Annotated in this window: 45 protein-coding genes and 1 pseudogene (1 of these 46 cut by a window edge); 30 read left to right on the top strand and 16 right to left on the bottom strand. The window is 64.8% G+C overall.

The genetic code is table 11. The features are described from left to right. The first annotated feature begins 98 nt into the window (after positions 1–98). Together F6X37_RS21570 and F6X37_RS21565 are read left to right on the top strand one after the other, a co-directional pair. Positions 99–302: an RNase A-like domain-containing protein gene (locus F6X37_RS21570; RefSeq protein WP_316251990.1), complete on the top strand. Its 204-nt coding sequence runs from the start codon at positions 99–101 to the stop codon at positions 300–302. A gap of 7 nt (positions 303–309) precedes the next feature. After that, positions 310–600, top strand: a complete 291-nt coding sequence (locus tag F6X37_RS21565) for a contact-dependent growth inhibition system immunity protein (RefSeq protein ID WP_187612688.1) — start codon at positions 310–312, stop codon at positions 598–600. A 161-nt stretch (positions 601–761) separates the two neighbouring features. On the opposite strand, the gene F6X37_RS21560 is transcribed toward F6X37_RS21565, so the two are convergent. Continuing rightward, on the bottom strand, positions 762–1460 hold the full coding sequence (locus tag F6X37_RS21560; RefSeq protein WP_187612687.1) for an aspartate/glutamate racemase family protein: 699 nt from the start codon (positions 1458–1460) through the stop codon (positions 762–764). 163 nt (positions 1461–1623) lie between these two features. On the opposite strand from F6X37_RS21560, the gene F6X37_RS21555 reads away from it, so the two are divergent. Then, on the top strand, positions 1624–2925 hold the full coding sequence (locus tag F6X37_RS21555; RefSeq protein WP_187612686.1) for an amidohydrolase family protein: 1302 nt from the start codon (positions 1624–1626) through the stop codon (positions 2923–2925). A 130-nt stretch (positions 2926–3055) separates the two neighbouring features. On the opposite strand, the gene F6X37_RS21550 is transcribed toward F6X37_RS21555, so the two are convergent. The 4 genes from F6X37_RS21550 to fixL all read right to left on the bottom strand — a co-directional run bounded on the left by F6X37_RS21550 (position 3056) and on the right by fixL (position 9936). Then, positions 3056–5161, bottom strand: coding sequence for a M3 family metallopeptidase (locus tag F6X37_RS21550; RefSeq protein ID WP_090800820.1), 2106 nt, complete (start codon positions 5159–5161; stop codon positions 3056–3058). Between the two features lie 317 nt (positions 5162–5478). After that, positions 5479–6342, bottom strand: a complete 864-nt coding sequence (folD, locus tag F6X37_RS21545) for a bifunctional methylenetetrahydrofolate dehydrogenase/methenyltetrahydrofolate cyclohydrolase FolD (RefSeq protein ID WP_090800818.1) — start codon at positions 6340–6342, stop codon at positions 5479–5481. A gap of 436 nt (positions 6343–6778) precedes the next feature. Then, on the bottom strand, positions 6779–7423 hold the full coding sequence (fixJ, locus tag F6X37_RS21540; protein WP_062129599.1) for an oxygen response regulator transcription factor FixJ: 645 nt from the start codon (positions 7421–7423) through the stop codon (positions 6779–6781). Beyond that, positions 7420–9936: an oxygen sensor histidine kinase FixL gene (gene fixL, locus F6X37_RS21535; protein WP_222944900.1), complete on the bottom strand. Its 2517-nt coding sequence runs from the start codon at positions 9934–9936 to the stop codon at positions 7420–7422. The genes fixJ and fixL overlap by 4 nt, the downstream gene beginning before the upstream one ends. Positions 9937–10210: 274 nt before the next feature. Here fixL and aceE point away from each other — a divergent pair, with 274 nt between their 5' ends. The 4 genes from aceE (at position 10211) to F6X37_RS21515 (ending at position 16875) form a co-directional block, all read left to right on the top strand. Next, a complete protein-coding gene (gene aceE / locus F6X37_RS21530) occupies positions 10211–12907 on the top strand; it encodes a pyruvate dehydrogenase (acetyl-transferring), homodimeric type (RefSeq protein WP_090800813.1) in 2697 nt (898 codons plus the stop codon). Positions 12908–12990: 83 nt separating this feature from the next. Next, positions 12991–14643: a dihydrolipoyllysine-residue acetyltransferase gene (gene aceF, locus F6X37_RS21525; protein ID WP_187612684.1), complete on the top strand. Its 1653-nt coding sequence runs from the start codon at positions 12991–12993 to the stop codon at positions 14641–14643. A gap of 131 nt (positions 14644–14774) precedes the next feature. Next, positions 14775–16553, top strand: coding sequence for a dihydrolipoyl dehydrogenase (gene lpdA, locus F6X37_RS21520; protein ID WP_187612683.1), 1779 nt, complete (start codon positions 14775–14777; stop codon positions 16551–16553). A 34-nt stretch (positions 16554–16587) separates the two neighbouring features. After that, positions 16588–16875 (top strand): hypothetical protein, encoded by a 288-nt coding sequence (locus F6X37_RS21515; RefSeq protein ID WP_184057345.1) that lies wholly within the window; start codon positions 16588–16590, stop codon positions 16873–16875. Between the two features lie 3 nt (positions 16876–16878). On the opposite strand, the gene F6X37_RS21510 is transcribed toward F6X37_RS21515, so the two are convergent. Then, on the bottom strand, positions 16879–17454 hold the full coding sequence (locus F6X37_RS21510; protein WP_013089827.1) for a phasin family protein: 576 nt from the start codon (positions 17452–17454) through the stop codon (positions 16879–16881). 750 nt (positions 17455–18204) lie between these two features. On the opposite strand from F6X37_RS21510, the gene pbpG reads away from it, so the two are divergent. Then, entirely contained in the window at positions 18205–19395 is a 1191-nt protein-coding gene (gene pbpG, locus F6X37_RS21505) for a D-alanyl-D-alanine endopeptidase (RefSeq protein ID WP_187612682.1), read from the top strand. Between the two features lie 142 nt (positions 19396–19537). Here the strand turns inward: pbpG and F6X37_RS21500 are convergent, their stop codons facing one another. Continuing rightward, on the bottom strand, positions 19538–20368 hold the full coding sequence (locus tag F6X37_RS21500; protein ID WP_090800805.1) for an IclR family transcriptional regulator: 831 nt from the start codon (positions 20366–20368) through the stop codon (positions 19538–19540). Positions 20369–20546: 178 nt separating this feature from the next. Here F6X37_RS21500 and F6X37_RS21495 point away from each other — a divergent pair, with 178 nt between their 5' ends. Together F6X37_RS21495 and F6X37_RS21490 are read left to right on the top strand one after the other, a co-directional pair. Further along, entirely contained in the window at positions 20547–21269 is a 723-nt protein-coding gene (locus F6X37_RS21495; protein WP_187612681.1) for a (Fe-S)-binding protein, read from the top strand. A 111-nt stretch (positions 21270–21380) separates the two neighbouring features. Continuing rightward, positions 21381–22796: a lactate utilization protein B gene (locus tag F6X37_RS21490; protein ID WP_187612680.1), complete on the top strand. Its 1416-nt coding sequence runs from the start codon at positions 21381–21383 to the stop codon at positions 22794–22796. Positions 22797–22891: 95 nt separating this feature from the next. Here the strand turns inward: F6X37_RS21490 and F6X37_RS21485 are convergent, their stop codons facing one another. After that, entirely contained in the window at positions 22892–23419 is a 528-nt protein-coding gene (locus F6X37_RS21485; RefSeq protein WP_187612679.1) for a hypothetical protein, read from the bottom strand. Between the two features lie 281 nt (positions 23420–23700). Here F6X37_RS21485 and F6X37_RS21480 point away from each other — a divergent pair, with 281 nt between their 5' ends. The 10 genes from F6X37_RS21480 to iscX all read left to right on the top strand — a co-directional run bounded on the left by F6X37_RS21480 (position 23701) and on the right by iscX (position 30924). Further along, positions 23701–23940 (top strand): hypothetical protein, encoded by a 240-nt coding sequence (locus F6X37_RS21480; RefSeq protein ID WP_184067533.1) that lies wholly within the window; start codon positions 23701–23703, stop codon positions 23938–23940. 152 nt (positions 23941–24092) lie between these two features. Further along, on the top strand, positions 24093–24590 hold the full coding sequence (locus F6X37_RS21475; protein WP_187612678.1) for a low molecular weight protein-tyrosine-phosphatase: 498 nt from the start codon (positions 24093–24095) through the stop codon (positions 24588–24590). Positions 24591–24753: 163 nt separating this feature from the next. After that, positions 24754–25284, top strand: a complete 531-nt coding sequence (gene iscR, locus F6X37_RS21470; protein WP_018417524.1) for a Fe-S cluster assembly transcriptional regulator IscR — start codon at positions 24754–24756, stop codon at positions 25282–25284. Between the two features lie 83 nt (positions 25285–25367). Further along, a complete protein-coding gene (locus F6X37_RS21465; RefSeq protein ID WP_090805366.1) occupies positions 25368–26591 on the top strand; it encodes an IscS subfamily cysteine desulfurase in 1224 nt (407 codons plus the stop codon). 72 nt (positions 26592–26663) lie between these two features. After that, positions 26664–27077: a Fe-S cluster assembly scaffold IscU gene (gene iscU, locus F6X37_RS21460; RefSeq protein WP_090800797.1), complete on the top strand. Its 414-nt coding sequence runs from the start codon at positions 26664–26666 to the stop codon at positions 27075–27077. A 78-nt stretch (positions 27078–27155) separates the two neighbouring features. After that, positions 27156–27479, top strand: a complete 324-nt coding sequence (gene iscA, locus F6X37_RS21455; RefSeq protein WP_090800794.1) for an iron-sulfur cluster assembly protein IscA — start codon at positions 27156–27158, stop codon at positions 27477–27479. Positions 27480–27616: 137 nt separating this feature from the next. After that, positions 27617–28144 carry a Fe-S protein assembly co-chaperone HscB gene (hscB, locus tag F6X37_RS21450; protein ID WP_090800792.1) on the top strand — a complete coding sequence of 176 codons (528 nt, stop codon included), beginning with the start codon at positions 27617–27619 and terminating at the stop codon, positions 28142–28144. Between the two features lie 165 nt (positions 28145–28309). Beyond that, positions 28310–30181, top strand: coding sequence for a Fe-S protein assembly chaperone HscA (hscA, locus tag F6X37_RS21445; RefSeq protein ID WP_187612677.1), 1872 nt, complete (start codon positions 28310–28312; stop codon positions 30179–30181). Between the two features lie 188 nt (positions 30182–30369). Further along, positions 30370–30711, top strand: a complete 342-nt coding sequence (gene fdx / locus F6X37_RS21440; protein WP_090800789.1) for an ISC system 2Fe-2S type ferredoxin — start codon at positions 30370–30372, stop codon at positions 30709–30711. Between the two features lie 15 nt (positions 30712–30726). After that, complete coding sequence (gene iscX, locus F6X37_RS21435; RefSeq protein WP_027198111.1) at positions 30727–30924, top strand: Fe-S cluster assembly protein IscX; 198 nt, start codon at positions 30727–30729, stop codon at positions 30922–30924. Positions 30925–31026: 102 nt separating this feature from the next. Here iscX and F6X37_RS21430 read toward each other — a convergent pair. From F6X37_RS21430 to F6X37_RS21410, 5 genes and pseudogenes are all read right to left on the bottom strand, one after another. Continuing rightward, positions 31027–31726: pseudogene (locus F6X37_RS21430) on the bottom strand (glycine zipper 2TM domain-containing protein). Positions 31727–32071: 345 nt separating this feature from the next. Beyond that, positions 32072–33598 carry a lysine--tRNA ligase gene (gene lysS / locus F6X37_RS21425; RefSeq protein WP_187612676.1) on the bottom strand — a complete coding sequence of 509 codons (1527 nt, stop codon included), beginning with the start codon at positions 33596–33598 and terminating at the stop codon, positions 32072–32074. A gap of 174 nt (positions 33599–33772) precedes the next feature. Next, positions 33773–34877, bottom strand: a protein-coding gene (gene prfB, locus F6X37_RS21420; RefSeq protein ID WP_187612675.1) for a peptide chain release factor 2 whose coding sequence is annotated in 2 segments (ribosomal slippage) — positions 33773–34795 and positions 34797–34877 — 1104 coding nt in all. Because the reading frame shifts where the segments join, the coding sequence is not laid out codon by codon here. A 109-nt stretch (positions 34878–34986) separates the two neighbouring features. Further along, entirely contained in the window at positions 34987–36693 is a 1707-nt protein-coding gene (recJ, locus tag F6X37_RS21415; protein ID WP_187612674.1) for a single-stranded-DNA-specific exonuclease RecJ, read from the bottom strand. 16 nt (positions 36694–36709) lie between these two features. Beyond that, complete coding sequence (locus F6X37_RS21410; RefSeq protein WP_187612673.1) at positions 36710–37819, bottom strand: regulator; 1110 nt, start codon at positions 37817–37819, stop codon at positions 36710–36712. A gap of 305 nt (positions 37820–38124) precedes the next feature. On the opposite strand from F6X37_RS21410, the gene F6X37_RS21405 reads away from it, so the two are divergent. The 9 genes from F6X37_RS21405 (at position 38125) to ftsB (ending at position 49292) form a co-directional block, all read left to right on the top strand. After that, entirely contained in the window at positions 38125–39378 is a 1254-nt protein-coding gene (locus F6X37_RS21405) for a lipoprotein-releasing ABC transporter permease subunit (protein WP_184048864.1), read from the top strand. A 31-nt stretch (positions 39379–39409) separates the two neighbouring features. Continuing rightward, positions 39410–40126: a lipoprotein-releasing ABC transporter ATP-binding protein LolD gene (lolD, locus tag F6X37_RS21400; RefSeq protein WP_410451386.1), complete on the top strand. Its 717-nt coding sequence runs from the start codon at positions 39410–39412 to the stop codon at positions 40124–40126. Positions 40127–40169: 43 nt separating this feature from the next. Beyond that, positions 40170–40958 (top strand): TatD family hydrolase, encoded by a 789-nt coding sequence (locus F6X37_RS21395; RefSeq protein WP_184057318.1) that lies wholly within the window; start codon positions 40170–40172, stop codon positions 40956–40958. Positions 40959–41073: 115 nt separating this feature from the next. Beyond that, a complete protein-coding gene (locus F6X37_RS21390; RefSeq protein WP_187612671.1) occupies positions 41074–43716 on the top strand; it encodes a DNA internalization-related competence protein ComEC/Rec2 in 2643 nt (880 codons plus the stop codon). Positions 43717–43832: 116 nt separating this feature from the next. Next, on the top strand, positions 43833–44636 hold the full coding sequence (locus F6X37_RS21385; RefSeq protein ID WP_184022399.1) for an alpha/beta fold hydrolase: 804 nt from the start codon (positions 43833–43835) through the stop codon (positions 44634–44636). 142 nt (positions 44637–44778) lie between these two features. Continuing rightward, a complete protein-coding gene (locus tag F6X37_RS21380; RefSeq protein WP_184022401.1) occupies positions 44779–46440 on the top strand; it encodes a CTP synthase in 1662 nt (553 codons plus the stop codon). Beyond that, on the top strand, positions 46437–47291 hold the full coding sequence (kdsA, locus tag F6X37_RS21375) for a 3-deoxy-8-phosphooctulonate synthase (protein ID WP_090800765.1): 855 nt from the start codon (positions 46437–46439) through the stop codon (positions 47289–47291). The genes F6X37_RS21380 and kdsA overlap by 4 nt, the downstream gene beginning before the upstream one ends. Positions 47292–47456: 165 nt before the next feature. Continuing rightward, positions 47457–48740 (top strand): phosphopyruvate hydratase, encoded by a 1284-nt coding sequence (gene eno / locus F6X37_RS21370; protein ID WP_187612670.1) that lies wholly within the window; start codon positions 47457–47459, stop codon positions 48738–48740. 114 nt (positions 48741–48854) lie between these two features. Continuing rightward, positions 48855–49292: a cell division protein FtsB gene (gene ftsB / locus F6X37_RS21365; RefSeq protein WP_090800763.1), complete on the top strand. Its 438-nt coding sequence runs from the start codon at positions 48855–48857 to the stop codon at positions 49290–49292. 95 nt (positions 49293–49387) lie between these two features. On the opposite strand, the gene F6X37_RS21360 is transcribed toward ftsB, so the two are convergent. The 3 genes from F6X37_RS21360 to F6X37_RS21350 all read right to left on the bottom strand — a co-directional run bounded on the left by F6X37_RS21360 (position 49388) and on the right by F6X37_RS21350 (position 51487). After that, the gene (locus F6X37_RS21360) at positions 49388–49750 is read right to left on the bottom strand and encodes a hypothetical protein (protein WP_090800761.1); all 363 of its coding nucleotides are present in this window, start codon (positions 49748–49750) and stop codon (positions 49388–49390) included. Between the two features lie 198 nt (positions 49751–49948). Then, positions 49949–50899, bottom strand: a complete 951-nt coding sequence (hslO, locus tag F6X37_RS21355; RefSeq protein ID WP_090800759.1) for an Hsp33 family molecular chaperone HslO — start codon at positions 50897–50899, stop codon at positions 49949–49951. A 63-nt stretch (positions 50900–50962) separates the two neighbouring features. After that, entirely contained in the window at positions 50963–51487 is a 525-nt protein-coding gene (locus F6X37_RS21350; RefSeq protein ID WP_184004143.1) for a gamma carbonic anhydrase family protein, read from the bottom strand. A gap of 279 nt (positions 51488–51766) precedes the next feature. Between F6X37_RS21350 and F6X37_RS21345 the strand changes: the two genes are divergently transcribed. Beyond that, positions 51767–52359, top strand: partial view of a ferritin-like domain-containing protein gene (locus tag F6X37_RS21345; protein WP_187612691.1) — the 5' portion only. The gene runs 313 nt beyond the window's last position; the window shows 593 of its 906 coding nt (coding positions 1–593); its start codon is at positions 51767–51769; its stop codon lies beyond the right edge, outside the window.

Here is a 52359-nt window from a genome sequence, read left to right as displayed (position 1 = left end):
GCTGCCGCCCTTTCGATGTTCGATCATGATCGCCGCGCGTTCTTCCGCGCTCAAATGCTTGTAGTTCTTCTTCATCGCAACACCCTACCTCATTCAAGGTGTTGCACTTGGAACTAGAGACTAAGCAGTCTTCGACTCGAAGCGCGACGATCATGGTAACCAAAGTCGTCTCAGGCGACATTGGATATGGAGTGACGCGGGAAACAGGCACACTCACGCGCATGAACCAGGTGTTCGTCGTCCTGAAATACGAAACCTATAACGGCATGCCATATTACGTCCTTACCGCCTACCTTGAATGAGAAATCAATGAGTTACTCCGAGCGCTATCCAGCAATGGAGCATATTTTTAATGTGTATTTCGGCCAGGACTTCGACCTGTTCGGGGAGAACGTGCAAGAAATTGTCGCGTGTTACAAGAAAGACAGCCCTTACGATTATGAATATTTGATTCGCGAAATTGACTCGTTCAGGAGCGAACATCCGAGTGACCTGGACGCCACTTTCAAACAGGTGTTCAGGAGGGGGTTTCGTCCCGAAGGCTGGGGCTACACAACCGCCTCTTTTCTCGACGAGATCCAGCGCGTTCTGAGCGAATAATCGGCTTGTTGCCAGTTGCGGACAGTTCCGTGCGGTCCGACGTCTATGCACGGGACGTTCTCAGTGTCGATCTATCGCTTTCGACTCGCGCCATCTCTCGCCGACAAAGGGAGGCGAATCTGCTTTCCTTCCGGCGCAAAACCAGAGCCCCGTGCCCATTTTCACTCCGCCCCGATCGCCCACTCCACCGCCGCCTGCGCATGCAACGCAGTGGTATCGAACACCGGCAGCACCGAATCTTCCGGCTTGATCAGCAGCGTGATCTCGGTGCAGCCGAGTATCACCGCCTGCGCGCCACGCGCGGCCAGATGCTCGATCGCGCGTTGATAAACCTTGCGCGACGCGTCGGCCACGTTACCGTGGCATAGCTCGTCGTAAATGATGCGGTGCACGTCCGCGCGTTCGTCCTCGTCAGGCACGAGCGTGTCGAGTCCATAGCGCTCGCGCAGCCGGCCCATATAGAACGTCTGCTCCATCGTGTAGCGCGTGCCGAGCAGGCCCACCCGCTCGACGCCCGCCGCGCGCAGCGCCGCGCCGGTCGGATCGGCGATGTGCAGGAACGGTACGGTGATCGCCTGCTCGATCGATTCGCACACGCGATGCATCGTGTTCGTCGCAAGAATCACGAGATCGGCGCCGCCGCGTTCGAGCTGGCGCGCGGCGTCGGCCATCTGTTCGCCGAGCGCGTGCCAGTCGCCGGCGCGCTGGTTCGCCTCGATCGACGCGAAATCGACGGTCAGCAGAAGACTGCGCGCGTTGTGATGGCCGCCGAGCCGCGCCTTCGCGTGGCGGTTCAGCAGCCGGTAATACTCGGTGGACGACTCCCAGCTCATTCCGCCGATCACGCCGATCGTTTTCATCTGTACGCTCCGTCAATGCAGGGCCGAAACGGCGAGTATAGGCGCGTCGCATCGCGCGCAGCCGGTACGGATTTCGGCCTGCGCGCCGGTACGCATCGGTGCCCGCATTTTTCTGGCGCCGATAGAATCGTAGCGAGTCCGAACGCGATCAACCGGAGCGAACATGGATCTGATCATCCGCCACGCGACGCTGCCGCGCAGTGCCGCCCAGCTGTCCCCGCATCACCAGTCCCCAATCGACATCGGCATCGACGCGGGCCGTATCGTCGCCATCGAGCCGAACCTGGCCGCGAGCGCGCGCGAAGAAATCGACGCGGCCGGTTCGCTCGTCACGCCGCCGTTCGTCGACCCGCATTTCCATATGGACGCGACGCTGTCGTACGGTTTGCCGCGCGTGAACGCGTCGGGCACGCTGCTCGAAGGCATCGCGCTATGGGGCGAGCTGAAGCCCGAGCTCACGCAGCAAGCGTTGATCGAACGCGCGATGCAGTATTGCGATTGGGCGGTCGCGCGCGGCCTGCTCGCGATCCGCAGCCACGTCGACGTGTGCGATCCGCGTCTGCTCGCGGTCGAGGCATTGCTCGAAGTGAAGCGCCGCGTCGCGCCGTATCTCGATCTGCAGTTGGTTGCCTTCCCGCAAGACGGTCTGCTGCGCAGCGCCGGCGCGTTCGATAATCTGAAGCGCGCGATCGACATGGGCGTCGACGTGGTCGGCGGCATTCCGCATTTCGAGCGGACGATGGCCGACGGCGCGCAGTCGGTGCGCATGCTGTGCGAGTACGCGGCCGAAAAGGGCCTGCGCGTCGATATGCATTGCGACGAATCGGACGATCCGCTATCGCGCCACATCGAAACGCTCGCGGCCGAAACGCACCGGCTCGGCCTGCACGGACGTGTCGCCGGCTCGCACCTGACGTCGATGCATTCGATGGACAACTACTACGTGAGCAAGCTGTTGCCGTTGATTCGCGAGTCGGGCGTCGCGGCGATCGCGAATCCGCTGATCAACATCACGCTGCAAGGCCGCAGCGACACGTACCCGAAACGGCGCGGCATGACGCGGGTGCCGGAGATGCTGGCCGCGGGCATCACGGTCGCGTTCGGCCACGACTGCGTGATGGACCCGTGGTACAGCCTCGGTTCGGCCGACATGCTCGAAGTCGCGCAGATGGGCCTGCATGTTGCACAGATGACCAGCGTCGACGGCATGCACGCCTGTTTCGACGCGGTGACCGTGAACGCGGCGCGCATTCTCGGTCTGGAAGACTATGGCATCGCGCCCGGATGCGCGGCCAATCTCGTCGTGCTCGATGCGCGCGACGAGCTCGAGGCGATCCGTCTGCGCGCCGCGCGGCTCGTGGTGGTGAGCCGGGGCAGGGTGGTCGGCCGCGCGCCGGCCGCGAGCGTGTCGTTATCGCTCGAAGGGCGGCCTGAGCAGGTCGATTTCAAGCTGCATCGCGCGTAGCGACGTATCTCGCGCATCAATGACAAACCGGCGGCCTGCGCGAGCAGACCGCCGGTTTTTCTATCGGCATCGTTCATTCAGCGCCATCGCATCCAGGCCGAACGAACGATCATCGCGACGTTTCAATCGCTCAGTGCGCGGCACCCGGCGCCATGCCGTTATGCCGTAGCAGCGCATCGATATTCGGCTCGCGGCCACGGAACGCCTTGAACGATTCCATCGCCGGACGGCTGCCGCCCACTTCGAGAATCTCGCGACGATAACGCATGCCGGTCGACTGATCGAGCACGCTGCCCGCGGCTTGCGCGGCTTCCTCGAACGCCGCGTACGCGTCGGCCGACAGCACTTCAGCCCACTTGTAGCTGTAGTAGCCGGCCGCGTAACCACCCGCGAAAATATGGCTGAACGTATTCGGCCAACGCGAGAACGGCGCTTGCGGCACGACGTGGAAGCGTTCGTTGATTTCGCGCGCGAGTTCGTTGGCGCTCTTCGCGCCGTTCGCGTCGAAGCCGGTATGCAGTTGCATGTCGAACATCGAGAACACGATCTGCCGCAGCGTGCCGAGGCCGCTCTGGAAGTTCTTCGCGGCGAGCATCTTGTCGAACAGCTCGCGCGGCAGCGGCTTCGCGGTATCGACGTGCGAGGTCATGTCGGACAGCACGTCCCACTCCCAGCAGAAGTTCTCCATGAACTGCGAAGGCAGCTCGACCGCGTCCCATTCGACGCCGTTGATGCCCGACACGCCGAGCTCATCGACGCGCGTGAGCATGTGATGCAAGCCGTGGCCGAACTCATGGAACAGCGTGATCACTTCGTCGTGCGTGAAGCAGGCGGGCTTGCCGCCGACCGGCGCCGAGAAATTACAGGTCAGATACGCGACCGGCGTTTGCACCGCGCCATGCGCGAGCTTGTGACGGCCGCGTGCGTCGTCCATCCAGGCGCCGCCGCGCTTGCCTTCGCGTGCATACAGGTCGAGATAGAACTGCGCGACGAGGCCGCCGTCCTGATTCTCGACGCGGAAGAAGCGCACGTCCGGATGCCAGACGGCCGCTTCGTCGCGGCGGATGCGCACGCCGAACAGCGTCTCGGTGACCTTGAACAGGCCCTTGAACACCGCGTCTTCCGGGAAGTACTGCTTCACTTCGTTTTCCGAGAACGAATAGCGCTTCTGGCGCAGGCGCTCGGCGGCGAACGTCATGTCCCACGGCTGCAGATCGGTCATGCCGAGTTCGCTCGCGGCAAATTCGCGCAGCTCTTTCCAGTCCTGCTCGGCATGCGGACGCGCGCGCGTCGCGAGGTCTTCGAGGAAGGCCATTACCTGCGCCGGCGATTCGGCCATCTTCGGCGCGAGCGACACTTCGGCGAAGTTGCCGTAGCCGAGCATCTGCGCTTCTTCGGCGCGCAGCTTCAGTTCGTCGGCGAGCACCTGGGTGTTGTCCCACTCGGTCTTGCCGTTGCCGTATTGCGCGCCGAGCTCGGACGCGCGCGTCACGTATGCGCGATACATCGCTTCGCGCATCGAACGGTTTTCCGAGTACTGCATGACCGGGAAATAAGACGGGAAGTGCAGCGTGAACTTGTAGCCAGTCTTGCCGTCTCGCTCGGCGGCTTCCTTCGCGGCTTCGATCACGTCTTCGGGCAGTCCCGCCAGTTGCGTTTCGTTGCCCGCATCGACGATGTACGCATACGCGTTGGTCGCATCGAGCACGTGATCCGAAAACGCCTTCGACAGCGCCGCCTGGCGCTCCTGCAATTCGGCGAAACGCGGCTTCTGGTCTTCCGGCAACTCGGCGCCCGACAGACGGAAATCACGCAGCGCGTTGCTGAGGATCTTCTTGCGTTCGCCGTTCAGCGATGCGAATTCGTCGCTGGCGTTCAGTGCCTTGTACTTCTCGTAGAGCGCGAGATTCTGGCCGACGCTCGACCAGAACTCGGTCACGCGCGGCAGGTTCTCGCCGTACACGGCGCGTAGCTCGGGCGTATCGGCGACGGCATTGAGATGACCGATCACGCTCCACGCGCGCGACAGCGGCTCGGTGGCGCGCTCGACCGGTTCGACGACGTCGGCCCACGACGCGGGCGTGGCCGGCAACGCGGCACGCTCGACGGCGGCCGCCGCGTCGGCGAGCAGCACGTCGAGGGCGGGCGTCACGTGTTCGGGTCGGATGGAGCCAAAGCGCGGCAGATCGGAAAAATCGAGGAGCGGGTTGTCTTGATGCGTGGCGGTAGTGGACATAAGGCTTCCTGTCTGACGCGGGTGAAGGGGGCGGTGCGGCGCTCGCGCGTGCCGTCTCGTGCTGGGTTGCTCGACGCCCGGCGCATGGCGGCACCGGCTACGGACATTATTGGGGCGGGGGCGCCGATTCCAATCCATCGGCTGACAAATTAACAGATGTTGCGGCGCGTTGGGCGCGCGTTGGGGCAGGGCGTGGGCCGCGGGATCCGGCGACGCGGTAAGGAGGCGGTGGTTCTGCGAGAGAGAAGGGCGGGTGATGACCCGGTGGACGAGACGGATGAGTCGCCTCACTCCGCCTCGCGCTCACCGCCCGGCGGTTACGCCTTGGCTGCGTCCGCCTCGCGCTCGGCCGCTTCGATCGTGTTGACGAGCAGCATCGTGATCGTCATCGGGCCGACGCCGCCAGGCACCGGCGTGATATGGCCGGCCACTTCCTTGACACCCGCGAAGTCGACGTCGCCGCACAGCTTGCCGGCGTCGTCGCGATTCATGCCGACGTCGATCACGGTCGCGCCCGGCTTCACCATGTCCGCGGTCAGGATGTTGCGCAGACCGGTCGCGGCGACCACGACGTCGGCGTTGCGCGTGTGCGCGGCCAGATCGCGCGTCTTGCTGTGGCAGATCGTGACGGTCGCGCCCGCTTCGAGCAGCAGCAGCGCCATCGGCTTGCCGACGATGTTCGAGCGGCCGATCACGACCGCGTTCGCGCCCTTCAGATCGATGCCGTAGGCCGCGAACATCTTCATCACGCCGTATGGCGTGCACGGACGGAACAGCGGCTGACCCGTCATCAGCGCGCCCGCATTGGCGACGTGGAAACCGTCGACGTCCTTCTCGGGCGCGATCGCCTCGATCACCTTGTGGCTGTCGATGTGCTTCGGCAGCGGCAGCTGCACGAGAATGCCGTGGATGGCCGGATCGCGATTCAGCTCGTCGATGCGCGCGAGCAGGTCGGCTTCGGGCAGATCGGCCGGATAGCGGTCGAACGACGAGCCGAGGCCGTTGTCGTGGCAGGCCTTCACCTTGTTGCGCACATACACTTCGCTGGCCGGATTGTCGCCGACCAGAATCACGGCGAGGCCCGGCTGATGGCCGCGAGCGGTCAGGGCGGCGGCGCGCGCCGCGACGTCGGCGCGCAGGGTCTTGGAGAGGGCGAGGCCGTCGATCAGTTTGGCTGTCATGGTCGGTCGAACGTTGGGTCGAGATTGGGATCGGGAATCAGGTCGGGACAGACGGTTTGGCAGGCGGGGCGAAGCGCTCGCGCGGAGGGGCGCGCGACGGCGTGCTTCGGCTGGCTGACGGAGCCCCGTCGCCCTGCGACAGGCGCGCTGCCGGTTCGGGCAGGGCGCCGCTGCGAAGTCCGACATTATACCGGCGCGGGGGCGCGCTTTCGGAGTGGATTCGGGGCGCGCGGCGCGCGTGGGAGCGTCCGGGAGGTGAGGCGGCGGTCCTGTGGCGGCAAGGAAGCGCACCGCGAGCGGCGGGGCAGGCCGCTCGCACGCCACCCGCACGCCGGACTCGGCGTCGGTCAGGCCGTCGCGAACCGGCGACGCAACCGCCACGCGTGGCGGTTGCGTACCAACGGCCCCTCCGAACGAAGGGCCGCCCGTGCCTCTGTTACTGCGCCGTTTGCGGCTTGTTCGACAGCGCGAGTCGCAGCAGATCGGCGACCGTGTTGACGTTCAGCTTTTCCATGATGTTCGCGCGATGCGCTTCGACCGTCTTGATGCTGATGCCGAGGTCGTCGGCGATCTGCTTGTTCAGGCGGCCCGCGATGATCCGCTCGAGCACCTGATGCTCGCGCGCGGTCAACTTGCCGAGGCGCTCGGCCGCGGCGCGCTGCTGCTGGACGCTGGTGCTTTCGCTGCGTGCCTTGTCGAGCATGCGCTCGACGAGCTTGCGCAGTTCGGCTTCGTCGAACGGCTTTTCGATGAAGTCCATCGCGCCTTTTTTCATCGTCGACACCGCCATCGGCACGTCGCCGTGACCCGTCACGAAGATGATCGGCAGCGACGCGTTGTCGGCGATCAGGCGTTCCTGCAACTCGAGCCCGCTCATGCCGGACATCCGCACGTCGAGGATCAGACACGCGATCTGGCCCGGATGCTGATGCGGCTGCCATGCGTCGATGAACTGCTCGGCGCTCGAGAAGCACTGAACGCGGTAGCCGTTCGCCTCCAGCAGCCAGCGCAGCGAATCTCGCACGGCCTCGTCGTCGTCGACGACAAAGACGGTTTCCTGTGTGGTGACTGGGCTGTTCATAGCTCTCCCGTAACGGTTTGTGGTATCGGCGCCTCGGACCCGCCGTTGCTCGGGCCGTCAGGCTCCCCAATGGGCAGACTGCAATGGAACGTGGCGCCCGTGATGTGGCCGTCGGATTCGACGTTGTTGACCACCCACAGACGGCCGCGGTGCGATTCGATAATCGAACGGCAAATGTTCAGCCCCATGCCCATGCCATCGGACTTGGTGCTGTAAAACGGTTCGAACAGACGCTCGGCGGTCGCTTCGTCGACGCCGGGCCCCTGGTCGACGACGCTGATGCAGACGAAGCCGCTCTCCAGTCGCACGACCACGCGGATGACTGGGTCGACCGCGTTCGGGCGCGCTTCGGCCATCGCTTCGACGCCGTTCTTCAGCAGGTTCACGAGCACCTGCTCGATCAGCACCGGGTCGACGTAGATCACCGGCAGTCGCGAGCGCAGATCGGTAACGATGCGAATGCGCCGCTTCCTTGCCTCGATTTCGGCGAGACCCACCGCGTCCGCGACGATATCCGCGACCCGCGTGGCCTGCCGCTTCGGCTCGCTGCGCTTCACGAACTCGCGGATACGCTTGATGATCATGCCGGCGCGCACCGCCTGCTGCGCGGTCTTTTCGAGCACCGGCAGCAGATTGTCGGGCGTCGTTCGACCGGATTTAACCAGTGCGACGGTTCCGGAGCAATAGTTATTGATGGCGGCGAGCGGCTGGTTCAGTTCGTGCGCGAGCGACGAGGCCATTTCACCCATCGTCATCAGGCGGCTCGTGAACTGCAGCTTTTCGTCCTGCTGGCGCGCGAGTTCCTGCGCGCGCTTGCGGGTCGTGATGTCGGTCGCGATCTGCATCTGCGCGAGATGGCCGTCGACCCACTGGATGTACTGGCGTCGCACCTCGAACCACTTCTGGATGCCGGGGATGTAGATTTCCTGCGCGTCGGCGGTGCTTTCGGTCAGCGCGGCGGCGGGCAGGCCGACGAAGGTGTCGACCATGTCGATCGAATCGGACGACGCCTGCGAGGCGTCGAAGCCGCCGCCCGCGAGTTCGAGGTGGCCGTCCGGGCGGATGCCGAACAGATGCCGGTAATAGCGGTTCGCGAACAGCAGCTCGGCTTCGTCGGCGGCGAGCACGGACACCGCCGCATCGAGGCTTTCGAGCACGGTCGTGAAACGTTCGTGGGCGGCGGCGAGCTCTTCGCGCGCGCGCTTCGGCTCGGTGATGTCGGTCATCGACGACATCCAGCCGGTCTGGCGGCCCGAGCTGTCGATCAGCGGCGACACGTAGAGCCGCGCGTGGAACGTCGAGCTGTCCTTGCGCCGCACGCGCAGCTCGAAGCCGGACGAGGGCGCCTTGCCGCGCAGCGTCATGTCGAGCTGACGCTGCATCTCGGGGTACGCGTCGCGCGGCCAGTAGGCGAACGGCGCGCTCTTGCCGACGAGGTCGCTTTCGTCCCAGCCGGTCATGCGGCAGAACGCCGGGTTCACGTGCGTGATGCGGCCGTGCATGTCGAGCACGCGCATGCCGATCAGCACGGAGTTTTCCATCGCGCGGCGGAAAAACGCTTCCGCGTAGAGCGCCTGCTGCGCCTCGAAGCGCTGGCGCGTGTGCTTCCACAGACTCCACAGGCTCCACAGTACGAAGCAGGAGAGGCCGGCCACCAGCCACACCAGCGTGTTGTTCGTGAAGTTGGTGATCTGCGGGAACGCGTACACGCGCACCGAAATGCCCTGGCCCGGCGGGTCGAGCGGCAGGTCGTAGAACATGTCGCGCGGCAGGCGCGGGCGGGTCGACGTGGTGGTCAACTCGCGGTTGTTCGCGTCGATGATCGAGATCTTGTATTTGGCCGACAGCTCGGGCGGGATGTCGCGCTTCAGAATGCCTTCCACCGAGAACACCGCGGCGATGGTGCCGAGGAACTCGCGGTCGCGGAAGATCGGCGTTTGCAGCGTGATGAAGCCGTTGCCGAGGTCGTCGTAGATGAGCGGCGAGTACACCTGGCGGCGCGTGTTGCGCGCCTCGGCGAAGCCGGCCTTGACAGCTTCGTCCATCTGCGCGTCGTTCGGACGCGCGAGCCGCTGGCCGAGCACCGGCGGCGCGGCGTTGGGCCAGCGCGGCTGCTGCTGGCCCGTGTACCAGTTCATGTAGAGGATCTCAGGATGCCCCTGCATGATGTCCGTGGTGCTCACCTGGAACGAATGCTCGTCGGCATGGCCGGCGGCGAGGTCGCGCGCGAGTGCCTGGATCTGCTCTTGCGCGCCCGTCATCGACAGGCGGATCTGCTGCTGCGCCCACGCGACGTTGCGGTACAGCGTGTCTTCCTGCTGTTGCTGCTCGCGCCGGTTCAGACTCCACAGAATCAGGCTCATGACGACCAGGAACACCAGGATCGACAGGAGCGGCGTCAGCAAATAGGAATTGGACCACCAAGGTCCGTGGTGCCAGCGCGAGGACGGCGACGAATCCGCCGGCGAACCCGCGGTGCGCGCCGAGCGAGAGAAGAGCCGTTCGGTCAACATGCGTGGCATTGTAGCTCAGCACGTCCCCGACAAATGGCGCAAAAAAGCACGGAAAGTGCAGTTAATCGGCGCAAACTAGCCGGCGAATCAGTCGATCGGCAGTCAAACCAGGTTGCGTCGCAGCAATTTTCCGCATTATGAGAATTGATCTCGTAATTTGAAAATTTGGTTGCGCTGACGTCGGGACCCTTATTACAATCGGCCGGAGCTGCCGCGGCCATTCCTGCGTCCGCGTCGTCTGTTCAAAGTGCGTTCCCATACCCAGGAGACGAGCATGTCCGCTGTACCCGACGAAGTCATGAAATATGTCGCCGCCGATAAAGACGACGATCCCCAGGAAACCGGCGAATGGCTGGAAGCGCTGGATGGCGTGATTTCTGCAGTAGGCCCTGACCGTGCCCACTACCTGATCGAAAAACAGATCGAATTCGCACGCGTGCACGGCGAACATCTGCCGTTCTCCGCTAACACCCCTTACATCAACACGATTCCGGTCGCGCGCCAGGCCAAGAACCCCGGCGACCAGGACATCGAACACCGTATCCGCTCGTACACCCGCTGGAACGCGATGGCGATGGTGCTGCGCGCCGGCAAGGAAACCAACGTCGGCGGCCACATCGCGTCGTTCGCATCGGCCGCCACGCTGTACGACGTCGGCTACAACCACTTCTGGCACGCACCGTCGGCCGAGCACGGCGGTGACCTCGTGTTCGTGCAGGGCCACTCGTCGCCGGGTGTCTACTCGCGTGCGTTCCTGCTCGGTCGCCTGACCGACAAGCAGCTCGACAACTTCCGCCAGGAAGTCGGCGGCGAGGGCATCTCGTCGTATCCGCATCCTTGGCTGATGCCGGACTTCTGGCAATTCCCGACCGTGTCGATGGGCCTGGGCCCGATCATGGCGATCTACCAGGCGCGCTTCATGAAGTACCTGCAGGCGCGCGGCATCGCGAAGACCGACGGCCGCAAGGTCTGGGCCTTCCTCGGCGACGGCGAAACGGACGAGCCGGAATCGCTCGGCGCGATCGGCATGGCCGGCCGCGAGCGTCTGGACAACCTCGTGTTCGTGATCAACTGCAACCTGCAGCGTCTCGACGGTCCGGTGCGTGGCAACGGCAAGATCATCCAGGAACTCGAAAGCGAATTCCGCGGCGCCGGCTGGAACGTCATCAAGGTCATCTGGGGCAGCCGCTGGGATGCGCTGTTCGCGCGCGACAAGTCGGGCGCGCTGATGCGCCGCATGATGGAAGTCGTCGACGGCGAGTACCAGACGTACAAGTCGGAGTCGGGCGCGTTCGTGCGCGAACACTTCTTCAACACGCCGGAACTGAAGGCGCTGGTCGCCGACTGGTCCGACGACGACATCTGGAATCTGAACCGCGGCGGCCATGATCCGCACAAGATCTACGCGGCGTTCACGGAAGCGACGAATTCGAAGGGCCAGCCGACCGTCATCCTCGCGAAGACGATCAAGGGCTACGGCATGGGCGAAGCCGGCCAGGCGATGAACATCACCCACCAGCAGAAGAAGATGCAGGTGGAGCAGTTGAAGAAGTTCCGCGACCAGTTCCGTCTGCCGATCACGGACGAGCAGATCGTCGACGTGCCGTACCTGACGTTCGAGGAAGGCTCGAAGGAACTCGAATACATGCGCCAGAAACGCATGGACCTCGGCGGCTATCTGCCGGCGCGTCGTCAGAAGGCCGAGTCGCTGCCGGTGCCGGAACTGTCGGCATTCGAGCCGCTGTTGAAGGGCACGGGCGAAGGCCGCGAGATCTCCACGACGATGGCGTTCGTGCGGATCCTGAACATCCTGCTGAAGGACAAGACGCTCGGCAAGCGCGTCGTGCCGATCGTGCCGGATGAATCGCGTACGTTCGGCATGGAAGGTCTGTTCCGTCAGATCGGTATCTGGAATCAGGACGGCCAGAAGTACGTGCCGGAAGATTCCGACCAGCTGATGTTCTACCGTGAGTCGGAGACCGGTCAGATCCTGCAGGAGGGCATCAACGAAGCCGGCGGCATGGCCGACTGGATCGCGGCCGCGACGTCGTACTCGACGCACGGCGAGATCATGATCCCGTTCTACATCTTCTACTCGATGTTCGGTTTCCAGCGCATCGGCGACCTCGCATGGGCCGCTGGCGACATGCGCTCGCGCGGCTTCCTGCTGGGCGGCACGGCGGGCCGCACGACGCTGAACGGCGAAGGCCTGCAACACGAAGACGGCCACTCGCTGATGTGGGCGGCTTCGGTGCCGAACTGCATCAGCTACGACCCGACGTTCGGCTACGAACTCGCGGTCATCGTGCAGGACGGTCTGCGCCGCATGGTCGCCGACCAGGAAGACGTCTACTACTACGTCACCGTGATGAACGAGAACTACGAGCACCCGGCGATCCCGCAGGGCGAGACCGTGGCGGCCGACATCATCAAGGGCATGTACTCGTTCAGCAAGACCGCAGCCGATAAAAAGGCGCCGCACGTGCAGCTGATGGGCGCGGGCACGATCTTCAACGAAGTGATCGCCGCGGCCGACCTGCTGAAAAACGACTGGGGCGTCAACGCCGACCTGTGGAGCGTGCCGAGCTTCACCGAGCTCGCGCGCGAAGGTCACGAAGTGCAGCGCTGGAACCTGTTGCACCCGACCGAAGAGAAGAAGCTGTCGCACGTCGAGAAGCTGTTGAAGGATGCGCCGGGCCCGGTCATCGCATCGACCGACTACGTGCGCGCGCTGAGCGAGCAGATCCGCGCGTTCGTGCCGCAGAAGTTCGTCGTGCTGGGCACCGACGGCTACGGCCGTTCGGACACGCGCGAGAAGCTGCGTCACTTCTTCGAAGTCGATCGCTACTGGGTCACGGTCGCCGCGCTGAACGCGCTGGCGGACGAAGGCACGATCGAACGCAAGGTGGTCGCCGAGGCGCTCAAGAAGTACAACCTTGATCCCGCCAAACCCAACCCGATGACCGTCTAAGGCATCACCCGTGTGCCACGATGCACGCGCTTGCTCCTCGTCGCGAGGGGCCGGCGGCGTGCGCGGCCCAGGAGACACTAACAATGAGTCAAGCGATCGAAGTCAAGGTGCCGGACATCGGCGATTACAAGGACGTCCCTGTGATCGAGGTGCTGGTGAAGGCGGGTGACACCGTCGAAAAAGAGCAATCGCTCGTTACGCTGGAATCCGACAAGGCGACGATGGACGTGCCGAGCTCGGCCGACGGCGTCGTCAAGGAAGTGAAGGTCAAGGTCGGCGATGCGGTGTCCGAAGGCACGCTGATCATCGTGCTCGAAGGCGCCAACGCCGCTGCCGCGGCGCCCGCGCCGGTTGCCGCACCGGCTCCTGCTCCTGCGCCGGCGGCAGCTCCCGCTGCGGCGCCCGCACCCGCGGCGGCAGGCGGTGGCGTGCAGGAAATCAAGGTGCCGGATATCGGCGACTACAAAGACGTTCCCGTGATCGAGATCGCGGTGAAGGTCGGCGATCGTGTCGAGAAGGAACAGTCGCTCGTCACGCTCGAATCCGACAAGGCGACGATGGATGTGCCCAGCTCGGCCGCCGGCGTCGTCAAGGAAGTGAAGGTCAAGGTTGGCGATACCGTGTCGGAAGGCTCGGTCATCGTCGTGATCGAAGCGGAAGGCGGCGCTGCCCCGGCACCCGCGCCGGCACCGGCCGCGAAGGCGCCGACTGAAAAGCCGTTCGACGCGCCGGCCACGCCGACCCCGGCACCGGCCGCGCCGTCCGCGCTCGCGCAGGCGCCGCTGATCCCGGCTGGAGAAGGCGGCTCGCGTCATCCGAGCCATGCGTCGCCGTCGGTGCGCAAGTTCGCGCGCGAACTCGGGGTGGACGTCGGCCAGGTGAAGGGCACGGGTCCGAAGGGCCGCATTACGCAGGCCGACGTGACCGCGTTCGTGAAGGGCGTGATGACGGGCCAGCGCGCGGCGCCGGCTGGTGCGGCCGCGCCGGCCGCCGGCGGTGGCGAGCTGAATCTGCTGCCGTGGCCGAAGGTCGACTTCACGAAGTTCGGTCCGATCGATCCGAAGCCGTTGTCGCGTATCAAGAAGATCTCGGGCGCGAACCTGCATCGCAACTGGGTCATGATCCCGCACGTCACGAACAACGACGAAGCGGACATCACCGAGCTCGAAGCGCTGCGCGTCAAGCTGAACAAGGAACACGAGAAGGCGGGCGTCAAGTTCACGATGCTCGCGTTCGTGATCAAGGCCTGCGTGGCGGCCCTGAAGAAATTCCCGACCTTCAACGCGAGCCTCGACGGCGACAACCTGGTGTTCAAGCAGTACTACCACATCGGTTTTGCCGCTGACACGCCGAACGGCCTCATGGTGCCGGTGATTCGCGACGCGGACAAGAAGGGCCTCGTCGACATCGCGAAGGAAATGGCCGACCTGTCGAAGGCCGCGCGCGAGGGCAAGCTGAAGCCGGACCAGATGCAGGGCGGCTGCTTCTCGATCTCGTCGCTGGGCGGTATCGGCGGCACGCACTTCACGCCGATCATCAATGCGCCTGAAGTCGCGATTCTCGGCCTGTCGCGCAGCGCGATGAAGCCGGTGTGGGACGGCAAGCAGTTCGAGCCGCGCCTGACCATGCCGCTGTCGCTGTCGTACGACCATCGCGTGATCGACGGAGCGGAAGCCGCGCGCTTCAATGCATACCTCGGTTCGATTCTTGCCGATTTCCGGCGTGTGATTCTTTGACCGGCTGGTGAGGTCCGCCGGCGCGGGCGCGGATGGTTTCGACCGATCTGCGTCGCGCCGTCCGCGCGTTCGCGTGCGCTGTGCGCGTCGAAGGCGCCGCTCATCATCGATCAATAAGAGAAGGGGACACCATGAGTCTCGTCGAAGTAAAAGTGCCGGACATCGGTGACTTCAAGGACGTCGACGTCATCGAAGTCAACATCAAGCCGGGCGACACCATCGAAAAAGAGCAGTCGCTGCTGACGCTCGAATCCGACAAGGCGTCGATGGAAGTGCCGAGCGATACCGCCGGCACCGTCAAGGAAGTGCGTATCAAGCCGGGCGACAAGGTCTCACAGGGCACGGTCATCGCGCTCGTCGAGGCAACGGCGGGCGGCGCGGCTGCGGCCGCAGCGGAGCCGAAAGCGCCCGAGAAGGCGGCTCCCGCGCCGGCGCCTGCCGCTGCGGCGCCGAAGGCCGCCGCAGCGGCTGCGCAAGCCGGCAGCTATTCGGGCAGCGCCGACATCGAGTGCGACATGCTCGTGCTCGGTTCGGGCCCCGGCGGTTATTCGGCCGCGTTCCGCTCCGCCGACCTCGGCATGAAGACCGTGCTGGTCGAGCGTTATCCGACGCTCGGCGGCGTGTGTCTGAACGTCGGCTGCATCCCGTCGAAGGCGCTGCTGCACACCGCGCTCGTCATCGACGAAGCGGCTGATCTTGCCGCGCACGGCATCACGTTCGGCAAGCCGCAGATCGATCTCGACAAGCTGCGCGATTTCAAGTCCGGCGTGGTCAAGAAGCTGACCGGCGGTCTCGCCGGCATGGCGAAGGCGCGCAAGGTCGAAGTGGTGGTCGGTACGGGTGCGTTCGTCGATCCGAACCACATGGAAGTGCAGACCGAGGGCGGCAAGAAGGTCGTCAGGTTCAACCAGGCGATCATCGCAGCGGGCTCGGAAGCGGTGAAGCTGCCGTTCATTCCGGAAGATCCGCGGGTCGTCGATTCGACCGGCGCGCTCGAACTGCGCCAGATTCCGCAGCGCATGCTCGTGATCGGCGGCGGCATCATCGGTCTCGAAATGGCGACCGTGTACTCGACGCTCGGCGCGAACATCGACGTGGTCGAAATGCTCGACGTCCTGATGGCCGGCGCGGACCGCGATCTGGTCAAGGTCTGGGAGAAGTACAACAGCAAGCGTTTCGCGAACGTGATGCTGAAGACCAAGACCATCGCCGCCGAAGCGAAGGACGACGGTATCTACGTGTCGTTCGAGGGCGAGCAGGCGCCGGCCGAGCCGCAACGCTACGACCTCGTGCTGGTGGCCGTCGGCCGCTCGCCGAACGGCAAGCGGATCGGCGCGGAAAAGGCCGGCGTCGCGGCGACGGATCGCGGCTTCATCGAAGTCGACAGGCAACAGCGCACGAATGTGCCGCACATCTTCGCGATCGGCGACATCGTCGGTCAGCCGATGCTCGCGCACAAGGCCGTGCACGAAGGCCACGTGGCGGCGGAAGCCGCGCATGGCGAGAAGGCGTACTTCGACGCGCTGCAGATTCCGTCGGTGGCCTACACCGATCCGGAAGTGGCTTGGGCCGGCAAGACGGAAGACCAGCTGAAAGCCGAAGGCGTCAAGTTCGGCAAGGCGGTGTTCCCGTGGGCCGCATCGGGTCGCGCGATCGCCAACGGTCGCGACGAGGGATTCACGAAGCTGCTGTTCGATGAGGAAACGCATCGCGTGATCGGCGGCGGTATCGTCGGTCTGAACGCGGGCGACCTGATCAGCGAAGTCTGTCTCGCGATCGAGATGGGCGCGGACGCAACGGATATCGGCAAGACGATCCATCCGCATCCGACGCTCGGCGAATCGATCGGCATGGCGGCCGAGTTGTATGAAGGCGTCTGTACCGATCTGCCGCCCGTCAAGAAGAAGTAACGAGTAACGCGGTGCGCCGCGCCTGCATGACGACATGCGGGCGCGGCAAAGCCGGTCGAGCCGTACGGCAAAGAAAAACGGCGCGCTCCATGGCGGAGCGCGCCGTTTCTGTTTTCGTGGCGGCCAGTGGCGGGCAAAAAAATCCCGGCTTGGCGGCCGGGCAAACGATACGTCATTGCAACGTATCGGAGCGTTCGGCTCATCAAACCGTATAAGCGGCAACGGCACGACGCTGTTGCTTGCGATAACGCCGGCGCAGCGCATAGGCTGGGCCGGCGTGAAAGACGACGCGAGGCATAAAGCCTTGCGTGTTGACGCGTGAAGCTTAGACGGCCTTCTTGGCGGCGGCGCGCGATGCTTGCGCAGCGGCTTGCGAAGCTGCCTTCGAAGCGGCCGTTGCAGCTGCGTTGAAGTTGCTTTCGGCGATTTCGACAGCCTGGCGGGTTGCCTTGTGGACCGTTTCGTACGTGGTGTTGGCGGCGGTGATAGCCGACTTCATCACGGCGACAGCGGTTTCCGAACCGGCCGGTGCGTTCTTGGCGACGTTTTCGACGAGCGCCTGAACCTTGCGGTTTTGCTCTTCGAATTGCGCTTCCGCGACGCGGGTGAATTCACCCTGCGTTGCCGAAACGATTTCGTACACGTGGCGGCCATACGACAGCGCCTTTTCAGCCACCGGCTGCGCGAGGCTTGCTTGCAGTGCCAGCAGTTCCTGCGCGTCCTTCACGGACAGCGCGCGTTGGGCATTTTCCTGGCTTTCGGCGAGCGTCGACTTCACAACTTGCAGGTTCAGTTCGACCAGCTTTTCGACACCTTCAAATGCTTTGGTCGTCAGGCCGAACAGGGTTTCGAAGTTGGCTTTCTGGGCTGCGGCGAATTGCTCAGGGGTCAGCAGAGTCATGGTTTACGCTCCTGGATTGCGGCCGGTCTGTGCGGACCGCATTGGGTGGGTGGCGAGACGCAGATTCATCGTCTCCCCGGACCGCGATGTTTTGTGCATCGCAGCAATGGTTCCCATTTTAGGATGCCCACAAGGAATGTCAAGCGGTTTTTGTGCATCGCACAATGTCAAGAAAATGGCGACAAAACAATAGGTTATACAGTAGGCATGTCATTAATATGACGCGGAACGATTGCTCGTTGCACCGTGCTGGTGCGACATAAACCAACCGTTCAGCAGGCCGTCGGGAGATTATTTTTTCCGTGTGGCAGCAATTCGCCCCTGAAAAACAGATCATCATCAATTCGATGTAAACCACAAGATGACAAGGAACGTTAAAGAACGATGGCAGTCGAACGCGCGTTAGCGACTTTCGTCGGACACTTAAAAAAGTCCGTCGCACGCTCGCAACGCCTTCATGGCGCGATGCAGTAGTTTCCGCCTGTGCTCTGACAGTATTTCCCCGGATCAAGGTTGTCTCAAAATTGCCGTTATCCTGCAATGATCTGCTCGATTGGGCCGGGCGGCGGCAATGGCGAGGCTTGCTGGCGAACGATCGTTTTTTTCGATCGAGGCGCGGCACTTATTCGTGTTTTCGCGATCGGAGCTGACAAGCCGGTTTAAGGAGCGCGTATAAGTGCTTCAAATTGCTAATTTTTCGTTGCTTTACTACACTTGCGGAAACCTCTCGCCGCTCCCTATCGAACACCCATGAAAACCGACATGTTTTCGTCGCTAAAAGTGCTCCACGGCGCGGCGCGCAGCACCGCTCTGTCGGTGGCCGTCTCGCTGGCCGTCGCAGCGGCGTTCGCTACGCCTGTCAGCACTTTTGCAGCTACGTCTGCTGCATCCGCAAAAACTTCCAAACACGCTAAAACTGCCAGGAAGCCTGCGCAGGCGGCCGCCACCGGAAAGGTGTCGAGCCATGCGGCGAAAGCCGGCAAGGGCGAGGCCGTGAAAGCCGCTGCGGCGGATGAAGATGCCCCGCACGTCGGCGTCAAACGCAAGCGCGTCACGTTCACGGCGAACGGCCGGCACCGTTCGGTGGTGCGACGCGTCGCGTACGAGCCGCGCCAGCCGAGCGTCGGCCAGGCGTTTGGTCTGCACGAGACGCCGGACGCGCTGATGCTGCGCTCGAGCGTCGCCTATGTGATCGACCAGAACAGCGGCGAGACGCTGTTCGACAAGAACTCGCGCGCGGTGGTACCGATCGCATCGATCAGCAAGCTGATGACGGCGATGGTGGTGCTCGATTCGAAAGAGCCGATGACCGATCAGATCGAAGTCACCGACGAAGACCGCGACTACGAGAAGAACACCGGTTCGCGTCTGTCGGTGGGCTCGGTGCTGTCGCGCGAGGACATGCTGCACATCGCGCTGATGGCGTCGGAAAACCGCGCGGCGGCGGCGCTGTCGCGCTACTACCCGGGCGGCCGTCCGGCGTTCCTCGCGGCGATGAACGCGAAGGCCAGGCAGCTCGGCATGAACGACACGCACTTCGAGAACCCGACCGGTCTGACGAGCATGAACGTGTCGAGCGCGCGCGATCTCGTGAAGATGGTCAACGCGGCGTATCAGTACCCGTTGATCCGCAAGTTCTCGACCGATCACAGCTATGAGGTGTACACCGGAAAGCGCACGCTCGCGTACAACAGCACGAACGCGCTGGTGCGCAACCCGACGTGGGACATCGGTCTGCAGAAGACCGGCTTCATCAACGAAGCGGGCGAGTGTCTCGTGATGCAGGCGACCATCCACGGCCGGCCGATGATCCTGGTGCTGCTCGATTCGTCAGGCAAGTACTCGCGTTTCGCGGACGCGACGCGTCTGCGTACGTGGCTCGACAACGGCGGCGACCAGCCGCGTATCACGAGCGCCGATGCCGGCGGTCCGGGTACCTGAAGCCGCAACGCATACTCAGCCGGTGGTAGTCAGTCCGGCTGCAGCTGACGGGCAAAGAAAAAGCCTCGCGGATGCGAGGCTTTTTTCATGGCGCCGGCGGGAGGGCAAAGGGTGCACGGCGGTTGGGCGGCCACCCCCTTTACTAATGCTGGCCGTGCGAGCCATGTGAGCCGTGCCCGCCGTGCGCATGGTCCTGCTGCGGCTGCGGGCGGTAGCCGAGCGATTCCGAAATCATCAACGCGGTCTGGCTCAACTGCCCGAGCCATGAATCCTGCAAACGATCGGCCGGCGCCGACAGCGACAGCCCCGCGACCAGCTTGCCGGTATCGTCGTAGATGCCGGCGGCGATGCAGCGCACGCCCAACTCCAGTTCCTCGTTGTCGCGCGCGCAGGCCTGCTGGCGCACATGCGACAGCTCGCGCTCGAGTTTCGCGAGATCGGTGATGCTGTTCTGCGTGTGGCCCGACAGACCGGTGCGTGTTGCGTAGGCACGCACGCGGGTGGCTTCGTCGGCCGCGAGGAACAGCTTGCCGACCGAGGTCAGATGAAGCGGCGCGCGCCCGCCGATCGCCCGCACCACCTGCATGCCCGAGCGCTCCGAATACGCGCGTTCGATATAGACGATTTCGTCGCCCTGACGCACCGACAGGTTCACGGTCTGCCCGGTCTCGCGGTGCAGCTCGCGCATCGGCGTGAGCGCCGCGTCGCGCACCGACAGGCGCGCCTTGACGAGATTGCCCAGTTCGAGCAGGCGCATGCCAAGACGGTAGGTGCCGGGGTCTGAACGGTCGACCAGCCGGCACATCACCATATCGTTCAGGATGCGGTGCGCGGTGGATGGATGCAGCTCCGTGCGGATGGCCAGTTCTTTCAGGCTGACCGGGTCGCTATGCGCCGCCAGTGCGTCGAGCAGGCGCATCATGCGTTCGATCACCTGGATCGAAGTTTTGGGATCCGGGTTCGTATCGCTCATATGAGAATCGGTGGATGCGTCAAACAGCGAAAACTGATTGTATCTCGTATTGTGAAAAAAGCGAACGCTTCGAGGCGCGCTTCCAACCCGGCGCGGCGTGCTTCCTATGCCTTCCGGCCGTTGGTATTGCACCGGCAAACAGCGGATAATCAGGGACGTTTCCCCGCAAGGAGGGCTCATGCGAGTCGGATTGTTCGTCACGTGCCTGATTGACCTGATGCGTCCCGAGATCGGTTTTTCGGTCATCAAGCTGATCGAAGGCGCCGGTTTCGAGGTCGTGGTGCCGCCCGCGCAAACCTGTTGCGGGCAACCTGCGTATAACTCGGGAGACCGCCGCCTCGCGCGCGACCTTGCCGAGAAAACGCTGCGCGAGTTCGAACAGTTCGACTATGTGGTGGTGCCGTCGGGCTCGTGCGGCGGCATGATCCGCGCGCACTACGGCGACCTGTTCCGCGACGATCCCGAACTGATGAACCGTTTCGGCCGCCTGCGCGGCAAGGTGTTCGAGCTGACGGATTTCCTCGTCAACGTCGCGAAGGTGCAGTTGCAACCGGGCGAGTTCGCGGGACAGGTGACTTATCACGACTCGTGTTCGGGCTTGCGCGAACTGGGCGTCAAGGAACAGCCGCGCGAACTGCTCGCGCAGGTCGGCGTCGCGGTCACCGAGATGAAAGGCTGCGAGCATTGCTGCGGCTTCGGCGGCACTTTCGCGGTCAAATACGGCGATATCTCGACCGCGATCGTCGACGAAAAGTGCGCGAACATCGCCGCGAGCGGCGCCGGTGCGGTGGTGCTCGGCGACCTCGGCTGCATGTTGAATATCGAAGGGCGGCTGCGCCGCAACGGCGACTCGACGACGCGCGTGCTGCATATCGCACAGGTGCTGGCCGGCGACGTGTAATCCCCGCGCGGCGAACACCGCCATTGTTCGCGTCACGTTTATCTGGTCTGTCACGCATTGCGTCGGGCGCGAATGCGCCGCGCGTTTCAATCCGATCTCATCAGGGCCGCCATGCAAGTCCAATCGATGCAGTTCAAGGCTCGCGCCGGCCAGAAACTCGCCGACCAGCGCCTGCAGCAGAACCTGACCAAGCTGTCCACGAAGTTCGTGTCGGCGCGCGCGAGCGCGATGACCGCGATCGATTTCCCCGCGACGCGGGCCGCGCTCAAGGAGCGCCGTGATCGCGCGCTCGAGAATCTCGACGTGTGGCTCGAAACCTTCGAGCGCGAGGCGACCCGGCGCGGCGTGACTGTGCTGTTCGCGGAGACCACGCAGGAGGCCGCGCGGCTCGTCGGCGACATTGCGCGCAAGCACGGCGTGAAGAAGGTGATCAAGACCAAGTCGATGGTCACCGAGGAAATGCGTCTGAACGAAGTGCTCGGGCAGATGGGCGTGCAGTCGATCGAAACCGACCTTGGCGAATACATCCTGCAGATCAACGACAACGAGCCGCCAAGCCACATCATCGCGCCGGTCGTTCACAAGGATAAGGACGAGATCGCCGATCTGTTCGCGAAGACGCACGGCCGGCCGCGGCTCACCGAGATTCCCGACATGACGCGTGAGGCGCGCGAGATGCTGCGGCCGCACTTTCTGAGCGCGGACATGGGCGTGACGGGCGGCAATTTCATCATCGCGGAAACGGGCTCGGTCGCGGTCGTGACCAACGAGGGCAACGAAGGTATGTGCACGGTGATGCCGCGCGTGCATGTCGCTGTCACCGGCATCGAGAAGGTGCTGCCGACGCTCGAGGATCTCGCGACGGCTATGCGCCTGCTGCCGCGTTCGGCAACCGGCCAGGCCACCTCGAACTATTTTTCGATGCTGACCGGGCCGCGTGGCGCGGGCGATCAGGATGGGCCCGAGCATATGTACGTGGTGCTTGTCGACGGTGGCCGCACAGGGCTGATCGGCGGCGACTTCCAGGAAATGCTTCGCTGCATCCGTTGCGGCGCGTGCATGAACCATTGTCCGGTGTATCAGAAGGTCGGCGGGCACGCATATGGCTGGGTCTATCCGGGGCCGATGGGGTCGGTGCTGACGCCGAGCTATGTTGGCATCGACAAGGCGCTCGACCTGCCGCAAGCGGCGACGTTATGCGGCGAATGCAATAGCGTGTGCCCGGTCGGTATCCCGCTGTCCGATCTGTTGCGCAAGCTGCGCGAAAAGCAGATGGAGCGACACCTGCGGCCGTGGAAGGAGCGCGCCGGGTTGGCGCTGTGGGGCTGGCTCGCGCTGCATCCCGATGCCTATGCGCTGTTTACCAAACTCGCCGTGCGCGTGCTGGAGCGCATGGGTGGGCGCAATCGGTCGATCGCCAAACTGCCGCTCGGCGGCGCGGGCTGGACCGATACGCGCGACATGCCGGCGCCGGTGGGTCGTACGTTCCGCGAGTTGTATGCCGCGCAGCGCAGCCATATTGGCTGAGCGGGCGGCATTGGGGTTGGTTTGACGGCTGCGCGCTCGCGCAGCCGTCGAAATGGGCGAAGGAGGCGGCGGGATACTTCAGCGCCGCTCCGTCTTCAATGTTCGGTCATCTGCCCCGGCTGACGCGCGGGCGCATTTCTCCCCAAATCGTTGCCTCGTCCACCGCCATTGCCGGCTTGCGGCTGGCCCGGCGGCGGGCCGCCCGCGCCGGGGTGCGGGCCGCCATTGGCACCACCAGGGCCGTGCGGACCGCCCGCTGCGCCCTGCGGCGGCGGGTCGCCGTGCGGTTGTCCAGGACCGCCGCCATTGTTGCCATGACCGTTGCCGTGATCGCCGTGGTGCCAGTCGTTGTCGTTCGGATGACCGCGATCCGGATAGCCGCGATAGCCAGAGCCCGGCGCCGGGCCGTAGTAGCGTCCCGGACCGTAATCGCCGTAGCCGAGGTACACATTGGTTTGCGGCACGACCGCGGCACCCGGCGCGTATGCGGAATCGTCATAACTGTTGTAGCCGCTATAGGCGCCGTAGCCGTTGCCGTACATCGGCGTGCCGTCCGGATAGACCGCGCAGCCGCCGAGCAGCGCGGCGGCCACCAGGCCAGCGAGAGGTGCAATGCGTTTCATTTTGTGGGACCGATGCCAGTGCAAAGAAATGTAAGGGTAAGAATAAGAATAAGACCGTCATTGTCGCCGTCCGTCGCGGCGGCTTTGTATGCGTTTGTAAGCTTTACTTTTGTGTGCCAGCGATGCGCCAATCGATCCCGAAAGAGGTCTCACTTGACTGTTTCGTATCAAGCAACGATCTATCTCGCGCGGGCGAGTTTTTCCCGATTGTGAATTCCTATAGCATCTCGTTAGGGCATAGTGCGTCACAAACTCATGCGCCCCTAATTGAAAAACACATCATGAAAAAGACAATATCGGTGTACTGGCCCCTAGCCATCGTTGTACCGCTCGCGGTGCTCGCCTTTCTGCACGTCAACGGCCAAACCGCTTCGCGCGCTTCGCAGATGCCGCTCGACGCCAACCATCTGACCGCCGAACTCGCACGCGCGGTGTCGTACGGCATGATCGACACGGCGTCGGCATTGCCGGCCAAGCCGATGCGTGCCGCCACGGCGACGCCGCTCGCCGAGGCATCGTAAGCCGGCGCGGCGGACCGCGACGCTCCGAAGCCGGTGATCTTGCTGGCTGCGCCCCGCTCGGCGCGAATCTGTCGAGATTTGTATAATCGCGGCGCAGTCCGCTGACTGCCTGACGACCTCACGCGCGGCGCCTCGGGCGTCGAAAATCCCTGATGAAAACTGTGTCCATCTGTTTCGTTTGCCTCGGGAATATCTGCCGTTCACCGACGGCGGAGGGCGTGATGCGTCATCTGGTCGACGAGGCGAAGCTTGCGGACTGCATCCTGATCGATTCGGCCGGCACCGGCGATTGGCACATCGGCGCGGCGCCCGACGAACGCGCGCAACACGCGGCCCGCCAGCACGGCTATGCGCTCGACGCGCTGCGCGGCCGCCAGATCACGGTCGCGGACTTCGAGCGCTTCGATCTGCTGATTGCCATGGACGACCGAAACGTCGCCGCGTTGCGTCAACTGTGCCCGCCCGCACAGCGCGACAAGATCCGTCTGCTGATGGAGTTCGTGCCTGAGTCGGATGGCCGCTGGAGCGGCGCGCGAGAGGTTGTCGATCCGTATTTCGGCGGCGTGGAAGGCTTCGAGTTGGTGCTCGATCAGTGCGAAGCAGCCTGCCGCGGGCTGATCGCCGCGCTGCGCCCGCAGTTGCTCGCGTAGGCATCGAGCGAAGAACGCAGACGCACCACACGGGTGGGGGCGCGGCGTCGACGTATGGCGATCAATTAAGCGAATGACACAAAATTTAGCGCCCATACTTGACTAAATCGCTCATGTATTTATACTTGACCAAACTTGTCGAGAATTGCGGTTCCCACATCATATGAGACTCACCACGAAAGGCCGTTTCGCCGTCACGGCGATGATCGACCTGGCGCTGCGCCAGGAGCAGGGCCCGGTGACGCTTGCGGGTATCAGCCAGCGCCAACACATCTCCCTGTCGTATCTCGAGCAGCTGTTTGGCAAGCTGCGCCGTCATGAAATCGTCGAATCCGTGCGCGGACCGGGCGGTGGCTACAATCTCGCGCGCCGTGCCGAAGAGGTGACGGTGGCCGACATCATCATCGCGGTCGACGAACCGCTCGACGCCACCCAGTGCGGCGGTAAGGGCACATGCGAAGGCACCAAGCAGCACGACGGCCACTGCATGACGCATGAGCTGTGGTCGACGCTGAACCAGAAAATGGTCGAATACCTCGATTCGGTTTCGCTGAAGGATCTGGTGGATCAGCAGCGTTCGCGCGAAGGCACGCCGGCCGTGCTGCGCGACAGGCGCAACGACGCGCCGGCGGTCGAACCCGTGCGCGTGGCGCCCAAGGGTCCCAATTCCGTTTTCAACATGGCCGGTTCGTGAAGCGCGGCACGCAAAAGAAAACCCTCGCCGCAGCCCCATATCGAACCCAGAAGCCAGAGCACATGACGTCCCCGGAGCAATTGATGAATAACGACTCTCTCCATCTGCCCATCTACATGGACTACAGCGCCACGACGCCGATCGATCCGCGTGTGGTGGACAAGATGATCCCGTATCTGCGCGAGCAGTTCGGCAATCCCGCGTCGCGTAGTCACGCTTATGGCTGGACCGCCGAGCGCGCAGTCGAGGAAGCGCGCGAGCAGGTGGCCGCGCTCGTGAACGCCGATCCACGCGAAATCATCTGGACCTCGGGTGCGACGGAGTCGGACAACCTCGCTCTGAAAGGTGCCGCGCACTTCTACAAGAGCAAGGGCAAGCACATCATCACGGTGAAGACCGAGCACAAGGCGGTGCTGGACACCACCCGCGAGCTCGAGCGCGAAGGCTTCGAAGTCACCTATCTGGATGTCAAGGACGACGGTCTGATCGACCTCGACGCATTCAAGGCGGCGCTGCGCCCGGACACGATTCTGGTGTCGGTGATGTCGGTCAACAACGAGATCGGCGTCATCCAGGACATCGAGGCGATTGGCGAGATCACGCGCGAGAAGGGCATCATTTTCCACGTCGACGCGGCGCAGGCCACCGGCAAGATCCAGATCGATCTGCAGAAGCTGAAGGTCGACCTGATGTCGTTCTCGGCGCACAAGACCTACGGCCCGAAGGGCATCGGCGCGCTTTACGTGCGTCGCAAGCCGCGTATCCGTATCGAGGCGCAGATGCACGGCGGCGGTCACGAGCGCGGCATGCGTTCGGGCACGCTCGCCACGCACCAGATCGTCGGCATGGGTGAAGCGTTCCGTATCGCGCGTGAAGAGATGGCGACCGAAAACGAGCGCATCCGCATGCTGCGTGACCGGCTGCTGAAAGGCCTGTCGCAAATCGAGGAAGTGTATGTGAACGGCGACATGGAAAAGCGTGTGCCGCACAACCTGAACATCAGCTTCAATTTCGTCGAAGGCGAATCGCTGATCATGGCGGTGAAGGACGTCGCGGTGTCGTCGGGCTCGGCGTGCACATCGGCGTCGCTGGAGCCGTCGTACGTGCTGCGAGCGCTTGGCCGCAACGACGAACTCGCGCACAGCTCGATCCGCTTCACGGTGGGACGCTTCACGACCGAGCAGGAAGTCGACTACGTGATCAACCTGCTGAAGTCGAAGATTTCCAAGCTGCGCGATCTGTCGCCGCTGTGGGAAATGCACAAGGACGGGATCGATCTGTCGACCATCCAGTGGGCCGCGCACTGACGCGCCGGCTGGACGAAGCGGACATCGAACGTTCATCGCATTGCAGGTTGAAACGAATCAAGGAGTGTAATCATGGCTTATAGCGACAAGGTCCTCGACCACTACGAAAACCCGCGCAACGTCGGTTCCTTCGCGAAGGACGACGACACGGTCGGTACCGGCATGGTCGGCGCGCCGGCCTGCGGCGACGTGATGAAGCTGCAGATCCGCGTCGGCGCGGACGGCATCATCGAAGACGCGAAGTTCAAGACCTACGGCTGCGGCTCGGCCATCGCATCGAGCTCGCTCGTCACCGAATGGGTGAAGGGCAAGACGCTCGACCAGGCGATGTCGATCAAGAACACGCAGATCGCCGAAGAACTGGCACTGCCGCCGGTGAAGATCCACTGCTCGATCCTCGCGGAAGACGCGATCAAGGCAGCGGTCGCCGACTACAAGCAGCGCCACGGCGAAGCAGCGCTTGCCGAAGACGGCAAGGCCGCCTGAGCAACTGGGTAAGAACGGAGTAACCGGTGAGCGCGGCGCGGACACGCGCGCCGCGCGCTCTGGCAACTGAGAAACGTTATGGCAATTACGTTGACCGAAAAGGCAGCACAGCACGTCCAGAAGTATCTGACCCGCCGCGGTAAGGGCATCGGGTTGCGCGTCGGCGTGCGCACCACCGGTTGCTCGGGCCTCGCCTACAAGCTCGAGTACGTGGACGAAGTCGCGCCTGAAGATCAGGTGTTCGAGACGGGCGGCGTGAAGGTCGTCGTCGACCCGAAGAGTCTCGCGTATATCGACGGCACCGAGCTCGACTTCGCACGCGAAGGGCTGAACGAAGGCTTCAGGTTCAACAACCCGAACGTGAAAGACGAATGCGGCTGCGGCGAGTCGTTCCGCGTCTAGATTCGTTACCTTCCGCGTGCGGCGGATAAAAGGCGGCGCGGGCCGCCTTTTTAGTTTGATCCGCGCTCCACTGAACCGGTCACGCCTGACAAGGCCCGACTTCTCCACTCCAGTTTTCATCAACGGACTTTAATCCGATGGCCTCGCTGAACGACAGCCACTTCGATCTGTTTGGTCTGCCGGCGCAATTCGCGCTCGACGCGAGCACGCTCGATCACGCGTACCGCACCGTGCAGGCGCAGGTGCATCCGGATCGCTTCGCGGCGGCCGGCGATGCGCAAAAGCGTATCGCGATGCAGTGGGCGACGCGCGCGAACGAGGCCTATCAAACGCTGCGCGATCCGCTCAAGCGCGCGACCTATCTGCTGTCGTTGCGCGGCATCAACGTCGGCGCGGAGAACAACACGGCGATGGAGCCCGCGTTCCTGATGCAGCAGATGGAGTGGCGCGAGAACATCGAGGACGCGGCCGCGGCGAAGAACGTCGACGCGCTCGACGCGCTGCTCATCGAGTTGCGCGACGAGGAGCGTCGGCGCTTCGACAAGCTCGGCGCATCGCTCGATCACGGCGCGAATCAGGCGGCGGGCGAGGCGGTGCGGCAGCTGATGTTCATCGAGCGCGTCGCGTCGGAAATCGATGCCCAGATCGAGCGGCTCGAAGGCTAGCGCGGTTTCGCGCGACGCGCGCAAAAGCGCGGCGCGGGCAAGCAGCAACAGTAGGCAGCGACGTAGTAAGCGACAAACAAAAAAGCCAGAGCGGCCGCGAGCCGCGGCATCACCCCAGCAACGCGAACATTCAGGACGGGGCACAACGTCCCCGAGAAGATCCAGATGGCCTTACTGCAAATCTCCGAACCCGGCATGGCGCCGGCGCCTCACCAGCGGCGTCTGGCGGTCGGTATCGATCTCGGCACCACCAACTCCCTCGTCGCCGCCGTGCGCAACGGCCTGCCCGATGTGCTGCCCGACGAAGACGGGCACGTGCTGCTGCCGTCGGTGGTGCGTTACCTGGAGCAGGGCGGCCGTCGCATCGGCCGCCGGGCGAAGGCCGAAGCCGCGACCGACCCGCGCAACACGATCGTGTCGGTCAAGCGCTTCATGGGCCGCGGCAAGGCCGAGGTGGAGGGCGCCGAAAACGCGCCGTACGACTTCGTCGATGCTCCCGGCATGGTGCAGATCCGCACCGTCGACGGCGTGAAGAGCCCGGTCGAGGTGTCGGCTGAAATTCTCGCGACGCTGCGCCAGCGCGCCGAAGACACGCTCGGCGACGAACTCGTCGGCGCGGTAATCACGGTGCCCGCTTACTTCGACGAAGCGCAGCGCCAGGCGACCAAGGACGCCGCGCGCCTCGCGGGGCTGAACGTGCTGCGTCTGCTCAACGAACCGACCGCTGCGGCGATCGCCTACGGTCTCGACAACGGCGCGGAAGGTTTGTACGCGGTCTACGACCTCGGCGGCGGCACCTTCGACCTGTCGATCCTGAAGCTCACCAAGGGCGTTTTCGAAGTGCTCGCGGCGGGCGGCGATTCCGCGCTCGGCGGCGACGACTTCGACCATGCGCTATATCGCCATGTGCTCGAACAGGCCGGCATCGCGTCAAAGACGCTCGCGCCGCACGACGTGCGCCTGCTGCTCGATAGCGTGCGCGAGGCCAAGGAGGCGCTGTCGAGCGCGTCGCACACTACCCTCGAGCTCACGCTTGCCAACGGCACCGCGCTCGATCTGACGATCGACGAAGCCACTTTCGAGACCATCACGGCCGCGCTGGTGCAACGCACGCTGGGCCCGACGAAAAAGGCGCTGCGCGACGCGAAGGTCACCACGAAGGAAATCAAGGGCGTCGTGCTGGTCGGCGGCGCGACGCGCATGCCGGTGATCCGCCGCGCGGTCGAGGCGTTCTTCGGCCAGCCGCCGCTCGTCAATCTCGATCCGGATCAGGTCGTCGCACTCGGCGCCGCGATCCAGGCCGATCTGCTCGCCGGCAACCGCGGGGCGGAAGGCGACGAATGGCTACTGCTCGACGTGATTCCGCTGTCGCTCGGCGTCGAGACGATGGGTGGCCTCACCGAAAAGATCATTCCGCGCAACTCGACGATTCCAGTCGCGCGCGCGCAGGATTTCACGACCTTCAAGGACGGCCAGACCGCGATGGCGATTCACGTCGTCCAAGGCGAGCGCGAGCTCGTCAGCGATTGCCGTTCGCTCGCGCGCTTCGAGCTGCGCGGCATTCCGCCGATGGCCGCCGGCGCCGCGCGCATTCGCGTGACCTATCAGGTCGACGCCGACGGCCTGCTGTCGGTGTTTGCGCGCGAGCTGGCGTCGGGCGTGGAGGCATCGGTCGTCGTGAAGCCTTCGTATGGCCTCGCCGACGACGACATCGCGCGCATGCTCGAAGACAGCTTTTCGACCGCTGAAATCGACATGCGCGCGCGCGCATTGCGTGAGGCGCAGGTCGAAGCGCAGCGTCTCGTCGAAGCGACCGACGCGGCGCTCGCCGCCGACGCCGAGCTGCTCGACGACAGCGAACGCGCCGAACTCGACGCGCTGCTCGCCGCGCTGCGCAACGTCGCGCCAGCCGAAGACGTCGGCGCGATCGAAGCCGCGACGAAGGCGCTCGCCGAAGGCACCGACGAATTCGCCGCGCGCCGCATGAACAAGGGAATTCGCCGCGCGCTGTCGGGCCGCAAGCTCGACGAGATCTGAACGGGCGAGCGTAGCGGCAGCAACGTGCACGCGACGCGCGCTCAGGCCACGCACGAACTGCGCCCCCCACGAACCACCGATCGCGCCCGCGCGGACTTAAAAAGTCCGCGCGGCGCCAGTAAAATGGCACGGAGCCTGCACCCGGCATTGCTGGCAGCCGCCGTGCCTCAGACCCAAACGGAAACTGTATGCCTCAAATCGTTGTGCTGCCTCACGTCGAACTGTGCCCGGAAGGCGCGGTGATCGACGCCGTTCCCGGCAAGAGCATCTGCGACAACCTGCTCGATAACGGTATCGAAATCGAGCATGCGTGCGAGAAGTCGTGCGCGTGCACGACCTGCCACGTAATCGTGCGTGAGGGTTTCGCCGCCTTGACGCCATCCGAGGAAGACGAGGACGATCTGTTGGACAAGGCATGGGGGCTGGAACCGGCTTCGCGCCTGTCGTGTCAGGCGGTCATGCCGGACGAGCAGGATCTGGTCGTCGAAATTCCGCGTTACTCGATCAATCACGCGAAGGAAAATCACTAACAGGAGGGTGCCGCCATGAAGTGGACCGATACGCAAGACATCGCGATGGCTCTGACGGACAAGCATCAGGACGTCGATCCACAGCAGGTGCGTTTCACCGACCTGCACCGCTGGGTGACCGAGCTCGAAGGCTTCGACGACGATCCGAACCGTTCGAGCGAAAAGATTCTCGAAGCGATTCAGGCGGCATGGATCGAAGACGCGGATTATTGAACGCGTGTTCGAACGGATGCATTGAACTCCAAAGAAAAGGCGATTCCGATGGAATCGCCTTTTTTCATGGCGCGTCGACGAACGTTGGGCGCCGAGCTCAGCTCAGTCGGCGACGAGGCCGCCGTTCTGAACGCGCACGCGCTCGCCGTCGCGCAACGGCGGCGCCTGGCTATAGGTGAAGTAGCGCGTCTTGCCGTCTTCCATGTGCACGCGCACCGAATAAGACGTCGTGCTGCGCAGATGTTTTTCGACCGAGTTGCCGGCGAACCCGCCGCCTAGCGCGCCGAGCAGCGTCATCGCAGTACGCCCGCCGCCGGCGCCGAATTGATTACCGACGACCCCCCCCGGCCACCGCACCGCCGACCGCGCCAATGCCGGTGCCATGTCCTTCATGCCGAACCGCCGAGATCGCGACGACGGTGCCGCAAGTCGAGCAATAAGCGGCATGCGGCGCCGGCTGCTGCGCATACTGCGGCGCGGCCTGTGCCTGCTGTTGCTGCGCGTATTGCTGCTGGGTTGGAGCGGCGGCAGGGGCGGCCGGCACCGCTTGCTGAGCCTGATCTTGCCGCTGTTGCGCAGATGGCTTGACCGGCGCGGCCGAATCCACGACGCCTGGCGCTTGCGTGCTGACCTGCGCGGCCTGCGTCTGATCGTTCTGTGCGCCGTTACCCGACGCCTTCGGGAACACGCCGGTGATCGCCGCGGTAGCGACGAGACTCGCGACGAGCACCGCGCCGGCGGCCACCGCGATCAAGGGATGAAGACGACGTGGCTGCGTGGGTTGATGAGTAGGGTTGTCCATATAGGGCCTCCGTTTCTGACAGAGCCGACTTCTTGTGAGACTGAGTGTCGGGCAATTCGATCCGGGCAGCGTTTCTATTTGTAACCGCTCAGGTGGCGCCCTCGGGCGTGGGTAGGCGCCCTTCACGCGGTGCGCTTTGGTGTCAACAAACTTCTAAGACCATCGAGTCCGCGGCGACTTGCGCGCGAACGAGCAGCTTTTACCGCTGGTTACAAACGATGAGAAGCAGAAAACGGTCCCGCAAAGCGAAAACGCGCGCATAAAAAAACGCCCGGCATCAACCGGGCGCTCTTCAAACCATCGCATTGCGCGCGAAGCACAACGAGCGCTCGCGCCCAGCGTCGCTCAGTCTTCGCGACGCAGATGCGGGAACAGAATCACGTCGCGGATGCTCGGGCTATCGGTCAGCATCATGACCAGACGATCGATGCCGATACCGCAGCCGCCCGCTGGCGGCATGCCGTACTCGAGCGCGCGGATGTAGTCGGCGTCGTAGAACATCGCTTCCTCGTCGCCGGCGTCTTTCTGGTCGACCTGCTTCCTGAAGCGCGCGGCCTGATCTTCCGGATCGTTGAGCTCCGAGAAGCCGTTGGCGATTTCGCGGCCGGTGATGAACAGCTCGAAACGCTCGGTGATGCCTGCCACCTTGTCCGACGCACGCGCGAGCGGCGACACCTCGATCGGGTAGTCGATGATGTAGGTCGGCTCCCACAGTTGCGACTCGGCGGTCTCTTCGAACAGCGCCAGTTGCAGCGAGCCGACGCCCGCGTTGAGGAACTGCGGCTGCGACGCATCGACGCCGAACTTCTTCAGTTCGGCGCGCAGGAACGTGCCGTCGGCGAGCTGCTCGTTCGTGTATTGCGGCGCGTATTTCTGGATCGCCTGCGTGATCGTGAGCCGATGGAACGGCTTCGACAGATCGAGCTCGCGGCCCTGATAAGTGATGGTGGCCGTGCCGAGCGCATCGATCGCCGCCTGGCGAATCAGCTGCTCGGTGAAGTCCATCAGCCACTTGTAATCGGTGTAGGCTGCGTAGAACTCGATCATCGTGAATTCCGGGTTGTGGCGCACGGATACGCCCTCGTTGCGGAAATTACGATTGATCTCGAACACGCGCTCGAAGCCGCCCACCACCAGCCGCTTCAGGTACAGCTCCGGCGCGATGCGCAGGAACATCTGCATGTCGAGCGCATTGTGGTGCGTCGAGAACGGCTTGGCCGCCGCGCCGCCCGGAATCGGGTGCAGCATCGGTGTTTCGACTTCCATGAAGTTCGCGTCGGCCATGTACTTGCGGATCGACGAAATCGCCTTCGTGCGCGCGACGAACGTGCGGCGCGTTTCCGGTGTGACGATCAGATCGACATAGCGCTGGCGGTACTTCATTTCCTGGTCGGCGAGACCGTGGAACTTGTCCGGCAGCGGACGCAGCGACTTCGACAGCAGACGCAGCTCGGTGCAGCGCACCGATAGCTCGCCCTTGTTGGTGCGGAACAGCACGCCGCGCGCGGCGACGATGTCGCCCATGTCCCACTTCTTGAACGCGTCGTAGGTCTCCTGACCGACGTCGGCCGGTGTGATGAAGAACTGGATCTGACCCGAGCCGTCGCGCACGGTTGCGAAACTTGCCTTGCCCATCACGCGTTTCAGCATCATGCGGCCGGCGATCGCGACTTCGAGCGGATGCGCTTCGAGCGCTTCCTTGTCGGCGTGCTCGTACTGCGCCTGCAGATCTTCGGCGTGGTGCGTGGGACGGAAATCGTTCGGATAGGCGACGCCTCGCTCACGCAGTTCGCGCAGCTTTTCGCGGCGCTCGGCGATGATCTTGTTGTCGTCCGCTTCGGGCACGACAGTCGGCTGGGTCGGTTCAGTCATGATGATTTGGTATTCGGTGGCCCGCCGCGGAGTGCTCCGCTGGCGGGAAGCCAGTCAGTGTAAAAACCTCAGGCGGTACTGGAAAAACGGCGAATAAATAGCGTGGAAGCAACGCAAAAGCAGCAACGAAGAAGGCGCGGTCCCGATCGGTGAACGGGGCCGCGCCGTGCGCGCCTAGACGCCCTGTTTCAGGCTCGCGCTGATGAACGGATCGAGGTCACCGTCGAGCACGCTCTTCGTATTGCTGATTTCGACGTTGGTGCGCAGATCCTTGATGCGGCTGTTGTCGAGCACGTACGAACGGATCTGATGGCCCCAACCCACATCGGTCTTGCCGGCTTCCAGCTTGTCCTGCTCGGCCTGACGCTTGCGGATTTCCGCTTCGTACAGGCGCGATTTCAGCATCGCCATGGCTTCGGCGCGGTTGCGGTGCTGCGAGCGGTCGTTCTGGCACTGCACGACGATGCCCGACGGCATGTGCGTGATACGCACCGCGGAGTCGGTCTTGTTGATGTGCTGACCGCCCGCGCCCGAAGCGCGGTACGTGTCGATGCGCAGGTCGGCCGGGTTGATGTCGACTTCGATCGAGTCGTCGATTTCCGGGTACACGAACACCGACGAGAACGACGTGTGACGTCCGCCCGACGAGTCGAACGGCGACTTGCGCACGAGCCGGTGCACGCCGGTTTCGGTACGCAGGAAGCCGTACGCGTATTCGCCTTCGATCTTGATCGTCGCGTTCTTGATGCCGGCGACGTCGCCTTCGGTCTGCTCGAGCACTTCGGTCTTGAAGCCCTTGCGCTCGCAATAACGCAGATACTGGCGCAGCAGCATCGACGCCCAGTCGCACGCCTCGGTGCCGCCGGCGCCGGCCTGGATGTCGAGAAAGGCGTTGTTGGGATCGGCCGGATTAGCGAACATCCGGCGGAATTCCATGTCGGCGACGCGTGCCTCGATGGCCTGGGCGTCACCCTCGCAGGCGAGCAGCGTGTCGTCGTCGGCTTCTTCGCGTGCCATCGCGAACAGGTCTTGCGCGTCGCGCACGTCGTTCGCGATCGACGTGAGCTTGCCGACCGTGTCGTCGAGCAGCTTCTTTTCCTTACCGAGTGCCTGGGCGTGCTTCGAGTCGTTCCAGACGTCCGGGTCTTCGAGTTCCCGGTTGACTTCGATTAGACGCAGTGCTTTGTCGTCGTAGTCAAAGATACCCCCGTAGGTCGTCCGCGCGCTTGCGCAGGTCGGCCAGAGAGGCTTCGATCGCGTTGAGACGTTCCGCTTCCATGTCGATCTTCTATTCTGCGTAAAAAGCAGAAATTATAGCCGATCGGCACGCCGCGCCGGAGCCTCGCGGGCGATCCAGCGCGTGTTCGCGATTGATTTTGCGGAAGATTTCAGCTCACCGCGTGCTCGACGATCAGTTGCACGCGCGACACGCCGTTCCATGTATCGCTCGCGAGCCGGTAGGCGACGGTGGTGCGCGCGGGCAGCGTGTCGGTGTGATTGAACCAGATCGCGTTGAAGCGCTGGCGGCCGCGCAGCAGTTGCAGCTTCAGGTGCTTGTCCTTCACCAACGCCTGCGAGGCGACCTCGAATTCGCCGGAGAACACCGGCGCCGGAAAACCCTGGCCCCAGACGGCCGCGTCGAGCATTTCGACGAATTGCGGCGTGAAGTACGCGTCTTCGAGCTCGCCGTCGGTTTCGATCGTGCGCGCGAGCGCCTGCGCGGACAGCCATTCGCGGCCGACCGCCTCGAACGCGGCGGTGAAGCGCGGCACGTCGGCGGCGGCGATCGTCAGGCCCGCGGCCATCGCGTGGCCGCCGAATTTGACGATCAGGTCCGGCTCGCGCTTCGAGATCAGATCGAGCGCGTCGCGCAGGTGGAAGCCCGCGATCGAGCGGCCCGAGCCCTTGACGAGCATGCCGGTATCGTCGGCCGGCGCGAACGTGAACGACGGGCGGTGGAACTTCTCTTTCAGCCGTCCCGCGACGATGCCGATCACGCCCTGATGCCAGCCCGGATTGAACAACGTGATCGTGGTCGCGCCGTCGGGATCGACCGTCGACAGGTCGTCCAGCGCCTGCTGCTGCATGCCGGCCTCGATTTCGCGGCGCTCGCGGTTCATCGTGTCGAGCTGCTGCGCGAGTTCCCATGCGCGGCCGACGTCGTCGGTGCTCAGGCATTCGATGCCGAGCGACATGTCCGACAGCCGTCCCGCCGCGTTCAGGCGCGGTCCCAGCGCGAAGCCGAGGTCGAAGCCGGAGGCGTTGCGCGCATCGCGCGCGGCGGCCCGAAACAGCGCGGCGATGCCCGGCTGCATGCGGCCGCGGCGGATGCGCTGCAGACCTTGCGCGACCAGCACGCGGTTGTTGCCGTCGAGTTTGACGACATCGGCGACGGTGCCGAGTGCGACCAGATCGAGCAGGCCGTCGAGGCGCGGCTCGGGCAGCGCGTCGCCGAACGCCCCACGGCGGCGCAGTTCGGCGCGCAGCGCGAGCAGCACGTAGAACATCACGCCGACGCCGGCGAGGCACTTGCTCGGGAACGTGCAGCCCGGCTGATTCGGATTGACGATCGCGCGCGCGGCGGGCAGTTCGTCGCCGGGCAGGTGGTGGTCGGTGACGAGCACATCGATGCCGAGCGCATTGGCCGCCGCGACGCCGTCGACGCTCGCGATGCCGTTGTCGACGGTGATCAGCAGATCGGGCTTGCCGGCCGCGCTACGCGCCGCCAGCTCGACGATGTCCGGCGTGAGCCCGTAGCCGTGCTCCATGCGGTTCGGCACCAGGTAGTCGATGCGCGCGCCGAACATGCGCAGCCCGCGCACTGCGACCGCGCAGGCGGTCGCGCCGTCGCAGTCGTAGTCGGCGACGACCAGCATGCGGCGCTGCTGCTGGAGCGCGTCGGCGAGCAGCGCGGCGGCCGCGTCGCAGCCCTTCAGTTCGGCGGGCGGCACGAGCCGCGCGAGGCCGGTTTCGACGTCCTCGGGCAGGCACACGCCGCGCGCTGCGTACAGGCGCGCGAGCACCGGATGCAGGCCGCAGCGGGTCAGCACTTCGGCGTCGACGGGGGAGCAGGGGCGTGTAACGATTCGGGTCATGCGGAAGGGCCGTGGATCATTCGATGAAAAGCGAGGCCAGCATGCGCCGCCGCCAGAATTTGCGCAGATCGCCGCGCGTGACCGTCAGCGTCACCGAGCCGGTGTCGCCGCACAGCGTGAGGCCGAGCTCGGCGAGTTCGCCCGACTGGAGTGCCGCGAGCGCGGGCGCGAACCAGTCGGTCTGCAGCGCGGCGAATGCCTGGTTCCAGCGCGCCCAGTCCTGTTCGACGTAGGGCGCGGAGAAGGGGTCGAGTTCGACGAGCGTTGCGCCGCTGCCGTAGGTGGTACCGCGCAGCGCCGCGGCCAGTTCGCGATACGACGCCGGCGGCGCGCCTGTCGCGACCCCCGCGCTGAGCGCGAGACCGCGCGTTGCGGCGGCATCGGACAGCACCTGCGCGAACGGACTGCGCACGCTCCGCGCGGCGCCTTGCGCGTGAAACCAGATCGAGTTGACGGCCGGCAGCCCGCGCGCCTCCCGCGCTTCGTTGACCGGATGCTCGAACCACGCCATCTGCACTTCGTTCTGCAGCTTCATCCACGCGCGAGAGCGTTCGCCGGAATGCGCTTCGTGCGGCAACCAGATCTCGATGTTGCGGCCGCTCGCGCGCAACGGCGACGCGCCCGCGAGCGAACCGAAAGCGTCGCTCGACAGATACCAGCGGATTGGCTTGGGCGCCTCGATGCGCACGCCGAGTTCCTCGATCAGCGGACGTGCGAGCGCGAGCAGCGTGCTCGCTTCGGCGTCCGACAGATTGAGCGACGCCGGGTCGATCAGCACCAGATGGTCGTGCGCGATGTGCACGTGTACCGGCTGCACGCAGGCCCACGTCGCGTTGCCGGGTTCGCCGCCGTCGGCGCGCAGCATGTAGGGCGCGAGCGGGGCTTCGTCGGCGGCGGCCGAGGCGCCGTCGGGCAGCGCGCCGAATTGTCGCGCGACCCAGCGCTCGTGCGGCAGCGTGCGCTGAAAATCCTCGCCGATCACGCGTTCGATCAGCGTCGCGCGCGCGATCAGCCTGTCGAGAGCGGGACACTGGATGTCGTGAAGCGCGGTGGAGGCGTCGGCCGCGGCAGGCAGCGCGAAGGGCAGCAGAAGATGGAGGCGGTCGGCAGGCATGATGCTGCGCATTGTAGGGCAAACGGTGCGAGTATTTCGACGAAGCGCGGCCGGTTTGTCGATGGCGCGGCCAAGGCACGTCCATTGCGCGAGCCGGCGCCATTGTGTGGCAAACTTCGCGCTTGATCGCCGGACCCGGCACGGTGGCGCACCGCGGCGCCGCGCCTCTATGCGCCGGCAGAGCCGCACAGCGGCCGGGCGCGCGAGGAACGATCCGCGCCGCCGCGAGCCCAACGATCACGACGCTCGGGCCGCACGGCGGACGTCGATGTCCGCCGGTCCCGACATACAGTCGAAGAACGCACAAAAGGATTCGCTTGAAATTTCCCTACGAATGGCAGATTGGCTGGCGCTACACACGCGCCGGCAAACGCACGACCGGTAACGGCTTCATTTCGTTCATCGCGCTGGTGTCGATGTCGGGCATCGCGCTTGGCGTCGCGGCGCTGATCGTCGTGTTGTCGGTGATGAACGGCTTTCAGAAAGAGGTGCGCGACCGCATGCTGTCGGTGCTCGCGCACGTCGAGATCTTTTCGCCGACCGGTTCGATGCCCGACTGGCAACTGACCGCGAAGGAGGCGCGCCAGAACAAGGAGGTGATCGGCGCGGCGCCTTACGTCGAGGCCCAGGCGCTGCTGACGCGCCAGGACGCGGTGAGCGGCGTCGCGTTGCGTGGCATCGAGCCGACCCTCGAGCCTGAAGTGTCCGATATCGGCAAGGAAATGAAAGGCGGCAAGCTGGCCGACCTCGTGCCCGGCGGCTTCGGCATCGTGCTCGGCGCCGATCTGGCGGCCAATCTCGGCGTGCAGCTGAACGACAAGATCACGCTCGTCGCGCCCGAAGGCACGATCACGCCGGCCGGCATGCTGCCGCGCCTGAAGCAGTTCACGGTGGTCGGCATCTTCGAGTCGGGCCATTACGAATACGACAGCACGCTCGCGCTGATCAACATCAAGGACGCACAGGCGCTGTTCCGGCTGCCCGCGCCGACCGGCGTGCGGTTGCGCCTCACCGACATGCAGCGCGCGCCGGAAGTCGCGCATCAGCTCGCGCGCACGCTGTCGGGCGATTTGTACATCCGCGACTGGACCCAGCAGAACAAGACCTGGTTCTCGGCGGTGCAGATCGAGAAGCGCATGATGTTCATCATCCTGACGCTGATCATTGCGGTGGCCGCGTTCAATCTGGTGTCGTCGCTGGTGATGACGGTGACCAACAAGCAGGCCGATATCGCGATCCTGCGCACGCTCGGCGCGCAACCCGGCTCGATCATGAAGATCTTCGTCGTGCAGGGCGTGACGATCGGCTTCATCGGCACGGCGACCGGCGTCGTGCTCGGCTGTCTGATCGCGTGGAGCATTCCGTGGCTCGTGCCGATGATCGAGCATCTGCTCGGCGTGCAATTCCTGCCGCCGTCGGTGTACTTCATCAGCGAGCTGCCGTCGGAGCTGGTTCCGGCGGACGTCGCGCGCATCGGCATCATCGCGTTCGTGCTGTCGGCGCTCGCGACGCTCTATCCGAGCTGGCGCGGCGCGAAGGTCCGTCCGGCGGAGGCGCTGCGCTATGAATGACCGCCTCGTCCATCCCTCAACCGATTCATCCATGACCGCTCAGGACTCCGCGTCGCATCCGTTCGTGCTCGAAGCCACCGGCATTTCCAAAGCGTTCGTGCAGGGCGGGCTGAACGTGCAGGTGCTCAACAATGCGCAACTCGCCGTGCGGCGCGGCGAGAAACTCGCGATCGTCGGCGCGTCGGGCTCCGGCAAGAGCACGCTGCTGCACGTGCTCGGCGGTCTCGACGATCCGAGCGCGGGCCACGTGTCGGTGCTCGGCAAGCCGTTCACGAAGCTCTCCGAGCGCGAGCGCAACGACCTGCGCAATCGCGCGCTCGGTTTCGTGTATCAGTTTCACCATCTGCTGCCGGAGTTTTCCGCCCTCGATAACGTCGCGATGCCGCTGCGGATTCGTCGCGAGACGACCGAAGTCGCGCGCCGCGAGGCCATGGCGGTGCTGGAGCGCGTCGGCATGGGGCATCGCGCGAAGCATCGGCCGGGCGAGCTGTCGGGCGGCGAGCGTCAGCGTGTCGCGCTCGCGCGTGCGCTCGTCACGAAGCCCGCCTGCGTGCTCGCCGACGAGCCGACCGGTAACCTTGACGGCGGCACCGCCGACACGGTCTTCAACCTGATGCTCGAACTGTCGCGCACGCTCGAGACGAGCTTCGTGATCGTCACGCACGACCCGGAGCTGGCGGGCCGCTGTGATCGCATCATGCGGTTGCGCGACGGCGTGCTGCACGAAGAGCCGCCGGTGCCGGTCTGAGTGCGGGCCGGCACGGTCCGTCCTCTTGCCAGCGAGATAACCCATGTGGATCGATACGCACTGCCATCTCGACGCTTCGGAGTTCGACGCCGACCGTGATGCGGTTGCGGCGTCCGCGCGCCATGCGGGGGTGTCGCGCATCGTGATTCCGGCGATCGGGCGACAGAATTTCGCGGCGGTGCGCGAGCTCGCGCATCGCGTCGACGGCGGCGCGTACGCGCTCGGCATTCATCCGCTCCTCACGCCGCACGCCGTCGATGCCGACCTCGACCTGTTGCGCATGGAGATCGAGGCGAGTCTCGACGATCCGCGCTTCGTCGGCATCGGCGAGATCGGGCTCGACTATTTCGTCGACGGCCTCGACGATGCGCGCCAGCAGTTTTTCTACAACGGCCAGTTGCAGCTCGCGCGCGAATTCGATTTGCCGGTCATCTGCCATGTGCGCAAATCGCAGGATCAGGTGATCAAAGGGCTGCGCCGGCATCAGATCCATCGCGGCATCGCGCACGCGTTCAATGGCAGTTTCCAGCAGGCGCAGGCGTACATCGATCAGGGCATGCATCTTGGGTTCGGCGGCAACCTCACGTTCGAGCGCGCCCGGCAGATCCGGCGACTCGCCGAACAGCTGCCGTTCGATGCGCTGGTCGTCGAGACCGACGCGCCGGATATCGCGCCGTCGTGGATGTACAGACAGCGCAATTCACCCGAGCAGATTCCGGCGATCGGCGCGAGCCTCGCGCGACTGCGCGGTGTCACTTCCGACGCAGCCGCCCTTGGCACAACGGCTAACGCGCTCGCCGCGCTGCCGCGACTCGCGCTTTCCTCTGCATAATCGATTCCGTTGATCGAAAGGGTTCGCGTCGGGCGATCCCCACGCCCGGCGGGCTCGCTGCTGCCCGTTCGCTGGCGCGGTGACGAGGCCCGGCGCCAGCGGGTACGGAGGGCGAATGAGGGCGGTCTGGTGTGGATTTGCGTTGGGGGTGGTCTGGCTGCAGCGACAGGCGGTGTTGCCGGATACAGGCACATGGTGCGCGTTGATACTGCTCGGCTGCACGGCGGCCGGCGTTGCGGTGTGGGGTTTGCGTGGCGGCGGAGCGGCTGCGGCGGCGGGTGTGACAGGTGCGGCCGGTGCGGCGCTCCAGCGCGAACACGAGCGGGGCTTCTCGCACCAGCTCGCTAGCGGCGTATGGCGCGACGCTCGCATGCGGCGGGTGGCCGGTTGGGGCGCGGTGTGGTGCGCGGCGATCTGCGTCGGCTTCGGCTACGCGGCCGTGCGCGCGCAAACGCGGCTCGCGGTGAGCCTGCCGCACGAGTGGGAGGGGCGCGATATCGAGGTGGTCGGCACGATCAAGGGATTGCCGACGCGTGACGACAAAGGCGCGCGCTTCCTGTTCGAGGTCGATACGAACGGTGCGCGGCTCGCCGCTTTCCCGCGCGTGATCCAGCTAGCCTGGATCGCGCGCGGCGCCGCGACGCCGCGGCTCGAACCGGGCGAACGCTGGCGTCTGACCGTGCGCCTGAAGCGCCCGCACGGCAACGCGAATTTCGGCGTGCGCGATGCAGAGGCGAGTCTGCTCGCGCGCAACGTCCGCGCGACCGGCTACGTGAGCGTGCCGGACCATGCGCGGCGCCTGACCGGTCACGCGCGCGGGCTCGCCGTGCTGGTCGACCGCTGGCGCGCCGGGTTGCGTGCGCGTATCGACGCGGTGCTTGCCGATGCGCCGCATCGCGGCATCGTCGTCGCGCTCGCGATCGGCGCGCAGGACGAAGTGAGCCCCGCCGACTGGCAATTGATGCGCGGCACCGGCACGAGTCATCTGGTGGCGATTTCGGGCTTGCATCTCGGCTTGGTCGCGGCGCTGACCGGCTGGCTCGCGGCGGCAATCTGGCGACGTTCGGGGTGGCTCGGCCGCAACTGGCCGCTGCGCTTGCCCGCGCAGCTCGTCGGCGTGACGGCCGGTGCGATGTTCGCCGCACTGCATGCCGCGCTCGCGGGCTTCAACGTGCCAGCGCAACGCGCGCTGTGGATGGCCGCGCTCGTCGCGCTGGCGTTCGTCGGCGGCCGGCAGCTAGCGCGCTCCACGGTGCTCGCGTGGGCGCTCGGGCTCGTGCTGCTGGTCGATCCGTGGGCGGTCGTGTCGGCCGGATTCTGGCTGTCGTTTTGCGCAGTCGGCGCGATCCTGTTCGCGATGTCGGGGCGGCCGCGCGTGCGGGTTCCACTGGCGTCCCGTCATCATGAAGACGAGGAGGGCAGCGCGGCGCGTCGCGTATCGATCCGGCGTCTGCGCGTGCTCGCCGAACGGTTGCGCAGCGCCGCTCACGCGCAGGTCGCGGTGACGGTCGCGCTGGCGCCGCTGACCGCCTACTGGTTCGCGCAAATTCCGCTCGCCGGTCCGCTCGCGAACGCGTTCGCGATTCCCTGGGTGAGCCTGCTCGTCACGCCGACGGTGCTCGCGGGCGTCGCATTGCCCGCGCCGCTCGATGCGTTCGCGTGGCGCGCCGCGCACACGCTGCTCGATGGTCTCGCGGCCGGCCTGCAACTGGCGTCGGGACCGCGCTGGACGCTGTGGTGGCTGCCGCAGCCGCATGCGTGGGCGCTGGCCGCGGCGGCGCTCGGTGTGCTGTGGTGTCTCGCGCCGCGCGGCTGGCCCCTGCGCTGGGCGGCGCCGCTGTCGTGGCTGCCGCTGCTGATGCCCAGCGCAAGCGGCGCACTCGCCGAGCCATCAGGCGCGTTCCGTCTGACTGCGCTCGATGTCGGGCAGGGCTCGTCGGTGCTCGTGCAGACCGCGCATCACGCCTTGCTGTTCGATGCGGGTCCCGGTCCGGAATCGAGCCACGCTGGCGAGCGCGTGGTGGTGCCGTTCCTGCGGGCGCAAGGCGTGACGACGCTCGATACGCTGATGATCAGTCACGCCGATTCGGATCATGCGGGCGGCGCCCCTGCCGTTTTCGAGGCGATCGAGGTGCGTCAGCTGGTGGCTGCTCTGGCGCCGGACAATCCGCTGTGGCCGAAGGCAAAACAGCATGGCACGCAGACGCTGCCGTGCATGGCGGGGCAGCGCTGGCAGTGGGATGGTGTTGAGTTCGCCGTGCTGTGGCCTGACGTCGGGGCACTCACGGGCAAGCCGAACGAGCATTGCTGCGTGTTGAGGGTCAGCACGTTGCCGCCCACCAACGCAAGCCAGGCGGCGGCGTTCGTCGGTGCGAACGCGCCGCGTTTCACGGCCCTGCTGACCGCCGACATCGAAGCGCCGACCGAACGCGCGCTGCTCGCGCGCGATCCCGCTATGCTGCGCGCGCAAGTGTTGATGGTGCCGCATCATGGCAGCAAAACGTCGTCGACCGAGCCGTTCCTCGACTCTATCGATCCGTCCATCGCGTTATTTCAGGTAGGCTACGAGAATCGCTTCCATCATCCGAATGCGGGCGTGTTCGCGCGCTACGCGGCGCGTCATATCGAACTCGGGCGCAGCGATCGCGATGGCGCCGTGAGGGTCGACGTCGATCCGGGCGCGCGCGGTGAGGAGGGCGCCGCGCTCACGCTCGAGCGCTATCGGGACACGCAGCGCCGCTACTGGATGGAGCCCTGAGCGCGTCGCGGCCCGATGAGCGCAACAGCGCAGACAACAGGCGCAAGCAGCGGTATAAGCAGCGGCACAGGCAAAGCACCGCCCACGCGTAAAAAACACAACGGAGATCGCCGCAGTTGAAAAACATCATCCATTTCTCGCATGCGAACGGCTTTCCGGCCTCGACTTACCGGACGATCTTCGCCGAGCTCTCCGACGACTACGACGTGCGCTCGATCGAGCGGATCGGCCATGATCCGCGCTTTCCGGTCACGCAGGACTGGCCCCATCTGGTCGAGCAACTGCTTGACGATATCGCCCGCAAGTACGAGCAGCCGGTGTGGCTCGTCGGGCATTCGCTCGGCGGTTATCTGTCGCTGATGGCGGCGCTGAAAAAGCCGCAGTGGGTGAGGGGCGTCGTGATGCTCGACTCGCCGGTGATCGCCGGCTGGCGCAGCAGCATGCTGCGCGTGTCGCAATGGACCGGGCTCGACGAGCGGCTGTCGCCCGCCGCCGCGACGCGCAAGCGGCGCACGCAATGGACGAGCCGTGACGAAGCATGGCGGCACTTCCATTCGAAGCCCGCGTTCGCGCGCTGGGACGAGCGCATGCTGTCCGACTACATCGACTTCGGCATTCCGCAGAGTTCGCCCGACGGCACCCGGGTGCTCGCGTTCGATCGTCGCACCGAATACCAGATCTACCGGACGCTGCCGCATACGCTCGGCGCGCGGCTCGCGCGCGGCGCGCCGGTGCCGGTCGGGTTCATCGCCGGAACACGCTCGAAGGAAATCCGCCAGGCCGGGCTCGACGCGACGCGACGCGCGACCGGCGGGCATGTCGAGTGGATCGAGGGCAGCCATCTGTATCCGATGGAAAAGCCGATCGAAACCGCGCGCGCGGTGCAACGCATGCTGCGTGAGCTGGAGCGAACCGCCTAACGTGCTGCGCGCACGAAGCGGGCCCCAAACCGCTGCGCCGGCTGCCATGCGAGGCGGCCTCGGCACGCGTGGGTCGGCCGTTTTTTGCTGGGTCGGGACCATCCTTTACGGTATAATCCGTTTTTCCCGCGAGCATCCAGCGATGACCAAATATGTTTTCGTCACCGGCGGCGTAGTATCTTCCCTCGGCAAGGGTATTGCCGCCGCTTCCCTCGCCGCGATCCTCGAATCGCGCGGTCTTAAAGTCACCCTCCTCAAACTCGATCCCTACATCAACGTCGACCCCGGCACGATGAGCCCGTTTCAGCACGGCGAAGTGTTCGTGACGGAAGACGGAGCGGAAACCGACCTCGACCTCGGCCACTACGAGCGCTTCATCAGCACGAAGATGCGCAAGGCCAACAACTTCACCACGGGCCAGATTTACGAGTCGGTAATCCGCAAGGAACGCCGCGGCGATTATCTCGGCAAGACCGTGCAGGTCATCCCGCACATCACGAACGAAATCCAGGCATTCGTCGAGCGCGGCGCAGCGTCTGCGACGTGCGGCGAGCCGGATGTCGCGATCGTCGAAGTGGGTGGCACGGTGGGTGACATCGAATCGCTGCCGTTTCTCGAAGCCGCGCGCCAGATGAGCCTGCGCCTCGGCCGCAACAGCGCGTGCTTCGTGCACCTGACGCTGGTGCCCTGGGTCGCCACGGCCGGCGAACTCAAAACCAAGCCCACCCAGCACAGCGTGCAGAAGCTGCGCGAAATCGGCATTTCGCCGCACGTGCTGCTGTGCCGTGCCGACCGCCGCATTCCGGACGACGAGCGCGCGAAGATCTCGCTGTTCTCGAACGTGCCCGAAGACGCGGTGATTTCCGTGTGGGACGCGGACAGCATCTACAAGATTCCGCAGATGCTGCACGACCAGGGTCTCGACGCGATCATCTGCGAAGAGCTGAAGCTCACGCCGAAGGCGGCGGACCTGTCCATGTGGTCGGACCTCGTCGAGAAGCTGCAGAACCCGAAGCACGAAGTGACGATCGGCATGGTCGGCAAGTACGTCGATCTGACCGAGTCGTACAAGTCGCTGATCGAAGCGCTGCGTCATGCGTCGATGCATACGTCGACGCGCGTGAATATCGAGTACATCGACTCCGAAGAAATCGAAACGCAAGGCGTAGGGAGCCTCAAGCATCTCGACGCGGTGCTCGTGCCGGGCGGCTTCGGCCGTCGCGGCACTGAAGGCAAGATCGCCGCGATCCGTTATGCGCGCGAAGCGAAGGTGCCGTATCTCGGCATCTGCCTCGGCATGCAGCTCGCCGTGATCGAATTCGCCCGCGACGTCGTCGGCCTGAAGGACGCGAACAGCACCGAATTCGATCAGGAAACGAAGAACCGCGTGGTCGCGCTGATCACCGAGTGGTACGACCGCGAAGGCCGCGTCGAGAAGCGTACCGAAGAGTCGGATCTCGGCGGCACGATGCGCCTCGGCTCGCAGCGCTGCCCGATCAAGCCCGGCACGCTCGCCGAAGAGATCTACGGCACCGATGTGAACGAACGCCATCGTCACCGTTATGAGGTGAATAACCGTTTCGTGCCCCAGCTCGAAGGCGGTGGCCTCATCATTAGCGCCCGTACCCCGAGCGAGGATTTGCCGGAAATGATGGAGCTGCCGCGCAGCATGCACCCGTGGTTCGTCGGCGTCCAGTTCCACCCTGAATTCACGTCTACGCCGCGTGACGGTCATCCGCTGTTCAAGTCGTTCGTCGAAGCGGCGCTCGCGCATCAGCAGTCGAGGGTCGAGGAGAAAGCATGAAACTGGGCGATTTCGACGTCGGGCTCGACAAGCCGTTTTTCCTGATCGCCGGTACCTGTGTCGTCGAATCCGAACAGATGACGATCGACACGGCCGGCCGCCTGAAGGAAATCTGCGCGAAGCTGAATATTCCGTTCATCTACAAATCGTCGTACGACAAGGCCAATCGCAGCAGCGGCAAGTCGTTTCGCGGTCTGGGCATGGACGAAGGTCTGCGCATCCTGTCGGAAGTGAAGCGCCAGCTCGGTCTGCCGGTGCTGACCGACGTGCACGCCGAACACGAGATCGAGCAGGTGGCGTCGGTCGTCGACGTGCTGCAAACGCCCGCGTTCCTGTGCCGTCAGACCGACTTCATCCACGCGTGCGCGCGCTCGGGCAAGCCGGTCAACATCAAGAAGGGCCAATTTCTCGCGCCGCACGACATGAAGAACGTGATCGACAAGGCGCGCGACGCCGCGCGTGAAGCGGGTCTGTCCGAAGACCGCTTCATGGCGTGCGAGCGCGGCGTGTCGTTCGGCTATAACAACCTCGTGTCGGACATGCGTTCGCTCGCGATCATGCGCGAGACCAACGCGCCGGTCGTGTTCGACGCGACGCATTCGGTGCAGTTGCCGGGCGGTCAGGGCACGAGCTCGGGCGGCCAGCGCGAATTCGTGCCGGTGCTCGCGCGCGCCGCGGTCGCGGTCGGCGTCGCCGGTCTGTTCATGGAAACGCACCCGAATCCGGCGCAAGCGAAGTCGGACGGGCCGAACGCGGTGCCGCTCAATCGCATGGCCGACCTGCTCGAGACGCTCGTCACGCTCGACCGGGCCGTCAAGCGCGGGCCGTTCCTCGAAAGCGATTTCAACTGATTCAGGTGTGCGCCGCGTGTCACGATTGCCCTCGATAATCGACCCGCGGCGTTTTCGCATAATGGTCGTCGAACGTATCGGCGCGCGAGCTGTCTGTCGGGGAGACCGGCAGGCACGCGATGCAAGGTCACAGTAAAGAATTCAACGTCATCCTTTGAGGAAACCATGAGTGCTATCGTAGACATCATCGGTCGAGAGATTCTCGATTCGCGAGGCAACCCCACGGTCGAATGCGACGTGCTGCTCGAGTCGGGCACGATGGGGCGCGCGGCCGTGCCGTCGGGCGCGTCGACCGGCTCGCGCGAAGCGATCGAACTGCGCGACGGCGAAGCCGGCCGCTACGGCGGCAAGGGTGTACTGAAGGCCGTCGAGCACATCAACACGGAAATCTCCGAAGCGATCATGGGTCTCGACGCTTCCGAGCAGGCGTTCCTCGACAAGACGCTGCTCGAGCTCGACGGCACCGACAACAAGTCGCGCCTCGGCGCGAACGCGATGCTGGCCGTGTCGATGGCCGTCGCGAAGGCCGCGGCTGAGGAGGCCGGTCTGCCGCTGTACCGCTACTTCGGCGGCTCGGGCGCCATGCAACTGCCGGTGCCGATGATGAACATCGTCAACGGCGGCGCGCATGCGAACAACAGCCTGGACATCCAGGAATTCATGATCGTGCCGGTCAGCCAGCCGAGCTTCCGCGAAGCACTGCGCTGCGGCGCCGAAGTGTTCCACGCGCTGAAGAAGATCCTGTCGGACCGCGGCATGAGCACGGCAGTCGGCGACGAAGGCGGCTTCGCACCGAACTTCGGCAGCAACGAGGAATGCCTGTCCACTATTTTGCAAGCCACCGAGAAAGCAGGCTACCGCGCCGGTGAAGACGTGCTGCTCGCGCTCGACTGCGCGGCGAGCGAGTTCTACCACGACGGCAAGTACCAGCTCGCGGGCGAAGGCCTGCAGCTGTCGTCGACGGAATTCGCGGACTACCTCGCGAACCTCGCCGACAAGTTCCCGATCGTGTCGATCGAAGACGGCATGCACGAGGGCGACTGGGAAGGCTGGAAGACGCTGACCGACAAGCTCGGCAACAAGGTCCAGCTGGTCGGCGACGACCTGTTCGTGACGAACACGCGCATCCTGAAGGAAGGCATCGAGAAGGGCATCGCGAACTCGATCCTGATCAAGATCAACCAGATCGGCACGCTGACGGAAACCTTCGCGGCGATCGAAATGGCCAAGCGCGCGGGCTACACGGCGGTGATTTCGCACCGTTCGGGCGAAACTGAAGACTCGACGATCGCGGACATCGCCGTCGGTCTGAACGCCGGCCAGATCAAGACAGGTTCGCTGTCGCGTTCCGACCGCATCTCGAAGTACAACCAGCTGCTGCGTATCGAGGAAGATCTCGGCGATATCGCGAGCTACCCGGGCAAGTCGGCCTTCTACAATCTGCGCTAAGCGGTCTTCGCCAGATTGTTCACGCCGATCGATGAGCCGGTTATCCTTCGTTTCTGATTGACCTCGCCGCCCTGCGTATAGCGCAGGGCGGCGCGTATTTATTGTGCTTACTTCATGCGGCTTGTCACTGCTGTCCTGATCGTTCTGCTGGCGTTGATCCAGTACCCGCTCTGGTGGGGGCACGGCGGCTGGCTGCGCGTGCATGAGTTGCAGGGACAACTCGCGCAGCAACTGCAGAAGAATGCCGACGCGAAGCTGCGCAACGAGCGCATCCAGGGCGAAGTGCAGGACCTGCAGAATGGCACGGCCGCGGTCGAAGAGCGGGCGCGCTATGAAATGGGCATGGTCAAGGACGGCGAAGTGTTCGTGCAGTTCGTGTCGCCGAACCAGCCGTTGCCGTTGGCGAATACGCCGTCGGCGAACACCTCGACGCGCGGTGAGGTGTCGGCTGCGCCGCTGCATGTGGTGCCGAATCCGGAGTCGCGCGCGAAGCCGGATCGCAAGCATGGCGGGAAGGCAGCGGCTGCGAAGGAGAAGAAGCCGGTGCACTGAGGTTCGATATTTCGCATCGGCCTCGCAGGAAGGCGCAAAAAAAGCGCGGTTCATCCTGAACCGCGCTTTTTTGTTTTTATGCTGCCGTGTTCGCCCTACCAGCCCCAATACGGCCCGAACCCGACGCCGATCCCGGTTCCCCAGCCACGTCCCCAACCGCCGCTCGAGAAGCCCGCGGAAAACCTCACGGGTGGCGAACGCGAGTAATAGCGCGACCAGGCTTGCGCGGCGGCGTCCGCGGCCATCGTCTGATTCTGTTCGAACATGACCTGTTGCTCGATCGCGTCATAGCGCGCGCGTTCCTCCGGTGTCAGCGTCTGCGTATGACTGATGGCTTCGGCCTGATCGGGCGGCAGACGGCTCAGAATCGGCGCTGGGCCACGCGGATCGATCGAGCAGCCGGCCAGCACCGCGCTGCCCGTGAGGACGGCAAGGATCAACGAAAGCGTGTGCTTCATGGTCGAATCTCCATCGGTCCGAGGCTCGAGCAAGCGTCTTCCAACGCGCAGCGCCGCATCCTTCCAAAGTATCAACGCCGCGCTCAAAAGCAACGCGCCGCCCGAGCCGTGACGAGGCATGGGGCGGCGCGGTCAGGACTTGCGTTGAAGAGCCCGATCAGTTCACGGGCACGTACTCCGCTTCGGCGAAAGCGCGGTCTAGTGCCGCTGCGCGGCCGCCGGCGTCACACCCTGTGAGAGTCCGCCGGCCACGAAAAGTTGCGCGACGTCGACCGGGTCGAACTCGTAGCGCTGATTACAAAACTCGCAGTGAATCTCGACGTGGCCGCGTTCCTCGATCACGCTGTCGACTTCATCGCGGCCAAGCATCTTCAGCATCGCGCCGACTTTTTCGCGCGAGCACGTGCATTCGAAGCGCGCGGTAACCGGCTCGAAATGCTGGACGTTTTCCTGCCAGAACAGGCGTCGGAACACCGTCTCAGGTTCTTCCTTCAGCAGCTCGTCGTGCGACAGCGTGCCGCCGAGCGTGCACACGCGTTCCCACGTATCCGCGTCGAGCTCGCCCGGATGCGGGACGATGCCGCCGTCGCCCGGCAGTTTCTGCAGCAGCATGCCGACCGCGCGCTCGGTGTTCGCCGCGAGCCACATGCGCGTGTCGAGCTGCTCGGAGTGATGCATATAGTGCTCGAGCACCTCGGCGATCGACTTCAGCGCTCCGTCCACGCCCGACAGCGGCACGATACTCTGGTACGGCTGCTGGCCGGGCTGCTTGGCGGTCGGGTCGAGCGTGATCACGCAGCGGCCGTAGCCGCTCGCGTTCACCAGATCGATGAGCGAGGTCGTGTCGTCGATCGTATGGGCGGCTTCGCCGGACAGCTTCGCGGTGGCGCGCATCGTCAGGTTCGAGCTGCACTGCACGACCAGCATCTTGACCGGGCCATCGCCGAAAATCTGCATGACGAGCGTGCCGTCGAACTTCAGGTTCGCCGACAGCAGCGCGCACGCGGCCATCATTTCGCCCAGAATCGTTCGCACGGGCGCCGGATAATCGCGGCGCGTCAGCACGTCCTGCCAGGTATTGCGCAGGGAAACGATCTCGCCGCGCACCGGCGCCGCGCTGAACATGAATTTTTGCAACTGGTCGCTCACAACTTTTCCTCGCTGGAATGACGCGGCATGACGCCGCGCCTTTGCGCACCGCGCGCCGGCCGTCTAGCCGATGCGTACGAGCTGCGCCTTGAAATACTCGCGGCGCCCGGCATAGCTTGCCGCGCCGCGCTGCATGTTGGCGATATCCGCTTCCGTCAGTTCGCGCACCGCCTTCGCGGGCGCGCCGAGGATCAGCGTATTGTCGGGAAACACCTTGCCCTCGGTGACGATGGCGCCCGCTCCGACCAGACAGTTGCGGCCGATCACCGCGCCGTTCAAGACCACCGCCTGAATTCCGATCAACGCGCCTTCCTTGATCGTGCAGCCGTGCAGCATCGCCTGATGGCCGATCGTCACGTTCGACTCGACCGTCAGCGGATAGCCGGGGTCGGTGTGCAGCACCGCGCTTTCCTGCACGTTGCTGCCGGCGCCGATCGTGATCGGCTCGTTGTCGCCGCGCAGTGTCGCGCCGAACCACACGCTCGCGTTCTCCTCGAGCGTTACGTTGCCGATGATGTTCGCCGAATCCGCGACGAACACGCTTTCATGAATGATCGGGGCAGCTTCGCCCAGCTTGTAAATCGTCACAATGTCTCCTTGTTGGTCAGAGCCGGGCCTTCGGTGACTCCGATCCTGTGCACGATGATGGTCTGATCGGTTGCCACGCATGGGCGGGGCGGCGCGCAGCCGGCGCGGTGCGAGGTTGGCGGTCTTGCGTCGCCAACTGACGGGCGTGCCCGAAAGCGCGCCGGTTGGTCGAATCGGGTATTGTAAACGGTTGTGTGCTTGAGCCGCTTGGCCGCTCGCGCGCGGCTCAGCCGCCGTCTGTCCGCCGTCTTTACCGCTTCCATCGCCGATCCGTTTGTCATGACGTCCGCCGCTTCGCCCGCTTCTGTCGCTTCTCCCGCATCGAATTCTCACGACGAGCCGCCGTGCGCGCGCCGCGCCGCGCTCGCGGCGTTGCGCGAGCGGGATCCGGCCGCGAAGGCCGCGGCGGCCCGCGAGCTGTACGCTGCGGTACTCGACGGTCGCGCGCTCTGTGACTCCGGCCTCGATCTCGCCGAGCCCGCTGGCCTGCCGGGCCGCCCCGAACGGCCCGAACTGGTCGAACCGCGCCAACTCGGTCGACGCAGCATGCAGTCGCCGCAGGGCCGCGCGGTGCTGCTCCACGCGCTCGCGCACATCGAGTTCAATGCGATCAATCTGGCGCTCGACGCCATCTGGCGTTTCCCCGGCATGCCCGCCGGGTTCTATACCGACTGGCTCAAGGTCGCCGCTGAAGAGGCGTATCACTACTCGCTGCTCGCCGCGCGTCTCGCCGAATATGGCCACGCGTACGGCGACTTCCCGGCGCACGGCGGCCTATGGGACATGTGCGAGCGCACCCGTGGCGACGTGCTCGCGCGCATGGCGCTCGTGCCGCGTACGCTCGAAGCGCGCGGCCTCGACGCGTCGCCGCC

It is taken from the genome of Paraburkholderia sp. 31.1, assembly GCF_014397645.1.
Taxonomy (GTDB): domain Bacteria; phylum Pseudomonadota; class Gammaproteobacteria; order Burkholderiales; family Burkholderiaceae; genus Paraburkholderia; species Paraburkholderia tuberum.
The sequence above is the reverse complement of the archived record's forward strand: the minus strand, read 5'-3'. Positions and strand labels throughout refer to the sequence as shown.

What these genes read in the sequence shown, in the direction of transcription:
- F6X37_RS21410 (WP_187612673.1), bottom strand. Translation starts at nt 37,819, where the DNA reads ATGCGCAGCATCATGCCTGCCGACCGCCTCCATCTTCTGCTGCCCTTC.
- F6X37_RS21380 (WP_184022401.1), top strand. Translation starts at nt 44,779, where the DNA reads ATGACCAAATATGTTTTCGTCACCGGCGGCGTAGTATCTTCCCTCGGC.
- lolD (WP_410451386.1), top strand. Translation starts at nt 39,410, where the DNA reads ATGACCGCTCAGGACTCCGCGTCGCATCCGTTCGTGCTCGAAGCCACC.
- ftsB (WP_090800763.1), top strand. Translation starts at nt 48,855, where the DNA reads ATGCGGCTTGTCACTGCTGTCCTGATCGTTCTGCTGGCGTTGATCCAG.
- eno (WP_187612670.1), top strand. Translation starts at nt 47,457, where the DNA reads ATGAGTGCTATCGTAGACATCATCGGTCGAGAGATTCTCGATTCGCGA.
- pbpG (WP_187612682.1), top strand. Translation starts at nt 18,205, where the DNA reads ATGAAAACCGACATGTTTTCGTCGCTAAAAGTGCTCCACGGCGCGGCG.
- iscU (WP_090800797.1), top strand. Translation starts at nt 26,664, where the DNA reads ATGGCTTATAGCGACAAGGTCCTCGACCACTACGAAAACCCGCGCAAC.
- F6X37_RS21485 (WP_187612679.1), bottom strand. Translation starts at nt 23,419, where the DNA reads ATGAAACGCATTGCACCTCTCGCTGGCCTGGTGGCCGCCGCGCTGCTC.
- F6X37_RS21475 (WP_187612678.1), top strand. Translation starts at nt 24,093, where the DNA reads ATGAAAACTGTGTCCATCTGTTTCGTTTGCCTCGGGAATATCTGCCGT.
- F6X37_RS21395 (WP_184057318.1), top strand. Translation starts at nt 40,170, where the DNA reads ATGTGGATCGATACGCACTGCCATCTCGACGCTTCGGAGTTCGACGCC.
- hscB (WP_090800792.1), top strand. Translation starts at nt 27,617, where the DNA reads ATGGCCTCGCTGAACGACAGCCACTTCGATCTGTTTGGTCTGCCGGCG.
- iscX (WP_027198111.1), top strand. Translation starts at nt 30,727, where the DNA reads ATGAAGTGGACCGATACGCAAGACATCGCGATGGCTCTGACGGACAAG.
- hscA (WP_187612677.1), top strand. Translation starts at nt 28,310, where the DNA reads ATGGCCTTACTGCAAATCTCCGAACCCGGCATGGCGCCGGCGCCTCAC.
- fixL (WP_222944900.1), bottom strand. Translation starts at nt 9,936, where the DNA reads ATGTTGACCGAACGGCTCTTCTCTCGCTCGGCGCGCACCGCGGGTTCG.
- F6X37_RS21390 (WP_187612671.1), top strand. Translation starts at nt 41,074, where the DNA reads ATGAGGGCGGTCTGGTGTGGATTTGCGTTGGGGGTGGTCTGGCTGCAG.
- F6X37_RS21550 (WP_090800820.1), bottom strand. Translation starts at nt 5,161, where the DNA reads ATGTCCACTACCGCCACGCATCAAGACAACCCGCTCCTCGATTTTTCC.
- lpdA (WP_187612683.1), top strand. Translation starts at nt 14,775, where the DNA reads ATGAGTCTCGTCGAAGTAAAAGTGCCGGACATCGGTGACTTCAAGGAC.
- F6X37_RS21495 (WP_187612681.1), top strand. Translation starts at nt 20,547, where the DNA reads ATGCGAGTCGGATTGTTCGTCACGTGCCTGATTGACCTGATGCGTCCC.
- F6X37_RS21560 (WP_187612687.1), bottom strand. Translation starts at nt 1,460, where the DNA reads ATGAAAACGATCGGCGTGATCGGCGGAATGAGCTGGGAGTCGTCCACC.
- folD (WP_090800818.1), bottom strand. Translation starts at nt 6,342, where the DNA reads ATGACAGCCAAACTGATCGACGGCCTCGCCCTCTCCAAGACCCTGCGC.
- F6X37_RS21465 (WP_090805366.1), top strand. Translation starts at nt 25,368, where the DNA reads ATGAATAACGACTCTCTCCATCTGCCCATCTACATGGACTACAGCGCC.
- F6X37_RS21565 (WP_187612688.1), top strand. Translation starts at nt 310, where the DNA reads ATGAGTTACTCCGAGCGCTATCCAGCAATGGAGCATATTTTTAATGTG.
- F6X37_RS21500 (WP_090800805.1), bottom strand. Translation starts at nt 20,368, where the DNA reads ATGAGCGATACGAACCCGGATCCCAAAACTTCGATCCAGGTGATCGAA.
- F6X37_RS21555 (WP_187612686.1), top strand. Translation starts at nt 1,624, where the DNA reads ATGGATCTGATCATCCGCCACGCGACGCTGCCGCGCAGTGCCGCCCAG.
- F6X37_RS21360 (WP_090800761.1), bottom strand. Translation starts at nt 49,750, where the DNA reads ATGAAGCACACGCTTTCGTTGATCCTTGCCGTCCTCACGGGCAGCGCG.
- aceF (WP_187612684.1), top strand. Translation starts at nt 12,991, where the DNA reads ATGAGTCAAGCGATCGAAGTCAAGGTGCCGGACATCGGCGATTACAAG.
- fixJ (WP_062129599.1), bottom strand. Translation starts at nt 7,423, where the DNA reads ATGAACAGCCCAGTCACCACACAGGAAACCGTCTTTGTCGTCGACGAC.
- recJ (WP_187612674.1), bottom strand. Translation starts at nt 36,693, where the DNA reads ATGACCCGAATCGTTACACGCCCCTGCTCCCCCGTCGACGCCGAAGTG.
- F6X37_RS21490 (WP_187612680.1), top strand. Translation starts at nt 21,381, where the DNA reads ATGCAAGTCCAATCGATGCAGTTCAAGGCTCGCGCCGGCCAGAAACTC.
- kdsA (WP_090800765.1), top strand. Translation starts at nt 46,437, where the DNA reads ATGAAACTGGGCGATTTCGACGTCGGGCTCGACAAGCCGTTTTTCCTG.
- iscA (WP_090800794.1), top strand. Translation starts at nt 27,156, where the DNA reads ATGGCAATTACGTTGACCGAAAAGGCAGCACAGCACGTCCAGAAGTAT.
- F6X37_RS21515 (WP_184057345.1), top strand. Translation starts at nt 16,588, where the DNA reads ATGCGGGCGCGGCAAAGCCGGTCGAGCCGTACGGCAAAGAAAAACGGC.
- lysS (WP_187612676.1), bottom strand. Translation starts at nt 33,598, where the DNA reads ATGACTGAACCGACCCAGCCGACTGTCGTGCCCGAAGCGGACGACAAC.
- aceE (WP_090800813.1), top strand. Translation starts at nt 10,211, where the DNA reads ATGTCCGCTGTACCCGACGAAGTCATGAAATATGTCGCCGCCGATAAA.
- fdx (WP_090800789.1), top strand. Translation starts at nt 30,370, where the DNA reads ATGCCTCAAATCGTTGTGCTGCCTCACGTCGAACTGTGCCCGGAAGGC.
- F6X37_RS21510 (WP_013089827.1), bottom strand. Translation starts at nt 17,454, where the DNA reads ATGACTCTGCTGACCCCTGAGCAATTCGCCGCAGCCCAGAAAGCCAAC.
- iscR (WP_018417524.1), top strand. Translation starts at nt 24,754, where the DNA reads ATGAGACTCACCACGAAAGGCCGTTTCGCCGTCACGGCGATGATCGAC.
- F6X37_RS21480 (WP_184067533.1), top strand. Translation starts at nt 23,701, where the DNA reads ATGAAAAAGACAATATCGGTGTACTGGCCCCTAGCCATCGTTGTACCG.